Annotated in this window: 42 protein-coding genes and 1 tRNA gene; 32 read left to right on the top strand and 11 right to left on the bottom strand. The window is 66.1% G+C overall.

Annotated elements, in window-relative coordinates; translation table 11 throughout:
- Window positions 1–57: 57 nt before the first annotated feature.
- Genes ACU18_RS15130 through ACU18_RS15120 form a run of 3 tightly spaced genes read left to right on the top strand, consistent with a single transcriptional unit; the run spans window position 58 to window position 2,729 of the window.
- Window positions 58–1,038 (top strand): metal ABC transporter solute-binding protein, Zn/Mn family, encoded by a 981-nt coding sequence (locus ACU18_RS15130; protein WP_050686842.1) that lies wholly within the window; start codon window positions 58–60, stop codon window positions 1,036–1,038.
- The gene (locus ACU18_RS15125; protein ID WP_050686840.1) at window positions 1,039–1,854 is read left to right on the top strand and encodes a metal ABC transporter ATP-binding protein; all 816 of its coding nucleotides are present in this window, start codon (window positions 1,039–1,041) and stop codon (window positions 1,852–1,854) included.
- On the top strand, window positions 1,854–2,729 hold the full coding sequence (locus tag ACU18_RS15120) for a metal ABC transporter permease (RefSeq protein ID WP_050686838.1): 876 nt from the start codon (window positions 1,854–1,856) through the stop codon (window positions 2,727–2,729). Before ACU18_RS15125 ends, ACU18_RS15120 begins: the two co-directional genes overlap by 1 nt.
- Before the next feature lie 17 nt (window positions 2,730–2,746).
- Here the strand turns inward: ACU18_RS15120 and ACU18_RS15115 are convergent, their stop codons facing one another.
- On the bottom strand, window positions 2,747–3,211 hold the full coding sequence (locus ACU18_RS15115; protein WP_050686836.1) for a Fur family transcriptional regulator: 465 nt from the start codon (window positions 3,209–3,211) through the stop codon (window positions 2,747–2,749).
- 95 nt (window positions 3,212–3,306) lie between these two features.
- Between ACU18_RS15115 and ACU18_RS15110 the strand changes: the two genes are divergently transcribed.
- Complete coding sequence (locus ACU18_RS15110) at window positions 3,307–3,963, top strand: MBL fold metallo-hydrolase (protein WP_050686834.1); 657 nt, start codon at window positions 3,307–3,309, stop codon at window positions 3,961–3,963.
- On the opposite strand, the gene ACU18_RS15105 is transcribed toward ACU18_RS15110, so the two are convergent.
- Window positions 3,960–5,066, bottom strand: a complete 1,107-nt coding sequence (locus ACU18_RS15105) for a PLP-dependent cysteine synthase family protein (RefSeq protein ID WP_050686832.1) — start codon at window positions 5,064–5,066, stop codon at window positions 3,960–3,962. The genes ACU18_RS15110 and ACU18_RS15105 overlap by 4 nt on opposite strands.
- A gap of 74 nt (window positions 5,067–5,140) precedes the next feature.
- Here ACU18_RS15105 and ACU18_RS15100 point away from each other — a divergent pair, with 74 nt between their 5' ends.
- Genes ACU18_RS15100 through ACU18_RS15090 form a run of 3 tightly spaced genes read left to right on the top strand, consistent with a single transcriptional unit; the run spans window position 5,141 to window position 7,604 of the window.
- Window positions 5,141–6,037 carry a sulfurtransferase gene (locus ACU18_RS15100; RefSeq protein WP_050686829.1) on the top strand — a complete coding sequence of 299 codons (897 nt, stop codon included), beginning with the start codon at window positions 5,141–5,143 and terminating at the stop codon, window positions 6,035–6,037.
- On the top strand, window positions 6,034–7,173 hold the full coding sequence (locus ACU18_RS15095) for an NAD(P)-dependent alcohol dehydrogenase (protein ID WP_050686827.1): 1,140 nt from the start codon (window positions 6,034–6,036) through the stop codon (window positions 7,171–7,173). The genes ACU18_RS15100 and ACU18_RS15095 overlap by 4 nt, the downstream gene beginning before the upstream one ends.
- Complete coding sequence (locus ACU18_RS15090; RefSeq protein WP_050686826.1) at window positions 7,170–7,604, top strand: HIT family protein; 435 nt, start codon at window positions 7,170–7,172, stop codon at window positions 7,602–7,604. The genes ACU18_RS15095 and ACU18_RS15090 overlap by 4 nt, the downstream gene beginning before the upstream one ends.
- On the opposite strand, the gene hrpA is transcribed toward ACU18_RS15090, so the two are convergent.
- Together hrpA and ACU18_RS19960 are read right to left on the bottom strand one after the other, a co-directional pair.
- Complete coding sequence (gene hrpA / locus ACU18_RS15085) at window positions 7,601–11,545, bottom strand: ATP-dependent RNA helicase HrpA (RefSeq protein ID WP_050686844.1); 3,945 nt, start codon at window positions 11,543–11,545, stop codon at window positions 7,601–7,603. The genes ACU18_RS15090 and hrpA overlap by 4 nt on opposite strands.
- A gap of 60 nt (window positions 11,546–11,605) precedes the next feature.
- Window positions 11,606–11,773, bottom strand: a complete 168-nt coding sequence (locus ACU18_RS19960) for a hypothetical protein (RefSeq protein WP_164468841.1) — start codon at window positions 11,771–11,773, stop codon at window positions 11,606–11,608.
- Between the two features lie 81 nt (window positions 11,774–11,854).
- On the opposite strand from ACU18_RS19960, the gene ACU18_RS15080 reads away from it, so the two are divergent.
- Window positions 11,855–12,823: a GlxA family transcriptional regulator gene (locus tag ACU18_RS15080; protein ID WP_050686824.1), complete on the top strand. Its 969-nt coding sequence runs from the start codon at window positions 11,855–11,857 to the stop codon at window positions 12,821–12,823.
- A gap of 9 nt (window positions 12,824–12,832) precedes the next feature.
- Here the strand turns inward: ACU18_RS15080 and ACU18_RS15075 are convergent, their stop codons facing one another.
- The 6 genes from ACU18_RS15075 to ACU18_RS15050 form a co-directional block, all read right to left on the bottom strand.
- Window positions 12,833–13,156 carry a protealysin inhibitor emfourin gene (locus tag ACU18_RS15075; RefSeq protein ID WP_050686822.1) on the bottom strand — a complete coding sequence of 108 codons (324 nt, stop codon included), beginning with the start codon at window positions 13,154–13,156 and terminating at the stop codon, window positions 12,833–12,835.
- 60 nt (window positions 13,157–13,216) lie between these two features.
- Window positions 13,217–14,269 (bottom strand): M4 family metallopeptidase, encoded by a 1,053-nt coding sequence (locus ACU18_RS15070; protein ID WP_050686820.1) that lies wholly within the window; start codon window positions 14,267–14,269, stop codon window positions 13,217–13,219.
- Between the two features lie 141 nt (window positions 14,270–14,410).
- Window positions 14,411–14,486 (bottom strand) — tRNA-Arg (locus tag ACU18_RS15065).
- 111 nt (window positions 14,487–14,597) lie between these two features.
- Entirely contained in the window at window positions 14,598–16,142 is a 1,545-nt protein-coding gene (locus tag ACU18_RS15060; protein ID WP_050686819.1) for a ferredoxin--NADP reductase, read from the bottom strand.
- The gene (locus ACU18_RS15055) at window positions 16,139–17,011 is read right to left on the bottom strand and encodes an FAD:protein FMN transferase (RefSeq protein ID WP_050686818.1); all 873 of its coding nucleotides are present in this window, start codon (window positions 17,009–17,011) and stop codon (window positions 16,139–16,141) included. The genes ACU18_RS15060 and ACU18_RS15055 overlap by 4 nt, the downstream gene beginning before the upstream one ends.
- A gap of 3 nt (window positions 17,012–17,014) precedes the next feature.
- Window positions 17,015–17,503 (bottom strand): FMN-binding protein, encoded by a 489-nt coding sequence (locus ACU18_RS15050; RefSeq protein ID WP_050686817.1) that lies wholly within the window; start codon window positions 17,501–17,503, stop codon window positions 17,015–17,017.
- A gap of 168 nt (window positions 17,504–17,671) precedes the next feature.
- On the opposite strand from ACU18_RS15050, the gene argS reads away from it, so the two are divergent.
- From argS to ACU18_RS15000, 10 genes are all read left to right on the top strand, one after another.
- Complete coding sequence (argS, locus tag ACU18_RS15045) at window positions 17,672–19,321, top strand: arginine--tRNA ligase (protein ID WP_050686816.1); 1,650 nt, start codon at window positions 17,672–17,674, stop codon at window positions 19,319–19,321.
- A gap of 5 nt (window positions 19,322–19,326) precedes the next feature.
- Window positions 19,327–20,790, top strand: coding sequence for a diaminopimelate decarboxylase (gene lysA / locus ACU18_RS15040; RefSeq protein ID WP_050686815.1), 1,464 nt, complete (start codon window positions 19,327–19,329; stop codon window positions 20,788–20,790).
- The gene (locus ACU18_RS15035; RefSeq protein WP_050686814.1) at window positions 20,791–22,107 is read left to right on the top strand and encodes a homoserine dehydrogenase; all 1,317 of its coding nucleotides are present in this window, start codon (window positions 20,791–20,793) and stop codon (window positions 22,105–22,107) included.
- Window positions 22,108–23,214: a threonine synthase gene (gene thrC, locus ACU18_RS15030; RefSeq protein ID WP_050686813.1), complete on the top strand. Its 1,107-nt coding sequence runs from the start codon at window positions 22,108–22,110 to the stop codon at window positions 23,212–23,214.
- Window positions 23,215–23,216: 2 nt separating this feature from the next.
- Window positions 23,217–24,191, top strand: coding sequence for a homoserine kinase (gene thrB, locus ACU18_RS15025; protein WP_050686812.1), 975 nt, complete (start codon window positions 23,217–23,219; stop codon window positions 24,189–24,191).
- 299 nt (window positions 24,192–24,490) lie between these two features.
- The gene (rho, locus tag ACU18_RS15020) at window positions 24,491–26,683 is read left to right on the top strand and encodes a transcription termination factor Rho (protein WP_050686810.1); all 2,193 of its coding nucleotides are present in this window, start codon (window positions 24,491–24,493) and stop codon (window positions 26,681–26,683) included.
- Between the two features lie 232 nt (window positions 26,684–26,915).
- Window positions 26,916–27,989: a peptide chain release factor 1 gene (prfA, locus tag ACU18_RS15015; protein ID WP_050686808.1), complete on the top strand. Its 1,074-nt coding sequence runs from the start codon at window positions 26,916–26,918 to the stop codon at window positions 27,987–27,989.
- 12 nt (window positions 27,990–28,001) lie between these two features.
- Complete coding sequence (gene prmC / locus ACU18_RS15010) at window positions 28,002–28,874, top strand: peptide chain release factor N(5)-glutamine methyltransferase (protein WP_050686807.1); 873 nt, start codon at window positions 28,002–28,004, stop codon at window positions 28,872–28,874.
- 12 nt (window positions 28,875–28,886) lie between these two features.
- Complete coding sequence (locus ACU18_RS15005; protein WP_050686806.1) at window positions 28,887–29,699, top strand: L-threonylcarbamoyladenylate synthase; 813 nt, start codon at window positions 28,887–28,889, stop codon at window positions 29,697–29,699.
- Window positions 29,699–30,457, top strand: a complete 759-nt coding sequence (locus ACU18_RS15000; protein ID WP_050686805.1) for a WecB/TagA/CpsF family glycosyltransferase — start codon at window positions 29,699–29,701, stop codon at window positions 30,455–30,457. Before ACU18_RS15005 ends, ACU18_RS15000 begins: the two co-directional genes overlap by 1 nt.
- A gap of 10 nt (window positions 30,458–30,467) precedes the next feature.
- On the opposite strand, the gene ACU18_RS14995 is transcribed toward ACU18_RS15000, so the two are convergent.
- A complete protein-coding gene (locus ACU18_RS14995; protein WP_050686804.1) occupies window positions 30,468–31,364 on the bottom strand; it encodes a glycosyltransferase in 897 nt (298 codons plus the stop codon).
- 271 nt (window positions 31,365–31,635) lie between these two features.
- On the opposite strand from ACU18_RS14995, the gene ACU18_RS14990 reads away from it, so the two are divergent.
- The 14 genes from ACU18_RS14990 to ACU18_RS14930 all read left to right on the top strand — a co-directional run bounded on the left by ACU18_RS14990 (window position 31,636) and on the right by ACU18_RS14930 (window position 45,137).
- Window positions 31,636–32,748, top strand: coding sequence for an MraY family glycosyltransferase (locus ACU18_RS14990; RefSeq protein ID WP_050686803.1), 1,113 nt, complete (start codon window positions 31,636–31,638; stop codon window positions 32,746–32,748).
- A gap of 95 nt (window positions 32,749–32,843) precedes the next feature.
- Complete coding sequence (locus tag ACU18_RS14985) at window positions 32,844–33,326, top strand: hypothetical protein (RefSeq protein WP_050686802.1); 483 nt, start codon at window positions 32,844–32,846, stop codon at window positions 33,324–33,326.
- Window positions 33,319–33,657 (top strand): hypothetical protein, encoded by a 339-nt coding sequence (locus ACU18_RS20275; RefSeq protein WP_082178360.1) that lies wholly within the window; start codon window positions 33,319–33,321, stop codon window positions 33,655–33,657. The genes ACU18_RS14985 and ACU18_RS20275 overlap by 8 nt, the downstream gene beginning before the upstream one ends.
- Before the next feature lie 81 nt (window positions 33,658–33,738).
- A complete protein-coding gene (gene atpB, locus ACU18_RS14980) occupies window positions 33,739–34,539 on the top strand; it encodes a F0F1 ATP synthase subunit A (protein ID WP_050686801.1) in 801 nt (266 codons plus the stop codon).
- Window positions 34,540–34,649: 110 nt separating this feature from the next.
- The gene (gene atpE, locus ACU18_RS14975; protein ID WP_050686800.1) at window positions 34,650–34,868 is read left to right on the top strand and encodes an ATP synthase F0 subunit C; all 219 of its coding nucleotides are present in this window, start codon (window positions 34,650–34,652) and stop codon (window positions 34,866–34,868) included.
- A 46-nt stretch (window positions 34,869–34,914) separates the two neighbouring features.
- Window positions 34,915–35,469, top strand: coding sequence for a F0F1 ATP synthase subunit B (locus ACU18_RS14970; RefSeq protein ID WP_050686799.1), 555 nt, complete (start codon window positions 34,915–34,917; stop codon window positions 35,467–35,469).
- The gene (locus tag ACU18_RS14965) at window positions 35,469–36,296 is read left to right on the top strand and encodes a F0F1 ATP synthase subunit delta (protein ID WP_050686798.1); all 828 of its coding nucleotides are present in this window, start codon (window positions 35,469–35,471) and stop codon (window positions 36,294–36,296) included. The genes ACU18_RS14970 and ACU18_RS14965 overlap by 1 nt, the downstream gene beginning before the upstream one ends.
- An 83-nt stretch (window positions 36,297–36,379) precedes the next feature.
- Window positions 36,380–38,017 (top strand): F0F1 ATP synthase subunit alpha, encoded by a 1,638-nt coding sequence (atpA, locus tag ACU18_RS14960; protein ID WP_050686795.1) that lies wholly within the window; start codon window positions 36,380–36,382, stop codon window positions 38,015–38,017.
- A 73-nt stretch (window positions 38,018–38,090) separates the two neighbouring features.
- Window positions 38,091–38,981: a F0F1 ATP synthase subunit gamma gene (locus ACU18_RS14955; RefSeq protein ID WP_050686793.1), complete on the top strand. Its 891-nt coding sequence runs from the start codon at window positions 38,091–38,093 to the stop codon at window positions 38,979–38,981.
- 84 nt (window positions 38,982–39,065) lie between these two features.
- Complete coding sequence (atpD, locus tag ACU18_RS14950) at window positions 39,066–40,520, top strand: F0F1 ATP synthase subunit beta (protein ID WP_050686791.1); 1,455 nt, start codon at window positions 39,066–39,068, stop codon at window positions 40,518–40,520.
- A 1-nt stretch (window position 40,521) separates the two neighbouring features.
- Window positions 40,522–40,806: a F0F1 ATP synthase subunit epsilon gene (locus ACU18_RS14945; protein ID WP_050686789.1), complete on the top strand. Its 285-nt coding sequence runs from the start codon at window positions 40,522–40,524 to the stop codon at window positions 40,804–40,806.
- Window positions 40,807–40,816: 10 nt separating this feature from the next.
- Complete coding sequence (locus ACU18_RS14940) at window positions 40,817–41,248, top strand: DUF2550 domain-containing protein (protein ID WP_050686787.1); 432 nt, start codon at window positions 40,817–40,819, stop codon at window positions 41,246–41,248.
- 5 nt (window positions 41,249–41,253) lie between these two features.
- The gene (locus ACU18_RS14935) at window positions 41,254–42,564 is read left to right on the top strand and encodes an alpha/beta hydrolase (protein WP_050686785.1); all 1,311 of its coding nucleotides are present in this window, start codon (window positions 41,254–41,256) and stop codon (window positions 42,562–42,564) included.
- Entirely contained in the window at window positions 42,561–45,137 is a 2,577-nt protein-coding gene (locus tag ACU18_RS14930) for a bifunctional lysylphosphatidylglycerol flippase/synthetase MprF (RefSeq protein ID WP_050686783.1), read from the top strand. The genes ACU18_RS14935 and ACU18_RS14930 overlap by 4 nt, the downstream gene beginning before the upstream one ends.
- Window positions 45,138–45,314 lie beyond the last annotated feature (177 nt).

Raw genomic sequence — 45,314 nt, 5'->3', positions numbered from 1 at the left:
TCCTATTTAGGTATACGCTGGACGGGTTGTCCTCTCCTCCTGATTGAAGGTTTTTTCGTGCGCCGTCCTGCCGCTGCCCACACTTCCCTCGCCGCCTTTGCCGGCCTTGGCCTCCTGCTGGCGGGCTGCGCCGCGCCGCAGGCTGCGACCGAGTCTGCGGCGGACGGGATTTCCGTGGTGGCCTCCACCAACGTCTACGGGGATATCGCCCAGGCCATCGGTGGGGACGCCGTCAGCGTCACGGCCATCATCAACAAAACCAGCCAGGACCCGCACTCCTACGAGGCCACGGCACAGGACAGGCTGGCGGTTTCCAAAGCAGACCTGGTGATCGAAAACGGTGGCGGCTACGACGACTTCGTCACAACCCTGACCAAGGACAGCAGCCTTGCCGACGGCAACATCCTGAACGCCGTGGACATCTCCGGACTGGACGATCACGGCGACGCGACGGCGGAGGCCACGGCAGGCGGCGCAGCCGACGCCGAAGACCATGACCACGACCACGGCGCCTTCAACGAACACGTCTGGTACAGCCTGCCTGCCATGGAGAAACTCGCGGACGGCATTGCTGCACGGCTCACCGAACTGGACCCCGGTTCGGCAGCCACGTTCGAGGCCAATGCCGCATCCTTCAAATCCGCTGTGGAAAAACTCCACGGCAGCCTCGACGCCCTCAAGGGCGCCGGTGCCGGCAAGCAGGTTGCCGTCACCGAACCTGTGCCGCTCTACCTCCTGGCGGATGCAGGCCTGGAAAACGCCACCCCCGAGGAATACACGGCCGCCATCGAGGAAGGCACGGACGTTCCTCCCGCTGTTCTCAAGGCGGCGACTGACCTGGTGTCAGCCAAGACGGTCCTGCTCCTTGCCTACAATGAGCAGACCGAGGGCCCGCAAACCGAAGCCCTGAAGAAGGCAGCCGAATCCGCAGGCGTACCGGTCGTTGACTTCAACGAGACGCTGCCTGAGGGCAAGACGTACCTGCAGTGGATGACGGACAATGTGGAGAAGATCAGCAAAATTCTGGAGAATAAATAGTTGAAACCCGCGGTCAGCCTCACCGGCGCCTCCCTCAAGTTCGGTCAGCGGGCGCTTTGGGAGGACCTGGACCTGGATATCAGGCCCGGGGAGTTCTTTGCTGTCCTGGGTCCGAATGGAAGCGGCAAAACCAGCTTCCTCAAGGTCCTGCTGGGCCTTCAGGACCTGCATCACGGAACGGCCACCCTTGGCGGTCACCCCGTGGAGCGCGGCAGCAACCTGATCGGCTACATCCCGCAGCAGAAATCCTTCGCCCCGGATGTTCCCATGCGTGCCCGGGACCTGGTTGGCCTGGGCGTGGACGGCCACCGCTGGGGATTCCGTTTCTCCGCGGCCAAAGTGAACCGCCGGATTGACGAGCTCCTGGAACTTGTCGGGGCCACGGAATACGCCAAGGTACCCGTCGGCCAGCTCTCCGGCGGCGAGCAGCAACGGCTCCGCGTGGCCCAGGCCCTCGCCACGGACCCGCAGGTGCTGCTCTGCGACGAGCCATTGCTTTCCCTTGACCTGCACCACCAGCAGGCCGTGAGCGCGCTGATCAACAAGCAGTGCCATAAAAAGAACAGCGCAGTAGTGTTTGTGACCCACGAAATCAACCCCGTGATCGACTATGTGGACCGCGTCCTGTACCTGGCCGGCGGCCGGTTCCGGGTGGGCGCCCCCGAGGAGGTCATGACCACCGAGGTACTTTCCGACCTCTACGGCAGCCACGTCGAAGTGATCCATGCCAACGGCAGGATCGTGGTGGTGGGGCTCCCGGATGCCACCACGCACCATCACAGTGCCGGCCGGGAACTGGCAGGGGACGCCGCCTGATGGACCTCGACAGCATCCTCGGAGCCATCTTCAGCTTTGATAACTACGGCGAACTGCTGGTCCTGGTCCAGAACTCCATCTGGGCCGGTGCCGTCCTGGGCCTCCTGGGCGGGCTGGTGGGAACGTTTGTGATGAAGCGCGACCTGGCCTTTGCAGTGCACGGCATCTCCGAACTGTCCTTTGCCGGGGCAGCCTTCGCGCTGCTGATCGGTACGGACGTGGTTTTCGGTTCGCTGATCGGCTCCGTCGCCGCCGCGCTGCTCCTGGGCCTGATGGGGGTCCGTGCCCGGGACAAAAACTCAATCATCGGCGTCATCATGCCGTTCGGCCTGGGGCTGGGCATCCTGTTCCTCTCGCTGTACGAGGGCCGTGCCGCCAACAAATTCGGTTTGCTGACCGGCCAGATCGTGTCCGTGGACACCGTCCAGCTGCAGGCCCTGGCCGGGACCGCCGTGGTGGTGATGCTGGCGCTTTTTGCGATCTGGCGTCCGCTGAACTTCGCCAGTGTGGACCCCGAGCTGGCGGAGGCCCGCGGTGTTCCCGTCAGGACACTGGCGCTGGTGTTTATGGTGCTGCTGGGCGTCAGCGTTGCCTTGTCCATCCAGGTGGTGGGTGCCTTGTTGGTCCTCGCCCTGCTGATCACCCCTGCGGCCGCGGCCTTGCGGGTGACCTCAAGCCCGGTGGCCGTGGTGCTGCTGAGCGTGGCGTTCGCGGTGGTGGCCACCGTGGGCGGGATCCTGCTGGCGCTGGGCGGCCGGATCCCCATCAGCCCCTACGTGACCACGCTGTCGTTCCTGATTTATGCCGTGTGCCGGGGGATCGGCGCTTTCCGGGCCCGCAGGGGGCTCAACGGCCGCGTACTGCAGGGCGCCTGAATTGCTGCCGGGTCGTGCTACAGCAGGCCAGCGGCCTTGAGGCTGGTGCAGTCCGGGCACAGCCCAAAGATTTCCACCGTGTGGGCCACTTCCGTGTAGCCGTGCACCGCTGCGGTCCGGGTGGCCCAGGTTTCAACGGCCGGGGCCTCCACCTCCACAGCCTTGCCGCAGTTGCGGCACAGCAGGTGGTGGTGGTGGCCGGTGACCGCGCAGCGGCGGTACACCGCTTCGCCGTCGCCGTTGCGGAGCACATCCACGAGGCCCTCGTCAGCGAGGGACTGCAGGATCCGGTAGGCGGTGGCCAGCGAGACCGAATCGCCCTGGTTCTGCAGGATCCGGTACAGCTCCTGCGTGCTGACAAAATCACTGAGCGTGTCCAGGGCGGCGCTGACCGCCTTACGCTGTTTGGTCACGCGCTGTTCCTTGCCCCCACTGGCCGGCGGCGGCGGGGTGGTGGCGTCAGCCTGGGCTCCGAACGGCATGGAGGGACTGCCTTTCCGTGGGGATGGGTGCAACGCTAAAGATTACCAGCCGCGGCGTCGTGGACAGGGTGCTGACCGGACCCTAGGCTGGCCGGATGAAGCTGACGAAATACACGCACGCCTGTGTCCGGCTCGAAAAGGACGGCCGGGTGCTGGTCCTTGACCCCGGCACGTTCTCCGAGACCGACCAGGCGCTGGCCGGCGCCGAAGCTATCCTGGTGACCCACGAACACCCTGACCATATTGATATGGCGGCAGTGGTTGAGGTGCTCAACGGCCCTGGCGCCCCGGCTGTCCACGCCCCGGCGGGAGTGGCGGAGAAACTGCGCGCCGAAGCACCCGGCGCCGCCGGAGCCATCCACACGGTGGATCCCGGCAGCACCTTTGAAGCAGCAGGCTTTGCCATCAGCAGTTTCGGCGGCCAGCACGCCCTGATCCACCCCCAGATTCCGGTGGTGGCCAACATCGGCTACCTGGTGGACGGGAACGTCTACCACCCGGGGGATTCCTTCATCATCCCGGACGGGATCAGCGTCAAGACACTGCTGGTGCCGCTGCACGCGCCCTGGTCCAAAATGTCCGAGGTGGTGGACTTCGTGATCGGTGTCCGGGCTCCGCAGGTGTACCAGATCCACGACGGGCTGCTCAACGCTGCCGGCCTGAAGATCGTGGAGACGCAGGTACAGCGGCTCGGCGCGAAATACGGCGTCACCTACACGCACCTTGAGCCGGGCGAGTCGGTGGAGGCCTAAACCGGCCAGGCGCCCGTCTCGAAGAACTCTGCGAGGATGGCTTCGTGGGGCGCCGGGTCCAGGCCCTGGGCCGCCAGCCAGGCAGGGTTGTAGTAGTTGCCCGCGTAGCGTTCGCCGCCGTCACACATCAGGGTGACAACGCTGCCGGTGCGGCCTGCCGCGAGCATCCCGGCCACCGTCTGCCAGACTCCCCAGAGGTTGGTTCCGGTGGAGGGCCCGGCGGCGAACCCCGTGAGGGTCCGCAGGTGCCGCATCGCGGCGACGGATGCCGCGTCCGGGACCTGGATCATGGCATCGATCACGGACGGCACAAAGCTGGGTTCCATCCTGGCGCGGCCGATTCCTTCGATGCGGGACGGCAACCCGGCGGGATCGGCGGCGCCCCGCCAGCCGGGGAGGAACGCCGAGTTTTCCGGGTCCACCACCAGCAGCTGCGTGGAATGGTTGTTGTAGCGGAGGTACCGACCGATGGTGGCGCTGGTGCCGCCGGTCCCGGCGCCCACCACGATCCAGTCCGGCACCGGATGTTCCTCGAGCCGGAGCTGGCCGAAGATGGACTCGGCGATGTTGTTGTTCCCACGCCAATCGGTGGCCCGTTCGGCGTAGGTGAACTGGTCCATGTAGTGGCCGTTGCAGGTGGCCGCCACTTCCTCAGCAGTGGCGTAGACCTCCGCGGCGTGGTCCACCAGCAGGCAGGAGCCCCCGAACTGCTCGATCAGGGCGATTTTCTCTGCGCTGGTGCTGCGTGCCATTACGGCGATGAACGGGAGCTCCAGGAGCTGGGCGAAATAAGCCTCGGACACGGCGGTACTGCCGCTGGAGGCTTCAACGATGGTGGTGTCGGACCGGATCCAGCCGTTCACCAGGCCGAATAGGAACAGGGACCGGGCCAGCCGGTGCTTCAGGCTGCCGGAACGGTGGGTGGACTCGTCCTTGAGGTACAGACCGATGCCCCAGTGTTCCGGCAGCGGGACCGAGTAGAGGTGGGTATCGGCGGAGCGGTTGTTTTCCGCCGCGATCTTCCGGATGGCCGCGTCCGCCCATTCCCGGTCGCTGCTTTTCCTGCTGCCGTGGTCCGGGGCGCTGCCCTGCTCGATCTTCACCGCACCAGCCTACCTGCGGCGCGGCCCCCGCCCTTTAGAGTTGGAACCGAACGTCAAAGCACCGAAGGAGCCCCATGGAACCCCTGATGGATGTGGACCGGCTGGCCGGCCGCCTTGCCGCCGGTGAGCGGACGGTCCTCCTCGATGTGCGCTGGGCGCTGGGCGACCCCCACGGCCGTGACCACTACCTGGCCGAGCACCTGCCGGGCGCGGTATTTGTGGACCTCGCCGCCGAGCTTGCCGATCCGGCAGCGGAAGGCCGGGGCCGGCACCCGCTGCCGGAGGCGCGGGCATTCCAGTACGCTGCCAGGGGTTGGGGCCTGCGGTCCGGCGACGTGGTGGTGGCGTACGACGACAGCGGCAACATGGCCGCGGCCCGCTTGTGGTGGCTGCTTCGGGACGCCGGGATTGCCACCGTTTTCCTGCTCGACGGCGGCCTGGCCGCCTGGCGCGCGGCGGGACTCCCGCTCGCCGCCGGTGCGGTGGTACCGGAACCGGGCGACATTGACCTTGCGGCGGGTGCAATGCCCGTCCTGGACGCCGCTGCGGCTGCGGAGTGGCCCGACCGCGGCCTGCTCCTGGATGCGCGGGCCGGGGAACGCTACCGCGGTGAAGTGGAACCCGTCGACCCGCGCGCCGGCCACATCCCCGGGGCCGTCAGTGCGCCGGCGGCGGCGAACTTGGCGGCCAACGGGCGCTTCCTGCCGGCCGCAGACCTGCGCCGCCGGTTCGAGGCGCTGGGGGCGCGGGACGGCGTGTCGGTGGCTGTCTACTGCGGCTCCGGTGTTACCGCAGCACACCAGGTGGCGGCCCTGGAACTGGCCGGCTTCAGCGCTGCCCTGTATCCGGGATCATTCTCGGAATGGTCCAACCGGCCGGACCTTCCCGTGGCCACCGGCCCGGAACCGGACGGGCCGGAACGGCAGCCAACTGGCAACGCGGGCGGCCGCGGGGGTAGCGTCGCACTATGACCCCAGGACGCCCCGTACCCCCGCCCCTCGCCCAAACCATCAACCCCGTTGCCGACGGCGGCGTGCTGGCCGCCGCCTATGGCGCCACGTCGGGGGACAGCGGCCTGGTCCCGCTCACCGTTGCGCGGCGGGCGCCCAAGGCGGACGACGTCGAAATCGCCATCGAGTACTGCGGGCTGTGCCATTCCGATGTGCACGCCACCCGGGGGGAGTGGGGCAACCAGTCCTATCCGCTGGTCCCCGGCCACGAAATCGTGGGCACCGTCAGCCGCGTCGGCGCCGACGTTACGGACTTCGAGGCCGGCGACCGTGTGGGGGTGGGGTGCATGGTGGACTCGTGCCGGGAATGCGGCAGCTGCCTGGACGGCCTGGAGCAATACTGCGAAAACGGCATGACCGGCACCTATGGAGCCAAGGACCTGCGCAACGGGGACACCGTCACGCAGGGCGGCTATGCCACCTCTGTGGTGGTGGACCGGCGCTACGTGCTGCGGGTGCCGGAATCGCTGGATCCGGCCGCCGTGGCCCCACTGCTGTGCGCTGGTGTCACCACTTTTTCCCCGCTCCGCCATTTCGACGTCGAAGAGGGCGACGTGGTGGGTGTTGTGGGCCTCGGCGGACTGGGTCACATGGCCGTCAAACTGGCCAAGGCCATGGGCGCAAAGGTGGTGGTTTTCACCACCTCCGAAGCCAAGGCGCCCGCAGCCCTGGAGCTCGGCGCGGACGACGTGGTCCTGTCGCGGGACCCTGCCGCAATGGCAGCGGCGGACCGTACCATCGACCTGATCATCGACACCGTGGCCGCACCCCACGACCTGAACCCCTTCTTCCGGACGCTGCGCGTGGACGGGGCCCTGTTCCAGCTGGGCCTGCCGTCCGAGGCCATGCCGCCGGTCAACCCGGGCGCGCTCATCCGCCGCCGGATTGCCTATGCCGGCTCCCTGATCGGCGGAATCGCCGAAACCCAGGAGATGCTGGACTTCTGCGCCGAACACGGCGTGGTGGCGGACATCGAACTGGTGGGCGCGGACCAGCTGAATGAGGCCTACCACCGGATGGTGGCCGGCGACGTGAAATACCGGTTTGTGCTGGACACCAGCACCCTGCAGGCACCCGCCAAGGAGGCAGACGCGTGAGCACGCTGTTCACCAAAATCATCAACGGCGAGATTCCGGGCCGCTTCGTCTGGCGCGAAGCCGATGTCGCCGCCTTCCTCACCACCGGGCCGCTTGCAGACGGCCACACCCTGGTGGTCCCCACCGAAGAAGTGGACCGGTGGACCGACGCGTCACCGGAAACCCTGGCCCGGGTCATGGAGGTTGCGCGCCGCATTGGCGCGGTCCAGGTGGACCTCTTCGGCGCCCCCCGGGCCGGCCTGCTGGTGGCCGGTTACGAGATCAACCACCTCCACGTCCATGTGTGGCCGTCCCGCAGCATGGCGGACTACGACTTCGGCTCCGTGGACCAGAACCCGGATCCGGTGGCACTGGATGGGCACGCGGCGAAACTCCGCCAGGGCCTCCGCGACGCCGGGTACGGCGCCGCGGTGCCGGGGGAACCGGGCTAAGCCGGGGCGAGTGCCTTGTTGAGCACGGCACGGATGCGTTTTTCCGAGACGGAGTAGGCGGTACCCAGCTCCACCGCAAACAGGCTGACCCGCAGTTCCTCGATCATCCAGCGCACCTGGGTTAATTCGTGCCCGGCGCGCCGGCCCGGCAGGAGGGCGGACACGGCGTCGTCGTAATCGTCCTCCAGCCGCTGGACCGCAGCCATCCCCAGCGCATCCCGCTGCACGTTGCCCGGGAGGCGTTCCAGGCGTTTCTCGATCGCAGCCAGGTAGCGCGGGAGCTGGCTGAGCTGGGAGTAGCCCGTGCGTGCCACAAAGCCGGGATGGACCAGGTTCTCCAGCTGGCTCCGGATGTCATTGAGGGCGCTGATGAGGGCCAGGCTGGTGGTGCCCTTCAGCTGCTTTTCGATCCGGCGGGCGCTGGCCAGGATCCGTTCCACCACGGACGTGACGCTGAAGACGGTGTCGATCAGCTCGGCCCGCACGGTCTCATACAGCGCGTCGAAGGCTGCCCGGTCCCACGGCAGCTGGGCGGGGACCAGCTTGTCGATGGCTGCCAGGGCGCAGTCCGCGATCAGCGCCGTGACCGAGCCGTGCGGGTTCTGGCTGAACGTGAGCTTCTCGGTGTTGCTCAAGTGTTCGAGGACGTAGCGGTCGGGTGCCGGGACGCGCAGGGCCAGCAACCTGATGACGCCGCCCCGCATGGCAGCCTGCTGCTCGGCCGGAGTCTGGAACACGCGGAGGGACACTGACGTCCCCTGGTCCACCAGGGCGGGAAAGCCAGTTACAGTGTGGCCTTTGACCATGCTGCTGACCTGCTGCTGGAGGGTCCCCACCGACCACTCAACCAATCCGGTCTGTTCGGCGAAGCCGCCGGGCACCTGCCCCCGCCCCCCGGCAGCGGCTGTGCCGGCGTCGGGCCCTGTGCCGTTGCGTTTGACCTTTCCCCCGGCGGCAGGACCGGTTGTCGCAGGGGTGGCGCCGAGGGACTCGGCGATGGCACGCCGGGTGGCCGGTGCCAGCCGTTCCTGGAGCGCCGGCAGGTCCTTGCCCTCCTCCAGCACCTTGCCTTTGCTGTCCACCACCTTGAAGCTCACGCGCAGGTGAGGGGGAACGGCGTCCCAGTTCCACGATCCCGGCGGGATGACAGCACCGCGGAGCCGCCGGAGGGCCAGTTCGAGGGAGGCTTCGAGGTCATCCGCCGCCGGGTCGAAGTCGGCTTCGAGGACGGCTACCGTTTGGCGGGCGACGTCAGGAGCAGGCACGAAGTTTTTCCGGACCTGCTTGGGCAGCGACTTGATCAGGGCCGTTACCAGCTCCACACGTTGGCCCGGAATAAGCCACCGGAAGGGGGCGTCGTCGAGCTGGTTCAGGAAAAGGACCGGCACTTCTGCCGTCACGCCGTCGGACGGGTTGGGCGCAGAACCGGGAGCCACCGGGTGGAACTCGTAGCTCAGCGGCAGGTCGAATCCCTTGTGCAGCCAGGACTTGGGGTAGGCGGAATCGTCCAGGTCATCGGCGTCGTTGCTGATCAGCAACGACTTGTCATAGTCCAGCAGGTCCTGCTGCTCCCGGCGGGCGTCCTTCCACCACTTGTCGAAGTGCCGTTCGGAGACCACCTCAGCGCCGATCCGCGCGTCGTAGAACTCAAAAAGCGTCTCGTCATCCACCATGAGGTCCCGGCGGCGCATCCGCGCTTCCAGTTCCTCCACCTCGTGCAGGAGGGCCCGGTTGCGGTGGAAGAACTTGTGCTGGGTTTTCCAGTCGCCTTCCACCAGCGCATGGCGGATGAACAGCTCGCGGGCCAGGACCGGATCCACCCGGCCGTAGTTGATCTTCCGCTGGGCGATGATCGGTACCCCGTAGAGGGTGACCTTTTCGTAGGCCATCACCGAGCCCTGCCTGGTGGACCAGTGCGGCTCGCTGTAGCTGCGCTTCACCAGGTCCGGTGCCACCTGTTCCGCCCACAGCGGATCAAAGCGGGCTGCCACGCGTGCCCAGAGGCGGCTGGTCTCCACCAGCTCGGCGGCCATCACGAACGTGGGGGACTTCTTGAACAGCGCAGACCCGGGGAAAATCGCGAACCGGCTGCCCCGGGCGCCCGCGTATTCGCGCTTGCGTTCGTCCAGGATGCCGATATGGCTCAGCAGGCCGGACAGCAGGCTGATGTGGATGCCTTCGTGGTTGCCCACAGGATCCACCTCGCGATTGTTGTCCAGGCTGATGCCCAGGGGGCGGGCCAGCTGGCGCAGCTGCGCGAAGAGGTCCTGCCACTCGCGGACGCGCAGGTAGTTGATGAACTCGTTGCGGCACAGGCGCCGGAATGCTGAGGAGGAGAGCTCCTGCTGCTTCTCCTGCAGGTAATTCCAGAGGTTCAGGAACCCGGTGAAATCCGAATTCTCGTCCTTGAACCGGTTGTGCTTTTCGGCCGCGAGCTGCTGCTTGTCGGTGGGCCGTTCCCGCGGGTCCTGGATGGTGAGCGCGGCTGCCAGGATCATGACTTCGCGGACGCAGCCACGTTTGCCGGCCTCCACAATCATCCTGCCCAGGCGGGGATCCACCGGCAACTGCGCCAGCTGGTGCCCGACGGCGGTCAGCCCGCCGCCCTTTGCACCGCCCTTTGCGCCGGCCGGCTGCGCCGCTGCCAGGGCGCCGAGTTCGCGGAGCAGGGTGACGCCGTCGTTGATGGCCCGCGACTCGGGCGGCTCCACGAAGGGAAACTCTTCAACGTCCTTGGGCCCGCGTGCCACACCCATGGCGGTCATCTGCAAAATGACCGCGGCAAGGTTGGTGCGCAGGATCTCAGGATCGGTGAAGAGGGGGCGGGACTCGAAGTCCTCCTCCGAGTACAGCCTGATGGCGATGCCGTCCGACACACGGCCGCACCGGCCCGAACGCTGGTTGGCGGATGCCTGCGAAACCCGTTCGATGGGCAGCCGCTGGACTTTGGTGCGGTGCGAGTAGCGGGAGATGCGGGCGGTGCCCGTGTCGATCACGTACTTGATGCCTGGCACTGTCAGCGAGGTTTCCGCCACGTTGGTGGCCAGGACAATGCGGCGTTTGGAACCCGGGTGGAACACCTTGTGCTGTTCCTGCAGGCTCAGCCGGGCAAACAGTGGCAGGACCTCGGTGCCCGCCAGCCTGCGGTTGGACTGGATCCGGGCCTGCAGCGCTTCTGCAGCGCCCCGGATTTCGCGTTCACCGGAGAAGAACACCAGGATGTCGCCGGGGGCCTCGGAAGCCAGTTCGTCCACAGCGTCGCAGACCGCGTCCAGCGGGTCCCGGTCCTCCTCGAGTTCATCGTCCGAGCCCTCGTCCTGGTCGTCCTTGGGCTGCGAGAGCGGCCGGTAGCGGATTTCCACCGGGAAGGTCCGGCCGGAGACCTCGATGATCGGTGCCGGCTGCTCCGGCGTGCCGAAATGGTTGGCGAACCGCTCTGGATCAATGGTGGCGGAGGTGATGATGACCTTCAGGTCCGGGCGCTGCGGCAGGATCCGCCGCAGGTAGCCCAGGATGAAGTCGATGTTCAGGCTGCGCTCATGCGCTTCATCGATGATGATCGCGTTGTATTTGCGCAGCAGCTTGTCGCGCTGGATCTCGGCCAGCAGGATGCCGTCCGTCATCAGCTTGACCTTGGTGTTGCGGCTGACTTCACCGGTGAAGCGGACCTGGAAGCCCACTTCCTGGCCGATGTCCACGCCCAGTTCCTCCGCAATGCGTTCGGCCACCGTGCGTGCCGCCAGCCGCCGGGGCTGGGTATGGCCGATCAGGCCGTTCTCGCCCAGGCCCAGTTCAAGGCACATCTTGGGGATCTGGGTGGTCTTTCCGGAACCGGTCTCGCCGGCAATGATTGTCACCTGGTTGGCGGCAATGGCGGCCATCAGGTCGTCGCGGCGCTCGGAAACCGGCAGCTCGGCGGGATAGGAAATATGAAAAGTCATGGCTGCTGACATTCTACTGCCGCAGCCGGGCCGCCCAGGGGCCGGTCCGGACCCCGGACGTCAGAAGAGGCGGCTGGTGTGGCTGGAACTGGGCAGTTCCAAGGCTGACCAGTCCAGGCGGGAGTCGATGCGGGGCAAGTGACCACGACCGTCGTGGAGGATCGCGGCAACCGTGGCTGCCACGACCAGGAGGACAGAAACGATGAGGATGCTGACGAAGATTTCCATGTCTTCATCGTGATCCCGGGCCGGCAGCAAAAACAGTGGCAGAAACGACCAAAAAGCGTGAATTACTGCCACACTGGAAATATGCTCAAAACAGTGGCAGTCATTGTGGTGTCCAACGTTTCGATGTTCGAGTTCGGCACCGCCTGCGAGGTGTTCGGCATCGACCGGTCCCGGCGGGGCAACGGCGTTCCCGCTTTCGATTTCCGGGTGTGCACGCCCGTCCCGGGCAGCGTGACACTCGAATCCGGGCTTTCCATGAATGTGGAGCTTGGCCTGGACGCCACCCTGGACGCCGACCTCGTCATCATGACCCCTTATGGCGGGGACGCGGAACTGCCGGAGCCGGTGCTCGCGGCCCTGCGCGCCGCAGATAAGAGGGGCGCCTGGGTGATGTCGATCTGCTCGGCTGTGTTCGCGCTTGCCAGGGCAGGGCTGCTGGCGGACCGGCGGTCCACCACGCATTGGCGGCATTCGCAGGAGCTGGCCACCTCCTATCCCGGCGTTGAGGTGGACGAAAACGTGCTCTACGTCCAGGACGGGAACATCATTTCCTCTGCCGGCACGGCTGCGGGAATCGATGCCTGCCTGCATCTTGTCCGGGTGGAACTCGGGGCCCAGGTGGCCGCCGCGATCGCCCGGGACATGGTGGTACCGCCACACCGGGACGGCGGCCAGGCCCAGTTCATCGAGCGGCCCATCCCCACCTGCGGCTCGGCACCCATGGCCGAACTCCTGCGCTGGATGGTGGGCAACCTGGACCGGGAACACTCCGTCAACGACCTTGCCGCCCAGGTGCACATGTCCGCCCGTACCTTTGCCCGCCGGTTCCGCTCGGAAACGGGCGCGACGCCCGCTGCCTGGCTGAATTCCCAGCGTGTGCTCCGTGCGCAGGAGCTGCTTGAGTCAACGGACCTGAACATCGACGAGGTGGCCAGGCAATCCGGTTTTGGCCACCCGGTGCTGCTGCGGCACCACTTCGCCAAGGTCCTCGATACCAGTCCGCAGTCCTACCGGCGGGCGTTCCGCGGCCAGCTGGCAGGCGTGGGCTGAGCGGACCACTCAGGCGGGGTCGGTACCCGGCTCGGCGCGGGCTTCTTCGGCGGCGGCCCGGGCGCTGTCCACCAGGATCCGCCACGGGCCGGTAACCGCCCGTTCCGGCAGGGCCGCACGCCGCTGGCCGGCGCGGATGGAGTAAATGAAACGGTCAGGCACGGCGTCTGAAAACGCCTGCGCTGCCGCGCGCGTGGTCCTGGGCACTGCGTCCCAGGGGCATGCCTCCACCAGAAACTGCCACTCGTTAATGGCTGTCTCGGACTGGGCCTCAACGGTCCAGACCCTGGTTATTGCCGCAATTCCGCCGGTCCGTTCCACACTGATCTTCATGGCCTGGTTCCTGGGTTCCTGCTGCCCCGCTGCCCGTCGCCGGGCCGCGGGGAGCTCCGTTTAGAGCTTGACCTTCACAGTTTCCCACGCCTTGGCCACGGCGTCATGCTCTGCTGAGCCGGCACCAAAAATTTCCACGGCGGACGCGGCGGTGGCACGGGCAAAAACACCGAATGTTGCCGTTGGTGGCAGGGAACCGCCTGTCAGGGTGTCGTACCAGATCCGGCCCGGGGCGTCCCAGGCGTTCCCGCCCAGCGCTTCGGCGACGAGGTAGAAGGCACGGTTGGGGATGCCGGAGTTGATGTGCACGCCGCCGTTGTCAGCGCTGGTGCGCACATACGTATCCATGGAGTCAGGCTGCGGATCCTTGCCCAGCACGTCGTCGTCGTACGCGGTACCCGGCGCCTTCATGGAACGCAGCGCAGTGCCCTGCACTTCGGGCGTAAAAAGGCCTTCGCCGATCAGCCAGCTGGCCTCTGCAGCGGACTGTTTTCCGACGTACTGTTCCACCAGGGCGCCAAAGACGTCCGACATCGACTCGTTCAGCGCGCCGGCCTGGTTACGGTATACCAAGGCGGCAGTGAACTGGGTGACGCCGTGCGCCAGTTCATGGCCGATCACGCTCAGGGACTTGGTGAACCGGTCAAAGACCTCGCCGTCACCGTCGCCGAAGACCATCTGGTTGCCGTCCCAGAAGGCGTTGTCATACAGCTTGCCAAAGTGGACCGTGGCATCCAGGCCCAGGCCGTTGCCGTCCACGGAGTTCCGGCCAAAAACGTCCGCGTAGAGCCGGTGGGTGGAGCCCAGCCCGGCGTAGGCCTCATCCTGGGCCAGGTCTCCGGTGTCCGGTTCGCCTTCCTTGCGGACCAGCTTCCCCGGCAGGACTTCAGCGTTGCCGGCGTCGTAGATGGTCCGGTTCACCGGCCCCGGAGCTGTCTGGCGCACGCCGGCCGGGCCGGCCGCTGCCGACCGGGTCCGGGCCGCCTGCACTGACCGGACATGGACCAGGGCTTCCCGGGCGGCCCGGGCCGCTGCGGAAAACTGCGGCGCATCCTGGCGCGCCAGCCGCCGCAGCAGATACGGCGGGACGATGGTGCAGAACGGCGTGTGCATGGCGTTACCTCCTGGAGTCGGTGGAACCAGACTACGAGGGGGTGCCGACAATCCAGTGCAGGCTCACCTGCCGGAAAACCGGACCGGTGGTGCACGGTGGGTTAAACAAAACCACCCCGGCAGGACCGGGGTGGTTTTGGCTGGTGCCCTCGATAGGATTCGAACCTACGACCTTCTGCTCCGGAGGCAGACGCTCTATCCCCTGAGCTACGAGGGCAATCCGGGGTTCCTGCCGTTTCCGGCGGGACGTCCTAGAGCTTAGCAGTAAGGTGGCCCGCAAGGAAAAACGGCCGCTGCGGGGGTGGTGTGGGGCACCTTCCGGCAGCCTTCAGTAGCCCGCGAACGAGTCCGTGTGGACGCGCCGGGCGCCGGCTGCCCTGGCCGCACGGCGCAGCGAGGCGACGCTGGCCGGTGAACCGGAGACGTAGACCTCCCGCGCCCCGATGTCAGGGACCAGCGCCTTGAGTGCTGCCGGGTCCAGCCGGGTGCCCCCGTTGGGTGTGCCGGCCAGGTCCGGGGGCGGCGCAGAACCGTCCGCCAGGTGGACCACCACACGCAGGCCCGAAGCGCGCAGCTCATCGGCATAGGCCACCTCGGCGGCGCTCCGGGCCAGCAGCAGCAGGACCGCGTCGCGGTCCCGCAGCCCGCCGGAGGACAGATGGGACAGGTACGGGGTGATGCCGATTCCTGCGGCAACCAGCAGCACCGGCTGCTGCCGGTTCCGGGGGAGGACAAAATCGCCGCCCACGGAGGTGGCGCGGAGCTTATCGCCGGGCTCCAGCGCCAGGAGGGCCTTCTTGGCGGCGGAGAGGGGACCGGCGGTCCGGACGCCGAAGGTTACCTGCCGCGCATCCGGTGCGCCCGTCAGGCTGAAGACCCGGCGCCGGCCCTTGCCGTCCGACTTGGCGTGCGGCAGGTCGAGCTCCATGTACTGGCCCGGCTGGAAACGTACCGGCCGGGCAGGGGTGAAGGAGAATTCGGTTGTGGTGGGCGTCAGCTGGCGGGTGCCTTCCAGCCGCAGCGTCACGCCGCCGCGCTGGCCCAGCATAAAGGCCAGCAGGTTACCCAGCAGCAACGCGGCCTCGGGGGAGTTGGCGAGGAAGCCGAAGTTGTACGGAACCGCAAAGACCACACCCACAACGGCAGCAAGTGCCAGCTGCTGCCAGCGGCGCGGCGGAAGGGTCAGCGGCTCCGTGAGCATAAAACCTACGAAGAAAAGCACCGGCCGTTGCGCCAGCGCCTGCCAGAGGCCCGTCCCGGCGCTCAAGCCGGCACGGACCAGCTCCACAGTGATGATGGACGTGGACGCCGCCACAAAAACGGCAGCCATCAGGGCTTTCCGGGTCCGGTACAGCACCAACAGGACGCCCGGGACCAGCAGGAACAGCATGGCTGGTGTGGCGGCCCACCAGGTGGCAATGTTCAGGCCGGTCAGGCCCGTGACGAAGGCGCCGGCGGCGGCGGGGTTGAAAACATGCCGGCCACGCCACGCCAGGGCATATTTGGAGGCGGAAGCCAGGACGCAGGCCAGCGCCACCCCTGCCACGTCCATCACCTGGAACGAGGGCCAGAACAGGAAATAGATCAGCAGGCCGGTGATCAGGGCGGACTCGGAGTGCGGCTGTACCCGGAACAGTGCGGCCAGGGCCCGGTTGGCGGTGTAGGTCAGCGCCAGGCACAGGACCAGGTGGGCCAGCATCTCGGGGATCCCGAAGGTGAGCCAGCCCAGGACATCCAGCAGCAGGCTGTAGGCCACCAGGACTGCAAGGACCAGGAGCACCAGCCGGTACATGGTGAGCCGGCCCAGGGCGGTGTCCACTGTGCCGGCAAGGGAAGGGGCAGGGCCCGCCTTGGGTGTTTCCACGGAACTCATGTGAACAGTTTCCCTTCAAAGTCGGCGGAGTGGGCGGCGCTGCCGTCGGAAAAGACGGTCAGCCAGGAAAAGTCGAATGACTCCTCAAGCGCAGGCCCGGGTGAAAAAAACAGTGCTGTGGCCAGGGCATCCGCCACCATTGCGGTCTCCGCCATGGCCCAGGTGGCCACGGCGGTCCGCACAGGCAGGCCGGTGGTGCCGTCCAGGACGTGGTGGAGCCCATCGCCCCACACCCGCCGGTTCGCGGCCGAGGCGCACAGGGACCGTCCCGCCAACTCCACCACCCCGATGGCCTGCCGGGGGTTGTAGGGATGTTCGAGGCCCACGCGGACGGTGCCCGGGCCGCGGGCCAGGAGGTCGCCGCTGCCATCAATCAGGAAGGCGTCGTGGCCCGCGGCAGTAAGGTCCGCGGCCAGCAGGTCCACCAGCAGCCCCTTGCCTGCTGCGCCGATATCCAGGACCACCGGCCCGTTGACGGTGAGGGTGGCGCCGGTCCAGTCCAGGCGGCCGTCCCAGGCCGGCGCCGGAAGGGCCGCGCCGGTTGGCTGCAGGGAGTACTGCGCGTCGTAGCCCAGGCGCTCCAGGCTGCTGCCGATCAGGGGCGTCATGGCACCCCCGGTGATCCGGTACAGCGTCCGATACAGTTCCCCCAGGGCTGAGGCCTCTGCGGGGAAGGTGTAGCTGCCCGCGGCCCGGGCCATGGCCGCCACCCGTGAGTCGTCCCGGAAACGGGACCACACGCCGTCGAACGTTTCCACCGTCGCCAGCAGCGCCGTCCGGAGGGGGCCGGACAGCGGGCGCGGCGTGGTGATTTCCCACTGCGTGCCGATGCCCGCAAAGGAAAATGCCGCGCCGTCCGCTGCCGGCACCGCCTACTTCGCCTCGGACTTGATCTGTTCCACTGCGTCGTTGAAACCGCCACTGGTCAGTGACGAGCCGGCCACCTTGGAGACGTTGAGGCCGTCAATGTCCTTACCCACAATCTGACCGGCGATACCACCGGCGAACTCACCCTGGAACTTGCGGGTGTTGGGGTTGGAAGGGTGCGTGGTGATCTGCACGTCCGTGACTTTGCCGGCCGCCAGAGTCAGCTCCACACCGACGGTCTCGGTCCCGTTGGGGGAGACATAGTTGCCGTCCGCGCTGTAGGTGCCGTCCTTGTAGGCGGAGGCGCCGCCGGATCCCGTGGTGGCCATCGAAGTGGATGACGTGCCCGTGGTGGGTGCGGCCGCCGGCGTCTCCGCGGCAGATGTGTTGGCGGGGTCGCCGCCGGAAGCGGCGGGCGCGCAGCCCGCCACGGCGCCGACCAGGGAAAGGCCTGCCATTCCGGCGTAAACGCCCTTGCGTACTGAGGGTCTCATGTGGGGCTCTCGTTTCGTCATTGGTTCATCCGGCGGTGGTTACTGTTATGTCAACGTCGGAGCAAGCCTATTGGTTCAGCCGGACCCGGTTGCCTCCATCACCTGCGGGCCCGCAACGGGTCCGCCGTAAGATTCTTTGCTGTCCCGGGCCCCCGGTAGGCTAGGAGGGTGACTCCCGAAGAACTCTCCCTCGCCATATCCGCCTGCCTGAAGGACGCCGTTGCTGCCGGCGAAATCAGCCTGGCAGCGTCAGCAGTGCCGGACGAGGTGCGCGTGGAGCGACCCAAGAACCGGGACCACGGCGACTGGGCCACCAACATCGCACTCCAGCTGGCCAAGCCCGCCGGAATGAACCCCCGCGATCTCGCCACCGTCCTCCGCACCCGCCTGGCCTCGATCGACGGCGTCTCCGCCGTGGACATCGCCGGACCGGGCTTCCTCAACATCACCGTCGACGCCGCCGCAGCCGGCGCCCTCGCCAAGGTGATTGTGGAGGCAGGCCGGACCTACGGCACCAACACCGCGCTCGCCGGCCACACCGTCAACATGGAGTTTGTTTCCGCGAACCCCACGGGCCCGCTGCATATCGGCCATACCCGCTGGGCCGCCCTCGGTGACGCCATTGCCCGCGTCCTGCGGGCCTCCGGCGCCCGGGTCACCACCGAGTACTACATCAACGACGCCGGCTCGCAGATGAACGTCTTTGCCAACTCCGTGTACTCGCGGCTGCATGGCCGCCCGGTACCCGAGGGCGGCTATCCCGGCCAGTACATCGCCGACCTGGGCCATGAAGTGCTCACCGTTCACCCGGACATCCGCGAACTCACCGAGGTGGCGGCCGTCCCCGTGATCCGGGCCGCGGCGTACAAGGCGCAGCTTAAGGACATCAAAACCACCCTTGCGGACTTCGGCGTCGAATTCGACGTCTACTTCTCCGAGCAGGAACTGCACGACGGCGGCGCGATCGAAAGTGCCGTGGCGCGCCTGCGCGAACAGGGTCACGTGTTCGACGACGGCGGCGCGGTCTGGCTGCGGACCACCGACTTCGGGGACGACAAGGACCGGGTGATGATCCGCGCGAACGGCGAGCCCACGTACTTCGCTGCGGACGCCGCGTATTACCTGTCCAAGAAGGACCGCGGTTTCCCGGAGAAGATTTACCTCCTGGGCGCCGACCACCACGGCTACATCAACCGGCTCAAGGCCATCGCCGCCTGCGCCGGGGACGATCCCGAGGCCAACATCGAGGTCCTGATCGGCCAGCTGGTCTCCGTCAACGGCGCCAAGCTGTCCAAGCGCGCCGGCAACATCATCGAGCTCAGGGACCTGGTCGACTGGCTGGGCAAGGACGCGGTGCGCTACTCGCTGGCCCGGTTCCCGGCCGATTCGCCGCTGACCCTTGACCCGGAACTGCTGAAGAAAAACAGCAACGAGAACCCGGTGTTCTACGTCCAGTACGCCCACGCACGGTCCCGCGGTGCTGCCCGCAACGCCGTGGCCGCCGGTGTTGACCGCTCCGTGTTTGAGGCCGCGCTGCTGGACCACACAACGGAAAACGAACTGCTCTCCCACCTGGGCAGCTACCCCTCCATCGTGGCCAAGGCCGCGGAACTGCGCGAACCGCACCGCGTGGCCCGGCACCTGGAACTCATCGCGGGCGCCTACCACCGCTGGTATGACGCCTGCCGGGTGGCCCCGATGGGGGAGGAACCGGTTACCGACGTGAACCGCACCCGCCTCTGGCTCAACGACGCCACCAGCCAGGTCCTGGCCAACGGCCTTGACCTGCTGGGCGTCTCCGCGCCGGAACGGATGTGACAGCGATGACCGCACAGGCCAATACCACCGCTTCACCGCTGGCACCCGAATGGTTGTCCGTTCCTGACGACCTCAACGTCCTGCATGAACCGCTGTGGGCCGGCGGCGTGCAGCGCAACGACCAGGGCGAAATTGCCGTGGCCGGCCTGCCCGTCTCGGCCCTCAAGGAACAGTTCGGCACCCCTCTGTTTGTCCTGGACGAGGCCGACTTCCGGTCCCGCGCCCGGTCCTTCAAAGACGCCTTCGACGCAGCCTTCGCGGACATCTGCGGCGGCGTGGACGTCTACTACGCCGGCAAGTCCTTCCTGTGCACCGCTGTAGTGAAGTGGGTTGAGGAGGAGGGCCTGCGCCTGGACACGGCTTCCGGCGGCGAGCTGGCTGTGGCCGCCCGCGCCGGCATCGCCGGGGACCGCGTGGCGCTGCACGGCAACAACAAGTCCGACGCCGAGATCACCCGCGCCCTGGACATGGGCCTGGGCCGGATCGTGGTGGACAGCCTGGCGGAACTGGTCCGCGTGGGCGCCATCGCCCAGGCGCGCGGCGAGCAGGCGAAGGTGATGCTCAGGCTCACCCCGGGCGTCCACGCCCACACCCACGAATTCATCGCCACTGCCCATGAGGACCAGAAGTTCGGCCTCTCCATGGCAGCTGACACCACGGAACAGGCAGGCCTTTCCGCCGCCGAGGAAGCGGTGGCAGCAGCCGCCGCGCACCCTGGGATCGACCTGCTGGGCCTGCACTGCCACATCGGCTCGCAGATCTTCGAACCGGACGGCTTTGCCGTGGCGGCGGAGAAGCTGCTCCGCTTCCTGGCCGCGATGCAGGAAAAATACGGCATCATGATGCCGGAGCTGGACCTCGGCGGAGGATACGGCATCGCCTACACGGCGGTGGATACCCCGCGCCCCCCGGCGGAAATCGCAGCGGCGATGGCCGCCGTCGTGCGTTCCACCTGCGCGGAGCTGGGCATCACGGCACCCCGGATCTCCATTGAACCGGGACGGGCGATCGTGGGCAGCACCACCTTCACGCTGTACGAGGTGGGCACCCTCAAGACGGTCAGGGTCGACGCGCCCGCCGGCACCGACGCCGGAAACGTTACGTATCCGCGCCGGTATGTTTCGGTGGACGGCGGCATGAGCGACAACGCCCGCCCGGTGCTTTACGACGCGGATTACTCGGCTGTCCTGGCCGGCCGAACCTCCGCCGCCGCCCCGGAACTGTCCCGCGTGGTGGGCAAACATTGCGAGAGCGGCGACATAGTTGTTAGAGATGTATATCTGCCCGGGGACGTGGCAGCCGGTGATTTGCTTGCAGTACCGGGGACCGGCGCCTACTGCTGGGCCCTGTCGAGCAACTACAACTATCTGGCCCGGCCGGGCGTTGTCGCGGTGCGCGACGGATCTGCCCGGCTGATTGTCCGCGGGGAAACCGAAGAAGATCTGCTGAACCGCGACATGGGAGCCTGAATGACGGAAATGCGAACCCTGAAGGTGGCCCTCCTGGGCTGCGGCAACGTTGGGGCACAGGTGGCGCGGATTCTCCTTGAGGACGCCGACGCTCTGGCCGCCCGGACCGGAGCCCGCCTTCAGCTCAGCGGGATCGCCGTCCGCAACGTTAACTCCAAGCGCGACGTCGACCTGCCCCAGGACCTTTTCACCACGGACGCCGAGACCCTGGTCAAGGACGCCGACCTGGTCATCGAACTTATGGGCGGCATCGAGCCGGCCCGCACGCTGATCCTCGCTGCACTCAGCAACGGCGCGTGCGTGGTCACGGGCAACAAGGCCCTGCTGGCCCAGGACGGCCCCACCCTATACGAGGAAGCCGACAAAGCAGGCGTCCAGCTCTCCTATGAGGCCGCGGTGGCCGGTGCGATCCCCATCCTGCGCCCCATCCGCGACAGCCTGTCCGGTGACCGCATCACCCGCGTGCTGGGAATCGTCAACGGCACCACCAACTTCATCCTGGACCAGATGGATTCCACGGGCGCCCAGTTCGCCGACGCCCTGGCCGAAGCCCAGCGCCTGGGCTACGCGGAAGCGGACCCCACCGCTGACGTTGAAGGCCACGACGCCGCCGCGAAGGCCGCGATCCTGGCCTCCCTGTCCTTCCACACCCGCTTTGCCCTGGAAAACGTGCACTGTGAAGGCATCACCGCAGTCAGCGCCGCGGACATCGCCGCGGCCAAGGACGCCGGTTTTGTCATCAAGCTGCTGGCCATCGCGGAGAAGCTTGCGGACGCGGACGGAAACGACGGTGTCTCGGTGCGGGTGCACCCCACCCTGCTGCCCCGCGAACACCCGCTGGCAGCCGTCCGCGGAGCCTTCAACGCCGTGTTCATCGAAGCCGAGAACGCCGGCGAACTGATGTTCTACGGCCAGGGTGCCGGCGGCACGCCCACGGCTTCCGCCGTCCTGGGCGACCTGGTGTCCGCGGCGCGGCGCCTGGTCCTGGGCGGTCCGGGCCGCACCGAGACCACTACCGGCCACGTCCCGGCGCTGCCCATCACCGCAGCGTCCACCAGTTACTACATCGGCCTGGACGTGGCTGACCAGCCCGGCGTCCTGGCCCGGATCGCGCAGCTTTTTGCGGAGCACGGCGTGTCCATCGAAACCATGCGCCAGACCATCCACCGCAACGCCGATTCCTCCGTGGAATCCGCCGAGCTGCGGATTGTCACCCACCGCGCATCAGAGGCTGCACTTGCAGCCACCGTCGAGGCCGTCAAGGGCCTGGACGTCATCAACTCAGTTACATCCGTTCTTCGGGTAGAAGGAGTCTAAGTGGCTCACCAATGGCGCGGCGTTATCCGCGAATACGCTGACCGTTTGCCCGTCACGGAAGCCACCCGGGTCATCACCCTGGGCGAAGGCGGAACGCCGCTGGTGCCTGCACAGGCGCTCTCCGAACTCACAGGCTCAAAGGTCTACCTCAAGGTGGAGGGCATGAACCCCACCGGATCCTTCAAGGACCGTGGCATGACCATGGCCATGACAGCCGCTGTGGAAGCCGGCGCCAAGGCCGTGGTGTGCGCCTCCACGGGCAACACGTCCGCCTCTGCCGCCGCGTACGCGACCGCTGCAGGGTTGAAGTGCGCCGTCCTGGTGCCCGAGGGCAAGATCTCCATGGGCAAACTGAGCCAGGCGATCGCCCACGGTGCCACCCTCCTGCAGGTGGACGGCAACTTCGATAACTGCCTGGACATCGCCCGGAAGCTGGGGGAGTCCTACCCCGTGTTCCTGGTGAACTCCGTCAACCCGGCCCGCATCCAGGGCCAGAAGACCGGCGCCTTCGAAATTGTGGATTCCCTGGGCGACGCCCCGGACATCCACGTCCTGCCCGTCGGCAACGCCGGCAACATCACCGCCTACTGGAAGGGCTACAAGGAGTACTCCGCGCCCTTCGAGTCCGCGACGGCCGGCACCCTGCCCGCAGTGTCCACCAGGACTCCTGTTATGTGGGGCTTCCAGGCCGCCGGTGCCGCCCCGTTTGTGGCCGGCCACCCCATCACGGAACCCGACACCATCGCCACCGCCATCCGGATCGGCAACCCTGCTTCGTGGGACGGCGCCATCAACGCCCGCGACGAATCCGGCGGACTGATCGACGCCGTCACCGACGACGAGATCCTGGCGGCCCACCGCTGGCTTTCCGCCCGCGAGGGTGTTTTTGTGGAACCTGGTTCCGCCGCAGGCGTGGCCGGGCTGCTGAAGAAGCACGCCGCCGGCGAGGTACCCGCGGGCAAAACCATCGTTATCACCGTCACCGGCCACGGCCTCAAGGATCCCCAGTGGGCACTGCGCACCGAGGACGGCAGCGATGTGCAGCCGGTCAAGGTGTCCAACGACGTTGTCACTGTCGCCGCTGAACTGGGACTGGAAGAAAAGTAACCTTGGAAACCACCTCACAGGCCGTGGCCGCACTGGAGCTCATCGAGTCCGGCCAGCGTGTCACGGTCCGGGTCCCCGGCACCTCCGCCAACCTCGGACCCGGCTATGACAGCCTGGGCCTGGCGCTGGCACTGCACGATACCCTCACCGTTGAAAGCCTGGACACGGACGAACTCCTGTTCGAGCTCACCGGTGAGGGTGCAGAGACGCTGCCCCGCGACGCCAGCCACCTGGTGGTTCGGGCCATCGATGCCGCCCTCGAGCGCTTGGGCTTCCGCCGCCGGGGCCTGCGGGTGACGGCGCAGAACGTCAACCCGCACGGCCGCGGCCTTGGCTCCTCGGCGTCAGCGGTGGTGGCGGCCGTGACGGCGGCCAACGCGATGGTGCCGACGGCGAGCAGCCGCGGCAAAAATTGGATCCTGCAGCTGACCAGTGAGCTGGAGGGCCACCCGGACAACGTCGCACCCGCCATTTTCGGCGGATTGGCGCTGTCATGGCAGGACAGTGACCGGTACAGCACTACCTGCGCCACGGTGGCCGGATCTGTCATCCCCATTGTTGCCGTGCCGGACTACGAATTGTCCACGGAAGCGGCGAGGGCCTTGCTGCCTGCCTCGGTGGGCCACCATGCGGCGGCCATGAACTCCGGGCGCGCGGCCCTGCTGATCCACGCGCTCACCGCGGATCCGGAACTGCTGTTCCCAGGCACCGAGGACTACCTGCACCAGAGCTACCGCGCCGAGGCCATGCGCCCCAGCGCCGCGCTCATCACCGCCCTGCGCCGGGCGGGGCACGCAGCAGTGGTTTCCGGAGCAGGCCCCACCGTGCTGGTCCTGGCTAACGGCGAGGTTGAGGCCGCCGCCGTGCTGGCCTCGATTGAGGCGTTCACGGCCGCCAACACGCCGGAAATCGGCTGGCGGGTGCTGAAGCTGGCTGTGGACGTTGAAGGTGCTAAGGTGGACATGCACCGGCGGTAATTGACGCCTGTTGATCCGTTTTTGCAGTTCCTTGCCATTGGATCTTTTACTGCGCAATCGATGCCGGTGCCGCCTGCTTGGTCTGTCGCAGGAATCTGCAGCATTTCAACTGCCCCTGACGCGTCAGTCCGGCGGTCCGCACTGAGCGGAGCGCAAGGTGTATCTGTTACCGGCCCTGCTGGCCACAAAAGACAACCGGCAAGGCCGAAAATATCCGGCTGCAGATCTGAACTGCAGCCCAGATCAAATCATCGCGTCCAGCTCCCAGTCCGGACGCCGTCGAGGGGGAAGGATCCTTCGTGACCGAAACCACTGAGCTGTTGCCAGCTGTGGAAACATCATCTTCTGCAGCCGAAACATCGGCTGCACCCGCCAAGAGCAGCGGCCTGGCCGGCCTTAAGCTGGCCCAGCTGCAGGCTCTTGCCAGCCAGCTCGGCATTTCCGGCGGTTCCCGCATGCGCAAGGGGGACCTGGTCACGGCCATTTCCGCCCACCGCGCAGGCACACCCATGGTGAAGGCCCCTGCCAAGGCGGCAGAGAAGCCGGCCGTGGCCACCGCCCCCGAGGTTGTTGCCGTGCCGGAAGCCGAGGCTCCTGCAGCCGACGCCACCCGGGCCCGCCGGGGCCGCAGCCGCCGTGCCGGAAGCGACGGCGTCATCAGCCCCGCAGCCGAGCCGGCCGCTGCCGAGGCCGCTGCAGCTCCCGCCGCCACGGAAGCGGCACCTGCCGCTGCCGCGCCGGAAGCAACGGACGGCGCCGAGCGCCGCCAGCCGCGCACCCGCAACCGCCGCCGCGGCGAAGCGGCCGCGACAGCAAGCCAGGAGACCGCCGCCGAAACCGCGCCGGAGCAGCCCGCCGCTGAGCAGCGCACCGAAGCACCGGTTGAAGCCGCCGAAGCCGGCCAGCGCGGCGACCGCCGCGAGGGCGTCCGCACCCGCAGCACACGCGAGAGCGCTGCCCGCGAGAGCGCCAGCCGTGACAACGCTGCACGTGAGAGCGCTATGCGCGACAATGCCGCACGCGACAACGCCGCACGGGACAACGCCGAGGCAGGCCGGGACAATGCCGGCAGCCGCGACGCAGGCCAGCGCGAAGCCACCCGCCGCGATGACAACGATGAGAGCGACGGCGGCAGCCGCCGTAACCGCCGTAACCGCCGTGACCGCAACGAACGCCCCGAGCGTAACGACCGGAACGAGCGCACTGACCGCTCCGCGGGCCAGGACCGGGACGCCAACTCCCGCAACGACCGTTTCCGGGACCGCAACGACCGCCGTCGCGACCGTACCCAGGGACCCGATGTCGACGACATCGAAATCACCGAAGACGATGTGCTGCTGCCCGTTGCCGGCATCCTGGACGTCCTGGAGAACTACGCGTTCATCCGCACCTCCGGCTACCTGCCCGGCCCCAACGACGTTTACGTCTCGCTGGCCCAGGTCAAGAAGTACAACCTGCGCAAGGGTGACGCCGTCGTAGGCGCCATCCGTGCCCCCCGCGACGGCGAGGACCGCAGCCAGCAGTCCGCGCGCCAGAAGTTCAACGCGCTGGTCCGGGTCACCTCCGTGAACGGTAAGACCCCGGAAGAGCTCAAGGACCGCGTCGAGTTCGCGAAACTGGTTCCGCTCTACCCGTCCGAGCGCCTGCGCCTGGAAACCGATCCCAAAAAGATCGGCCCGCGTGTCATCGACCTTGTGGCCCCAATCGGCAAGGGCCAGCGCGGCCTGATTGTCTCCCCGCCCAAGGCCGGCAAGACGCTTATCCTTCAGTCCATCGCCAACGCGATCACCACCAACAATCCTGAGGTCCACCTCATGATGGTGCTGGTGGACGAACGGCCTGAAGAAGTCACCGACATGCAGCGCACCGTCAAGGGTGAGGTCATTGCCTCCACCTTCGACCGCCCCGCTGACGACCACACCACCGTGGCTGAACTGTCGATCGAACGCGCCAAGCGCCTCGTGGAAATGGGCATGGACGTGGTGGTCCTCCTGGATTCCATGACCCGCCTGGGCCGCGCCTACAACCTGGCAGCACCGGCCTCCGGCCGCATACTGTCCGGTGGCGTCGATTCCGCAGCCCTGTACCCGCCGAAGCGCTTCTTCGGTGCAGCCCGCAACATCGAAAACGGCGGCTCGCTGACCATCCTGGCAACGGCCCTCGTGGAGACCGGCTCCAAGATGGACGAGGTCATTTTCGAGGAGTTCAAGGGCACCGGCAACATGGAGCTCCGGCTTTCCCGCCAGCTGGCCGACAAGCGCATCTTCCCCGCCGTGGACGTCAACGCGTCCGGAACCCGCCGCGAGGAAAACCTGCTTTCCGCCGAGGAAGTCAAGATCATGTGGAAGCTGCGCCGGGTCCTCTCCGGTCTCGAAACGCAGCAGAGCCTTGAACTGCTGACCAACAAGATCCGGGAGACCCAGAGCAACGTCGAGTTCCTGATGCAGATTCAGAAGACGACGCTGGGCAGCAAGTCGGATAACGACAAGTAGCTGGGTTCACCGCTAGATTCTGGCGGTCCCGCGCGCCAACGCCGCACGGATTTTCCGCCCCCGCCCCTCCGCCGGGTGGCTTACGATCTACGATCGCAAGCCACCCGGCTTCGGCAGGCCCGATGCCACTCCCGGGGCGGAAAATCCGTGCGGCTTCGTCGTTAAGTCGCCAGCAGCGGTCAAGTTAATGGTGTCGTTACTAGACTTGTGAGAGTCGAAAGAGGTTTTGAAAATGTTTGAGTCCGTACAGGGCCTGCTTGATGAGCATGATGCCATCCAGGCGCAGCTTGGGGATCCCGCTGTTTATGCTGACCAGCGGCTGGCCCGGAAGCTGGGGCGGCGGTCCGCGCAGCTTAACGGCATCGTGGAGGCTTACCACCGGTGGGAGGGCATCAGCGATGACCTTTCCGCAGCCCGGGAAATGGCCGCCGAGGACCCTGAGTTTGCCGCCGAGGTACCCGAGCTGGAGGCTGCGCTGGAAGTTGCGGCCGCCAAGCTCACGCGGCTGCTGATCCCGCGTGACCCGGACGACGCACGCAACGTGATCCTTGAAGTCAAGGGTGGCGAGGGTGGCGACGAGGCTGCCCTGTTCGCAGCGGACCTGCTGCGGATGTACACCCGCTACGCCGAGTCCCGCGGCTGGAAGACGGAGATCATCTCCGCCACCGAGTCGGACCTGGGCGGTTACAAGGATGTCCAGGTTGCCGTCAAGGGCAGCTCCAATGATCCCGCTGAAGGCGTCTTCGCCCGGCTGAAGTTCGAGGGCGGCGTCCACCGCGTCCAGCGGGTTCCCGTCACGGAGTCCCAGGGCCGGATCCACACGTCCGCAGCCGGTGTGCTGGTCCTTCCCGAAGTGGACGAGCCCGAGGAACTGGACATCAACCAGAACGACCTAAAAATCGACGTGTACCGGTCGTCGGGCCCCGGTGGACAGTCCGTTAACACCACGGACTCCGCTGTCCGCATTACCCACCTGCCCACCGGCATTGTGGTGGCCATGCAGAACGAAAAGTCCCAGCTGCAGAACCGCGAGGCAGGCATGCGTGTGCTCCGTGCCCGGATCCTGGCCCACCAGCAGGAGATCATCGACGCCGAGAACTCCGCGCAGCGCAAATCGCAGATCCGCACCATGGACCGATCGGAGCGCATCCGCACCTACAACTACCCGGAAAACCGGATCGCCGACCACCGAACGGGCTACAAGGCCTACAACCTTGACCAGGTGATGAACGGTGACCTGGAGTCTGTGATCCAGTCCGCCATCGAGATGGACGAACAGGCGCGCCTGGACGCCATCGGCGACTAGTCCACTTCCGCGATGACCATCGGGCCCGACCAAACGCTCGCCGCCGCCGTCAGTGAGGCCACCCGGATACTGGCGGCGGCTGGCGTCCCCAGCCCCCGCGTGGACGCAGAACTCCTCGCCGACCACCTCCTCAACGTCGGCCTGGGCCGGCTGCGGGCCTTGCTGTTGGGCGACACCCCGGCGCCTGATGGCTATGCGGCGCTGATCGCGGAGCGTGCCTCCCGGGTTCCCCTGCAGCACATCACGGGAGTGGCTTACTTCCGCTACCTGGAACTGGCGGTTGGTCCCGGCGTGTTCATTCCGCGCCCCGAAACCGAATCCGTGGTCCAGTTGGTGATTGACCACATCCGGGACGTCGCTCATCCTCGTGTGGTGGACCTGGGCACGGGCTCCGGTGCGATCGCGGGATCCATCGCCGCGGAAGTCCCCGCTGCCGAAGTCCACGCCGTGGAATACAGCGCATTTGCCCACGCGTGGGCAGCAAGGAACCTCGAGCCCCTGGGAGTGAACCTGGTGCAGGGCGACCTGCGCACGGCCCTCCCGGAGCTGAACGGCACGTTTGACGTGGTGGTCTCCAACCCGCCCTATATTCCGGCGGAAGCCGTCCCGAACGAACCTGAAGTGGCGTTGCACGATCCGCCGGAAGCGCTGTACGGCGGCGGCGCGGACGGCATGGAGCTTCCGACGGCGGCCGCTGCCTCCGCTGCCCGGCTGCTGCGGCCGGGCGGCTACTTTGTGATGGAGCATGCGGAGGTCCAGTCAGGGTGGATTGCCGCCATGCTGGCCCGGCAGGGGTCCTGGACCGGCATCACGTCCCATCAGGACCTGAACGGCAAGGACCGCGCCACCACCGCCTTTTTGGCGGATCCTCCCAGTTTGGAATGAAAGAATAGGCCAGTGACCACAACCTATAACTGCACCACGGACGATCAGCGCGCGGCCGGCCTGGAGCACGCCCAGCGTGCCATCAGCGAGAAGAAAGTGGTGGTGTTCCCTACGGACACCGTCTACGGGATCGCTGCTGACGCGTTTTCGGCCCAGGCCGTCACCATGCTCCTGGCGTCCAAGGGACGCAGCCGGGCCATGCCGCCGCCCGTGCTGATACCCCGCATCAACGCTTTGGACGGGCTGGCCACGGACGTCTCCGCGGATGCCCGCAAGCTTGCCGAGGCTTTCTGGCCCGGCGGGCTCACCCTGATCCTGCACGCCCAGCCGTCTCTGGACTGGGACCTGGGGGAGACCAAGGGAACTGTGGCGCTGCGGATGCCTGCCGACGACATTGCGCAGGAACTCCTCACACTGACGGGCCCGTTGGCGGTGTCTTCGGCCAACCGGACCGGCCACGCACCAGCCCAGACGGCGGCGGATGCCCGCGAGCAGCTGGCAGAGTCCGTGGAGGTTTACCTGGAAGGCGGCTTCCGGCCCCTGGCTGGGGACGCCGCGGTGGCATCGACAATCGTTGACGCCACGGGGCCGCTGCTTCGGGTGGTCCGTAACGGCGCCGTGAGCCTCGACCGGCTCCGGGAGCACGTGCCGGGTGTCCTGGGCCTGGGCGAGATCCCCATGGCCGAAATTGACGAACCGGCGACTGAAACTGTTGACGAACCGGCCGACGGCGCCGTTGATGAAACGGGCAATGGAACAGCGGCCGCAGCAGTGACCGCCGACGTCCCGCCGGCCGACGCGCCGGAGCGGACGTCCGGATCCTGATGTTGCCGGACCGCCAAAGGGTTCCCGGCCTGGGAGTCGATGCCACTCCCTTGCGGGTTCCTGACCTGGTGGATGTCCTGGGCGGATTCATCAGCGAGGGGTCCACCAGGACCATCCTGGGCCACAACCTGCACAGTGTGACGCTGACGCTGCAGGACAATGGTTTCCGCGCGCTGTACGAGCGCAGTGACGTGGTGCTGCTGGACGGCGCGCCAGTGCTGTGGCTGTGGGGCCGGACCGGCAAGGCCCAGGGACCTGTCATGGACTACAGGCTGGGATCCACTGACTGGCTCCCGGCCCTGGGCGGCGTGGCCGGCCTGCAACGGATCGCCGTGGTGGGTGCCGGGGCCGATGCCAATGCCGGGGCAGTCACCATGCTCGAGTCGATCGTGCCCGGTGCCCGCGTGACCGGTTTCCCAGGAGCAGGCTGGGACACCGCCCGGGAAGATGAAGCTGTCACGTGGCTGCAGCGTGAGGCGCCCCAACTGGTCCTGCTGGGTCTGGGCATGCCGTTGCAGGAAGAAGTGCTGCAGCGCAGGCTCGCCGACCTGCCGCCGGCCGTGTACTGCGCGGTAGGCGGAGCCATTGACCAGCTTGCCGGGACGCAGAAGCTTGCTCCCCGCTGGCTTGGCCGGCTGGGCCTCGAATGGGCCTGGCGGCTGGTGTTGCATCCCCGCCGGGTGGCTTACCGGGTGCTGGTTGAACCGTGGGTCCTGCTGTGGCTGCTGGCCGGCCGCCGCTTGGAGCGCCGGCCGTAGGGGCGGGCGCCTAGAACTTCTGGTCCTCCAACGGGGCGAAGCCCTTGCCGCGGAGCCCTGCGCTGAACGCCTTGGCCCAGGACATCAGCCCGGGGAGGTCCCGGCGCTGCAGGAAGTAGCCCAGGTAGCCGCCCACGTCCGCCACGAGGGACTTGACCCGGAAATAGCGCCTGATCAGGTACCCGCGGTTCCGGTAGTAGTAGTAGCGCTTGAACGCCGACTCCGGAACGATGACGTGCCACCGGGCGCCAAAAACGTGCTGCGTTTCTTCAAAGGCGTGCGGGTGCGTGATCGAGGTGGTGGTGACGGTGCCGAACCTGATGCCGGCCTGCCGCAGCCGCAGGGTGAAGTCCACTTCGTCGCCCCGGATGAACAGCCGCATATCGGGGAGTCCGACCTTGAAGAAGACATCCGAGCGGATCAGGGCACCGTTGAAGAAATGCCCGTCGTTGGGCAGGAACCCCAACTGCTCCACCTCTGCAAGGTCATGGGTGACCTTGCCGTCCAGCCGGAAGAAAAACGACAACCGGTCGGGTTTGCCGGGCGCTGTCACCAAGGGGACCACTGCTTCGAGGTCGCGGGCTTCTGCCTCGCGGAGCAGGGTGGCAAGGCATTCGGGATCTGCGGGCTCGGCGTCGTCGTCCATCATCCAGATCCAGCGGGCGCCACTGGCCACCGCTTTCAGGGCGGCGAGGGCAAAACCGCCGGCGCCACCGAGATTGGCTTCGGAGCGGACATAGTCCACATTGGCATGGCCGGCGGCAATGCTGCGGGCCGGCGTTGTGCCGCTGTCCACGAGGCAGATGGTGTCCACAGCGGCGGTCTGGGCATTGATGGCGGACAAGAGCACGGCAAGCTCTTTGGGCCTGTCGAAAGTTACGGCGGCAACTGCCACGCGGGGGGTCATGGGGGTCCTTTCAGCATGGCTGCCAGGGATGTCCCCGTTCGCTGTGCGCCAGTGTGGCGCGAAGCCATGAAGCTGTTGGCGCTAGTATCTTTGACTAGAGTCCACTGTAATACAGCCGTGTAAGGCACCAAGAACTGCCTGCTGCGCGCCCGGCGACGGAGAGTTTCATTTATCGAAGAACAGATTTCCGGCCAGTGAGCCCACGCGGGAACAACCAGCCGCAGCCGCTGCGGGGGGCCATTGTGCCATCTGTCGAAACGGCCGCCGCCCCATGATCATGTACCTGCTGATGGGCCTGACGGCAGCCGTCGTTTCCTACGCGGCCACGTGGGGCGCCAGGATCGTGGGCCACCGGCTCGAACTTCACCTGCCCATCCGCAGCCGTGACATGCACTCCATTCCGGTCTCACGCCTGGGCGGGGTTGCCATCTTCCTTGGCGTGCTTGTGGCCCTGGTGGTGGCCAGCCAGTCGTTCTTCGTTAAGGACATCTACCGGAACAACTTCCAGCCCTGGGGTGTCCTGGCCGGCGCGGCAATCATCGTCCTGATCGGGGTGGCGGACGACCTGCTCGATATCCGCTGGTGGGTCAAGCTGATCGGCCAAAGCGTGGCCGGCCTGGTGGTGGCAGTCTGGGGTGTCCAGATGACAATCGTCCCCTGGATTCCCGAACCCATCTACCTGGAGAACAACACGCTCAGGGTGGTGCTGACGGCGGGGCTGATAGTGGTCAGCATGAACGCCTTCAACTTCATCGACGGGCTGGATGGCCTGGCTGCAGGTGTCGCCGTCATAGGCGGAGCTGCGTTCTTCTTCACTGCCTACTGGGTGCACCGGAACGCCGTCCTGCTGGACTATTCCGACCTTGCCACGCTGCTCACTGCGGTCCTGGTGGGTAGTTGCCTGGGGTTCCTGCCGCACAACTGGTTCCCGTCGAAGATCTTCATGGGCGACTCCGGTGCCATGCTGATCGGCCTGCTGATGGCTTCGGCCGGTGTTGTGTCCACGGGCCAGATCACGTCCGGGCTCTATGACAGGGTCAACGGCATCTCAACCGTCATCCCCATCCTGCTGCCGTTTGCGGTGCTGTTCCTGCCGCTGCTTGACCTCGGGCTGGCAGTCATCCGAAGGACCGCACGTGGGCGTTCGCCGTGGACCGCGGACCGCGGCCACCTGCACCACAAACTCCTGGACATCGGCTACTCGCACCGCACGGCAGTAATCCTGCTCTACCTTTGGACCGCCGTGCTGTCCTTCGGGGGCCTGGCGTTCGCCGTTTTCCCCTGGCAGATTGTCCTGACCGTGGACATCTTCGCCACGCTGGCCATGGCGCTGGTGACAGCATGGCCTTACCTGACCCGACGTGGCGAAAGCACGCGGGCATAAAGCGGGTCAGGAATTATTTCTATCTCGTGTAGAATTTAGGGGCAGCCTTGAGCTGCCCTCCACACCAGCCATCAGGCGCCGACGATTGGGATCTAATGACCTCCAACGCCGAGTCCGGACCCGCGTCCGGCAACTCACCCGTTGGCGCTTCGGGTCCCACGAAATCACTGTGGCTGCACCTTCTTAAGCTCAGCGCGCTGGCCGGCTCGGCCGCCGTCGTCAGCTGCTCCCTGGTGGCCGTCCTCTTCGTGGGTCCCCACGGCGGGCTGTCCAGCCTGTACGGGGGAGTGCTGGTGATGCTGTTCTTCGGCATCAGCCTGCTGGTGGGCCACTTCGTGGGACGTAACAATCCAGCCGGAGCAATCGGCGTTTTTGTCGCCACCTATTTCATCAAGGTGGTGGGCTTCGCCGCGGTCCTTTTTATCGTCGGAGCCCCCGAGTGGCTTGACGGCCGGTGGTTCGTCATCAGCGCCGTGGCCACCGTGGTCCTGTGGCAGGCCGCCGAAATCTACGGTTTCAGCAAAGCCCGCCTCCAGATCTACAACGACCCCGAAAGCAAGGGACCAGCCGATGCGTGACCCGAAGAACGCCCGCAGCGGACGCCTCCGCACCCGCGGCCGCGGTGTCTCCGCACCCGGTGTATCAGAGAACGGCAGGGACGGCGGTTACAACGCTGGAATCGCCGTATTCAGCTACATCATTGGCGGAATCATCGTCTGGAGTTTGATAGGGTGGGGACTGGATAATCTGTGGGGAACGCGCTGGATTGTGCTCGCAGGCGCTCTGCTTGGAGCCCTCGGAGGTTTTTACCTTTCCCACATGCATGGTCTCACCAGTTCCCGAGAAAAAGCTGGAGATCACCGTGCTGCCAGCGGGCCGTCCAAGGACGGCAACACTAATGCCAAATAATTTCACAGGGGGAGCAGCAGGCCATCAGGCCGCCGGTCCCCGCCCAACGCCCAATGATGGACACTGCAGAGAGGAAACGCGTTGATCGCGCTTGCGCTCCCGGCCCAAGATTCAGGAGAGTTTACTCCTCCTGGTATTAACGAAATGCATTTGCCGGCAATCCTGCCGTGGGGTGCCGCAGAGGGATTCTCCAAGCAGATGCTGCTGGTCCTCCTCTCCGTCGTCTTTATCGCCGTCTTCTTCGTGCTTGCCGCACGCAAGGGACAGCTGGTACCCGGCAAGCTCCAGTTCGCCGGAGAGGCCGCCTACGGCTTCGTCCGCAACGGAATCGCCAAGGACATCATCGGCGGCAAGGACTTCATCAAGTACGTCCCGCTGCTGTTCAGCCTGTTCTTCTTCATCCTGGTGAACAACATCTACGGCGCCATTCCGTTTTTCCAGCTCCCCACGTTCTCGCACGTCGGCGGCGCTTACGTTCTGGCGGGGATCGTCTACTTCACCTGGCTGATCATCGGCCTCAAGAAGAACGGCATCCGCTACTTCAAACTGGCAACTGTTCCTTCCGGGGTTCCGTGGTACATCCTGCCGATCGTTATCCCGATCGAGATCATCTCGAACTTCATTGTCCGCCCGGTGACGCACAGCCTCCGTCTGTTCGCCACCATGCTCGCAGGACACCTGATTGTGATGATCGCCGGCTACGGCATCGAGTTCCTTGTGTCGCAGGAGAACATCCTGCTGCAGGGCACCTCGGTCCTGGTCCTGGCAGGCGCCATCGCCATGTACATGCTTGAAGCCCTGATCATGGTCCTGCAGGCCTATGTCTTTACCCTGCTGACCGCGATCTACATTGAAGGCGCACTTCACGCCGACAGCCACTAGCCGCAGCGCCGCACGGCGCACGGCCTGAAGGCACCCAAAAGACTTCCCCTCGCGGGGATGAAGCAACCCAAACAACCTGCCACATGGGTGGCATCTTGAAAGGAAGAAAAATGGAAGGCTCCATCAACGGCTCAATCAACCTCATCGGTTACGGTCTCTCCGCAATCGGCGGTGGTATCGGTGTTGGTCTCGTGTTCGCCGCGTACATCAACGGTGTGGCACGCCAGCCGGAAGCCCAGCGCGTCCTGCAGCCGATCGCATTCCTCGGCCTCGCGCTGACTGAAGCCCTCGCCATCCTCGGCCTGGTCTTCGCCTTCGTTCTCTCCTGAGAACCGAAGCGGACATTAGAACCGAGTAGATAAGGACGGGTGAAACATGAATCAGCTGATCATCTCAGCCGCCACTGAAGGCGAAGAGGTTAACCCCCTCGTTCCCAACGTTTGGGAAATGGGCGTTGTCCTGGTTGGCTTCGTCATTCTTATGTTCATCGTGGTCAAGTTTGTTGTCCCGATGTTCGAGAAGACCTTCGCCGAGCGCGCCGAAGCCATTGAAGGCGGCATCGCCAAGGCTGAGAAGGCCCAGGCCGAGGCCTCTGCTGCACTCGAAGAGTACAAGCAGCAGCTGACGGACGCCCGCGCCGAAGCCAACCGCATCCGTGAGGAAGCACGTGCCGAAGGCGCACAGATCCTGGCTGACCTGAAGGAGAAGGCGGGCGCAGAGTCTGCCCGCATCACCGCTCAGGCCCACGCCCAGATCGAGTCCGAGCGCCAGGCCGCCGTCGTGTCCCTGCGTGCAGAGGTGGGCACGCTTGCCACCACGCTGGCAGGACGCATTGTCGGCGAAGCACTCAATGATGACGAGCGTTCAGCCCGCGTTGTTGACCGCTTCCTGGCAGATCTGGAGAACCAGAACGCGGGTGCTGCGAAGTAATGGCAGGCGTATCGAGCGAATCGCTGGCAACAGCGCTGGCAGGTCTGGAAGCAAAACTTCCGACGGCGTCGCTTCAGTTGGCAAAGGAACTCTTCGGAATTCTGGGAACGGTGGACAGCTCGGCTGGCTTGCGCCGCGCCTTGACTGACCCGTCCCGCTCAGGTGACGAGAAGTCGGCGCTGGTCAGGCAGCTTGTTGGCGGGAAAGTCTCCGCTGATGCTGCTGACGTCGCAGCCGGATTGGCCAGCTCACGCTGGGCAGCCGCACGCGACATCGGCGATGCACTCGAGACCCTTGCCGCAACGGTGGTCATTTCCGTTGCTGAAAACAAGTCCGCCGTTTCTGCCTCCGGAATCTCGGGCCTGGAAGAGCTGGAGAACGATCTGTTCTCCTTCAACCAGACTGTTGCCTCCAACCACGAGGTACAGCGTGCCTTGTCCGAGCCGCAGGCAAGTGCTGCTGCTAAAGCCACCCTCGTTGAGCGGCTGGTGCCCGGCGCAAGTGAGGAAGCAAAAATCCTCATCAAGCAGGCTGTGACGCAGCCCCGCGGCGTCAAGCCGTCGCGGCTGGTAGGGCGGTTCGCTGAACTGGCCGCCAAGCGACAGCAGCGCTGGATTGCCACCGTCAGCGTCACACAGCCGCTGTCCCACACGCAGCTGGACCGCCTCCAGGCGGGCCTGAATGCCATGTACGGACGCGAACTGAAGGTCAACCTCACCGTTGTCCCCGCACTGATTGGCGGCATCCGTGTCCAGGTGGGGGATGAAGTGCTCGACGCTTCCGTCCTCACCCGCCTGGGTTCACTGCAACGCCAGCTGGCCGGCTAGCCGGACAAGCACAACCACACTGATACAAACCCCGGTCATCGTGAGCAACGATGATCACGAAAACAGGAGAGCAGGGACTGCAGATGGCCGAATTGACCATCAACGCCGACGACGTCCGTAATGCGCTGAACGAGTTCGCGGCGTCCTACGAACCCGGAAACGCAGAACGCGTAGAGGTCGGCCGCGTAACCACCGCAAGTGACGGCATCGCCCGTGTTGAGGGCCTTCCCTCGGTCATGGCGAACGAGCTGCTTCGCTTCGAGGACGGCACGCTGGGCCTGGCCCAGAACCTTGACGTCCGCGAAATCGGCGTGATCGTACTCGGTGACTTCACCGGCATCGAAGAAGGCCAGGAAGTCCACCGCACCGGACAGGTTCTGTCCGTCCCCGTGGGCGACGCATTCCTGGGCCGCGTTGTGGACCCGCTGGGCGTGCCCATCGATGACCTCGGCGAGATCAAGGCTGAGACCACCCGTGCCCTGGAACTCCAGGCTCCCGGCGTGACCCAGCGCAAGTCTGTGCACGAGCCCATGCAGACCGGACTCAAGGCCATCGACGCCATGATTCCGATCGGCCGCGGCCAGCGCCAGCTGATCATCGGTGACCGCCAGACCGGCAAGTCCGCGATCGCGATCGACACCATCATCAACCAGAAGGCCAACTGGGCTTCCGGTGACGTGACCAAGCAGGTCCGCTGCATCTACGTGGCGATCGGCCAGAAGGCATCCACCATTGCCGCTGTACGCCAGACCCTCGAGGACAACGGCGCGCTGGAATACACCACCATTGTGGCGTCTCCCGCATCCGACCCCGCAGGCTTCAAGTACCTGGCCCCCTACGCCGGTTCGGCGATCGGCCAGCACTGGATGTACGGCGGCAAGCACGTCCTCATCGTGTTTGATGACCTTTCCAAGCAGGCTGAGGCCTACCGCGCAGTGTCACTGCTGCTGCGCCGTCCGCCGGGACGCGAAGCCTACCCGGGCGACGTTTTCTACTTGCACTCCCGCCTGCTGGAGCGTTGTGCCAAGCTCTCCGACGAGCTCGGTGCCGGTTCCATGACGGGCCTGCCGCTGATCGAGACCAAGGCGAACGACGTTTCCGCCTACATCCCGACCAACGTCATCTCCATTACTGACGGGCAGATCTTCCTCCAGTCGGACCTCTTCAACGCCAACCAGCGTCCCGCAGTCGACGTGGGCGTTTCGGTGTCCCGCGTTGGTGGCGCCGCGCAGGTCAAGTCCATGAAGAAGGTTTCCGGCACGTTGAAGCTGGAGCTCGCCCAGTACCGGGACATGCAGGCATTTGCCATGTTCGCCTCGGACCTGGATGCGGCTTCCCGCCAGCAGCTGACCCGTGGTGCCCGCCTGATGGAACTGCTCAAGCAGGGCCAGTACTCGCCGTTCCCGGTTGAGGACCAGGTTGTCTCCATTTGGGCCGGCACCAACGGCCACCTGGATGACGTTCCCGTTGAGGATGTGAACCGGTTCGAGACCGAGTTCCTGGAACACCTCAAGCACAAGTCCTCCATCCTCACCACGCTGGCCCAGACCAACGTGATGGACGATGACACCGCAGCAGCCTTGAAGTCGTCCATCATCGACTTCAAGAAGGGTTTCTTCGGCGAAGGCGACAACCACCTGGTGGGCGCAGGCCACGAGGCACACGACGCCATCTCCGGTGGCGACGTTGACCAGGAAAAAATCGTCAAGCAGAAGCGCTAATTCCACTGGACAGGTGTGCCGGGCCCACAGGGTCCGGCACACCGGTTTAGGGAAATGTTAGGAAAGGATAAGTATGGGAGCCCAGATTCGGGTCTACCGCCAGAAGATCAGCTCGACCACGTCGATGCGCAAGATCTTCAAGGCGATGGAACTGATCGCTACCTCGCGCATCGGCAAGGCCCGTGCGCGCGTAGCAGCTTCACTGCCTTACGCGAACGCGATCACGCGCGCCGTTTCTGCTGTCGCCAGCCAAAGCGAAATCGACCACCCGCTGACCACTGAGCCGGAGCAGATCCGCCGCGCCGCAGTCCTGGTAATCACCTCGGACCGCGGATTGGCAGGTTCTTACTCGGCCAGCGTCCTCAAGCAGGCGGAAGGTCTCAACGAGCTGCTCCACGCCGAAGGCAAGGAAGTCAAGACCTACCTCGTCGGACGTAAGGCCCAGGCCTACTTCGACTTCCGGAACCGGCCCTATGAACGGGTCTGGACCGGAGGAACCGACGCGCCGGAGTTCGCCACGGCCCGTGAAATCGGTGCAGCACTGCTCGCCGAGTTCGCAGCCGACTACGAGGACGGCGGCGTTGACGAGATCCACGTCGTTTACACCCGCTTCAAGTCGATGGTCACCCAGGAACCGACGGTCATCCGTCTTCTGCCCCTTGAGGTAGTGGAAGAGGAAGCTGCATCGGAGTCGGAGCTGTTGCCGCTTTACGAGTTCGAACCGGAAACGGAACGCGTCCTGGACGCGCTGCTGCCGCGGTACATCGAATCCCGCCTCTTCGCAGCAATGCTGCAGGCAGCAGCTTCCGAGCTCGCCGCCCGCCAGCGCGCCATGAAGTCGGCAGGCGACAACGCAACGGACCTGATCAAGAAGTACACGCGTCTGCGCAACACGGCCCGTCAGGCCGAAATCACGCAGGAGCTTTCCGAGATCGTTGCCGGCGCGGACGCCCTCGCGTCCTAGTCCGGCCCGGTACCGGTTCCCGCGGGACCTGCACCACAACAGATAAACTTAACCCCACGCCATCTACTGAGTGAAGTGAGAGAGATGACTGCCACTGCTACCGAACACGTAGCCGCAACGTCCGGTGCCACCGGCCGCATTGCGCGCGTTATCGGCCCGGTTGTCGACGTCGAATTCCCGGCTGACGCAATCCCGTCGATCTACAATGCCCTCACCACCGAGATTACTCTCAACGGTGAGACCAAAACCATCACGTTTGAGACCTCCCAGCACCTGGGCGACAACCTCATCCGCGCCATCTCCCTGCAGGCAACCGACGGACTCGTCCGCGGCACGTCCGTGGTGGACAGCGGTGCCCCCATCTCCGTTCCGGTTGGTGACGGCGTCAAGGGCCACATCTTCAACGTCCTGGGCCAGCCCCTGGATGTCACCGAAGCAGAGCTGGAGACCACCGAACGGTGGCCCATCCACCGCAAGGCTCCGGCGTTCGCCACCCTCGAGGGCTCCACGGAGATGCTCGAGACCGGCATCAAGGTCATCGACCTTCTCACCCCTTACATCAAGGGTGGAAAGATCGGCCTGTTCGGCGGCGCCGGCGTGGGCAAGACGGTACTGATCCAGGAAATGATCACCCGTGTGGCCCGTAACTTCGGTGGAACCTCCGTGTTCGCCGGTGTTGGCGAGCGTACCCGTGAGGGCAACGACCTCTGGGTTGAAATGGAAGAGGCAGGCGTCCTCAAGGACACCGCCCTTGTGTTCGGCCAGATGGATGAGCCGCCGGGAACGCGGCTCCGCGTGGCCCTGTCCGCACTGACCATGGCGGAGTACTTCCGCGATGTGCAGAACCAGGACGTGCTGCTCTTCATCGACAACATCTTCCGCTTCACGCAGGCCGGTTCCGAGGTGTCGACCCTCCTGGGCCGCATGCCTTCCGCTGTGGGCTACCAGCCCAACCTGGCTGACGAGATGGGCCTCCTGCAGGAGCGCATCACGTCCACCAAGGGCCACTCCATCACCTCGATGCAGGCCATCTACGTTCCCGCGGATGACTACACCGACCCGGCCCCGGCCACGACCTTCGCGCACCTGGATGCAACCACGGAACTTTCCCGTGAAATTGCTTCCCGTGGCCTGTACCCGGCCGTTGACCCGCTGACGTCGACCTCCCGCATCCTGGATCCCCAGTACATCGGCAAGGACCACTACAACACGGCAGTCCGCGTGAAGCAGATCCTGCAGAAGAACAAGGAACTCCAGGACATCATCGCCATCCTCGGCGTTGACGAACTCTCGGAAGAGGACAAGATCGTCGTGTCGCGTGCACGCCGCATCCAGCAGTTCCTTTCCCAGAACACCTACACCGCCAAGCAGTTCACCGGCGTCGAAGGCTCCACGGTTTCCATCAAGGACACCGTCGAAGGCTTCACGGCGATCTGCGACGGCGATCTGGACCACATCGCGGAGCAGGCGTTCTTCAACGTCGGCGGCCTCGATGACGTCGAGCGCCAGTGGGCCAAGATCCAGGAACAGACCAAGTAATATGGCTGAGCTTGAGGTTGAGATTGTCGCAGCGGACCACTTTGTGTGGTCCGGAGCGGCCAAGATGGTCAAGGCCCGCACCAGCGATGGTGAAATCGGAATCCTGCCCGGCCACTCGCCCCTGCTGGCGATCCTGGCTGAAGGTGAACTGGCCATCCAGCCGGTGACCGGGGACCGGATCGCCGTGGATGTTGACGGTGGATTCTTCTCCGTGGACAACAACCGCGTCGTCATCGTTGCTGACAATGCCCAGCTGGGCGGCTCGGCTACCGCTGGGATCCGCTAGCACGCCCCTGATGGACGCTCCGGTAATTACGTTCATCGCCATGGCAGTCATTTTTGGGCTGCTGGTATTTGCACTGTGCCTTTCGGGGGTGCGCCGCTTCAACCTGCGGCGTGCCCTCGGCACGGTGGACGCCTCCATTTGCACGGCTGGAAACAGCTGGCAGATGGGGGTTTGCCGTTATCAGGACAATGACCTGGAGTGGTTCCGGCTGCTTTCCCTCAGCGTCCGCCCCAAGCACCGGTTCAAGCGCAGCTCCCTGGAGCTCCTGGGCCGGCGCAAACCCACCGAGGATGAGGCCGTTAAGGTTCAGCCCGATGTGGTGATCGTTGAACTCCGCTATGAAGGCGAGGACCTTCGGCTCGCCATGAAGTTCGATGCCTACACTGGCCTGTCCTCGTGGCTGGAAGCCGGACCGGTCATCGGCGTAGGGACCTGGCGCTAGCGGCCGTGGAATGGTTCTACAACATCCGGCTCACTGACGGTCCGGTCTTTTGGACGGCAGTGGTCCTTGGCCTTGCCGGTGCCATCCACCTGGCAGTCCCGCCGGCCGCCATGGGCCCGGTCCGCTGGCTGATCCGCGTCCTGGCCGCCGCTGCCGCCGCGTTCGCCCTGGTGGCCGCAGTGCACTGGGCCCTGATCAACATCCTTTCCGTCTTCCCCGAAAACATCCCGGACGCCGTCCTGATCTGGCTGGTGCCCGCCGTCGGCGCCCTGCTCCTGGCCTTCCTGAGGCTGCCGGGGAACTCCTGGCGTTCCCGCTGGACCAGCTTGGTGGCGGTCCTGCTGGTCGCGACGCTCTCCGCTGTGCAGATCAACGCCTACTTCGGCCTCAACCGCACCGTCAGCGACCTCCTGGGCACCGCCGTGGCCAGCGTGCCTGTCCTGGAACCGGCCCTGATGCGCCAGTCCGGCGCCCCCGACGGCGTTACGCTCCAAGGTTGGAAAGCCCAGGGTGATCTCCCGGCCGGGGGAGAGCTCCGCAGGTCCGCCATTCCCGGCACCCTTTCCGGCCTGGCAGCCCGCGACGCCTACATTTACCTGCCGCCGGCCTACTTTGCCGCCAACCGGCCGGCCCTGCCCGTGCTTGTCCTTGTCGCCGGACAGCCCGGCGGGCCCGCCGACTGGCTGACCGGCGGTGCACTCCGGGGCCACCTGGACACCTTCGCCGCTGCCCACGGCGGACTTGCCCCGGTGGTGGTGGTTGCCGATCCCAATGGTTCGCAGAACGCCAACACCATGTGCATGGACAGCGCGATTGCCCAGGCAGACACCTACCTGGCGAAGGACGTGGTGCAGTGGATCAGCACCACCTTGGCGGTGGACACGGACCACAGCCGCTGGGCGGCTGGCGGGTTCTCGTTCGGCGCCACCTGCGCCGTGCAGATGGGCACCCGGCATCCTGACCTGTTCCCGGCCGTCCTGGGCTTTTCCAGCGAGGCCGAACCCGCCGTGGCCAAGGAGCGCCAGAAGACCATCGATGCAGCATTCCCCGGGGACCCGGAGGCTTTCGACCGCCAGACGCCATTGGCCATCATGGCAACCGAACGCTTTGACGGGCACGCCATGTATCTCACGGCCGGTGCCGATGACGCAGAATTCGTGGCGTACCTGGATACGCTCACCACCGCGGCCCGGGACGCCGGCTTTACCGTTGAATCGCAGCGGGTGGAGCATACGGGCCATTCGTGGGACACATCGTCCCGCCGGATCGAGGATGCGCTCCAGTTCCTGGCCGGACGCTGGGGGCTGTCCGGATGAGCGCCGCCAAGCAGGAAACCACCGCGCGACTGGCCTGGACCACTGTGGCCCGTCCTGTGCTGCAGCGTCTGGGCCGTAACCTGGCAGCGGTCCCGTTCACGCTCGGTGTCCTGGCCATCTTCTGGATAACCGCGGCGGCCACGGGAAGTTTCCTGGCGGGGCCGCCGGAGCACCTGCTCGAAGTGGCAGGGGTTAGCCTTCCCGGGCTGCGGGCCGGGTCCTGGTGGTCCATGTTCACCAGCCTTTTCTTTGCCACCAACCCCCTGGCCTACCTGGCTGCCTCGCTGATGATTGTGGTGCTGCTGGGTCTGGCCGAACGCCGGCTGGGCACCAAGGCGGCCATCGGTCTCCTTGTGCTGGGCCAGTTTGCCGCCGTGACGCTGTTCCTGTTGGTGACCCAGCTCGCGGTTGCGGTGGGGGACGGGTGGCTGGACCGGATGGCGGACGTTGTCCTGATCGGTCCGTATGGCCCGGTCCTCGCTTCCGGACTGGCCGGCAGTGCCCGGCTCCCGGTCCTGTGGCAGCGCCGGCTCCGTACCGTGGTGCTTTCCATCTCGCTGCTGCTGGTCCTGTATGTGGGCCACGCGGAGACCGTCATCGGCCTGATCGGGGCGTTGCTGGGCCTGCTGGCCGGATGGTGGATCCAGGGCGACGGCGGCCAACCGCACCGGCACCGTTCCACCGGCCGCGAAGCCCGGAACCTCCTGGCCCTGACCGTGGCCGTCTTTGCCGTGGGTCCCATCCTGACGGGCATTGCCCGCTCGCCCACCGGTCCGTTGGCGCTGCTGCGCGATGTGGTGCTGAACCCGATGCCCACGCTGGGCCAATTGGCCTTTAACTGCGGCGCCACGGTGGAGGCATCCTGCCTCGAAGCCGGCCGGGCCGGCTTTGCCGGCCCGTTTGGCCTGGCGCTTGCAGTGGTTCCCGTTGCGCTGCTGCTGATCTGCGCGGACGGCATGCGCCGCGGACGCAGGCTGGCCCTGAATATTGCCCTGGTCATCCAACTGGCCGTCACCGCCCTCGCCGCCGTTTATCTTGCCCTTTTCGCTTTGCTTCCGGCGCGGCCGCTGGGTCCACGGGCGGCACCGCTGGGGACTGCTTTTGCCCACGTGCTGCCCCTGGTGGTGGTGCCGCTGCTGCTGGCCCTGGTGCTGTGGCTGAACCGGCGGCATTTCCGCGTCCAGACCCTGCCTGGAGCCCGCCGGTTGCTGGCGGCTGTGGTGGGCGGTACGTGGCTGGTCCTTGCCGGGACTTACACTGTGGCCTGGTTCGGGTCCGGCGGGCTGTCCCGCGACGGCGGTGTGGCGGGCCTCTTCGCAGAGCTGGCCCGGCAATACGTTCCGGTGCCCATTCCACAGCACTTCCAGCGCCTGTTCACGGACCGCAACACCGTCGAAGCGGTGCTCTTTGCCTACTCCGGGCCGGTTTTCTGGGTGATCGCCCTGGTGGCGGTGTGGTGGATCCTGGTGGGCGGCCAGCACAGCAGCGATTCCGGCAGGCAGGACCGCAGCCGGGCCCGTGACCTGCTGCACCGCGGCGGCGGCCCGTTGTCCTGGATGGCCCTGTGGGAACCAAACACCTACTGGTTCAGCCCTGATGGGAACGGTGCCATGGCCTACCAGCAGCACGGCACTGTTGCCCTGACGCTGGGCGGGGCGTTCGGGCCCGGGCCTGCCCAGCCCGCGGTCACCGAAGGGTTCCTGGCGCACTGCCGCAGCCAGGCCCTGATTCCGGCGCTGTACTCCTGCGATGACGGGATATGGCCGGAGCTGCGGGACCGCGGCTTCCACCGGGTCGCGGTGGCGCAGGAGACCCGGCTGGCGGTCCGGGAGATCGAGTTCAAGGGCAAGGAGTGGCAGAACGTCCGCACGGCATTGAACCGCGCAGCGAAGCTGGGTGTGACGGCGGTCTGGGGGCCTTACAACGAGCTGCCCGCGCCGCTGCGGTCCCGGCTGAACGAGGTTTCCGAAGGGTGGGCAGCAGCCAAGTCGGTCCCCGAGATGGGCTTCACCCTCGGCGGCGTGGACGAACTGGATGACCCCGAGGTGCTGTGCTGCCTCGCCGTGGACGCCGGCGGGACGGTTCACGGGGTCACCAGCTGGCTTCCCGTTTACGACGGCGGCCGGCTGGTCAGCAGGACGCTCGACGTGATGCGCCGGGGACCTGAGGGGTTTCCAGGGGTGATGGAATTCCTGATCGCCTCCGCCGTCCTTGGACTGCGGGACACCGTGGAAGTCATTTCGCTCTCCGGCTCGCCGCTGGCCAGCAGGCCCGGCGACGGAAACCCGGCGGCCGCCGTCGGCAGCCTTTCCGCAGCGCAGACCGCGGCGGAAGGAGGCGCCGATAACCTGCTGAGCATCCTTGATCTGGTGGGCCACGCCCTGGAACCTGTTTATGGCTTCCGTTCCCTGGCGGCTTTTAAATCGCGTTTCAAACCCGAATACCGGTCGCTTTATCTTTATTACCAGGACCCGCTGCACCTGCCCGCAATTGGCAGGGCACTGACGCGTGCCTACCTTCCCGGGTTGTCCCTTTCGCAGGGTGCAAGGCTGGTCCGCAAACTGGTTTCGTGAAACAAATTGTGGAGCGTGTTTCCGGCCCTGGCAACAATGAGCGGTGCATGCCGGGAATGGCAACGGACCCGGGTGGACAAACAAATGGTCCCCGGCAAAAGCCGGAGACCATTTGAAAAGCGTTGGCCGCAGCTGCGGCCGGGGGGCGGAGCCTAGATGTACTCGGCCAGGACGTTG

This window comes from Arthrobacter sp. ZBG10 (assembly GCF_001238605.1).
Taxonomy (GTDB): Bacteria; Actinomycetota; Actinomycetes; order Actinomycetales; family Micrococcaceae; genus Arthrobacter.
Note: the sequence above shows the minus strand (reverse complement) of the source record. Positions and strands in the feature narration are given on the sequence as shown.

Bases quoted from the DNA above. Each gene is read 5' to 3' on its own strand.
- ACU18_RS15120 (WP_050686838.1), top strand. From the start codon at position 1,854: ATGGACCTCGACAGCATCCTCGGAGCCATCTTCAGCTTTGATAACTAC.
- ACU18_RS15115 (WP_050686836.1), bottom strand. From the start codon at position 3,211: ATGCCGTTCGGAGCCCAGGCTGACGCCACCACCCCGCCGCCGCCGGCC.
- ACU18_RS15110 (WP_050686834.1), top strand. From the start codon at position 3,307: ATGAAGCTGACGAAATACACGCACGCCTGTGTCCGGCTCGAAAAGGAC.
- ACU18_RS15100 (WP_050686829.1), top strand. From the start codon at position 5,141: ATGGAACCCCTGATGGATGTGGACCGGCTGGCCGGCCGCCTTGCCGCC.
- ACU18_RS15095 (WP_050686827.1), top strand. From the start codon at position 6,034: ATGACCCCAGGACGCCCCGTACCCCCGCCCCTCGCCCAAACCATCAAC.
- hrpA (WP_050686844.1), bottom strand. From the start codon at position 11,545: ATGACTTTTCATATTTCCTATCCCGCCGAGCTGCCGGTTTCCGAGCGC.
- ACU18_RS19960 (WP_164468841.1), bottom strand. From the start codon at position 11,773: ATGGAAATCTTCGTCAGCATCCTCATCGTTTCTGTCCTCCTGGTCGTG.
- ACU18_RS15080 (WP_050686824.1), top strand. From the start codon at position 11,855: ATGCTCAAAACAGTGGCAGTCATTGTGGTGTCCAACGTTTCGATGTTC.
- ACU18_RS15075 (WP_050686822.1), bottom strand. From the start codon at position 13,156: ATGAAGATCAGTGTGGAACGGACCGGCGGAATTGCGGCAATAACCAGG.
- ACU18_RS15070 (WP_050686820.1), bottom strand. From the start codon at position 14,269: ATGCACACGCCGTTCTGCACCATCGTCCCGCCGTATCTGCTGCGGCGG.
- ACU18_RS15060 (WP_050686819.1), bottom strand. From the start codon at position 16,142: ATGAGTTCCGTGGAAACACCCAAGGCGGGCCCTGCCCCTTCCCTTGCC.
- ACU18_RS15050 (WP_050686817.1), bottom strand. From the start codon at position 17,503: ATGAGACCCTCAGTACGCAAGGGCGTTTACGCCGGAATGGCAGGCCTT.
- lysA (WP_050686815.1), top strand. From the start codon at position 19,327: ATGACCGCACAGGCCAATACCACCGCTTCACCGCTGGCACCCGAATGG.
- ACU18_RS15035 (WP_050686814.1), top strand. From the start codon at position 20,791: ATGACGGAAATGCGAACCCTGAAGGTGGCCCTCCTGGGCTGCGGCAAC.
- prfA (WP_050686808.1), top strand. From the start codon at position 26,916: ATGTTTGAGTCCGTACAGGGCCTGCTTGATGAGCATGATGCCATCCAG.
- prmC (WP_050686807.1), top strand. From the start codon at position 28,002: ATGACCATCGGGCCCGACCAAACGCTCGCCGCCGCCGTCAGTGAGGCC.
- ACU18_RS15000 (WP_050686805.1), top strand. From the start codon at position 29,699: ATGTTGCCGGACCGCCAAAGGGTTCCCGGCCTGGGAGTCGATGCCACT.
- ACU18_RS14995 (WP_050686804.1), bottom strand. From the start codon at position 31,364: ATGACCCCCCGCGTGGCAGTTGCCGCCGTAACTTTCGACAGGCCCAAA.
- ACU18_RS14990 (WP_050686803.1), top strand. From the start codon at position 31,636: ATGATCATGTACCTGCTGATGGGCCTGACGGCAGCCGTCGTTTCCTAC.
- ACU18_RS14985 (WP_050686802.1), top strand. From the start codon at position 32,844: ATGACCTCCAACGCCGAGTCCGGACCCGCGTCCGGCAACTCACCCGTT.
- ACU18_RS20275 (WP_082178360.1), top strand. From the start codon at position 33,319: ATGCGTGACCCGAAGAACGCCCGCAGCGGACGCCTCCGCACCCGCGGC.
- atpE (WP_050686800.1), top strand. From the start codon at position 34,650: ATGGAAGGCTCCATCAACGGCTCAATCAACCTCATCGGTTACGGTCTC.
- ACU18_RS14970 (WP_050686799.1), top strand. From the start codon at position 34,915: ATGAATCAGCTGATCATCTCAGCCGCCACTGAAGGCGAAGAGGTTAAC.
- ACU18_RS14965 (WP_050686798.1), top strand. From the start codon at position 35,469: ATGGCAGGCGTATCGAGCGAATCGCTGGCAACAGCGCTGGCAGGTCTG.
- atpA (WP_050686795.1), top strand. From the start codon at position 36,380: ATGGCCGAATTGACCATCAACGCCGACGACGTCCGTAATGCGCTGAAC.
- ACU18_RS14955 (WP_050686793.1), top strand. From the start codon at position 38,091: ATGGGAGCCCAGATTCGGGTCTACCGCCAGAAGATCAGCTCGACCACG.
- atpD (WP_050686791.1), top strand. From the start codon at position 39,066: ATGACTGCCACTGCTACCGAACACGTAGCCGCAACGTCCGGTGCCACC.
- ACU18_RS14945 (WP_050686789.1), top strand. From the start codon at position 40,522: ATGGCTGAGCTTGAGGTTGAGATTGTCGCAGCGGACCACTTTGTGTGG.
- ACU18_RS14940 (WP_050686787.1), top strand. From the start codon at position 40,817: ATGGACGCTCCGGTAATTACGTTCATCGCCATGGCAGTCATTTTTGGG.
- ACU18_RS14930 (WP_050686783.1), top strand. From the start codon at position 42,561: ATGAGCGCCGCCAAGCAGGAAACCACCGCGCGACTGGCCTGGACCACT.